The sequence below is a fragment of the Streptomyces sp. NPDC006512 genome (assembly GCF_040611935.1).
Lineage (GTDB): Bacteria > Actinomycetota > Actinomycetes > Streptomycetales > Streptomycetaceae > Streptomyces.
The window spans coordinates 1-46,738 of record NZ_JBEXPG010000071.1 but is presented as its reverse complement, the minus strand read 5'-3'; the positions used below and the strand labels follow the sequence as shown (position 1 = coordinate 46,738).

The following is a 46,738-nucleotide window of genomic DNA, read 5'->3' as shown; positions in this document are numbered from 1 at the left end:
GCGGGCTTCCGCCCGGCGCACCGAGAGCACGCACCAGACGCCGCAGGGCCGCCCTCCGGGCGACGACGGGAGTTTGACGACAGGCCCTAGTGCCGCCACGGCACCAGGGCGCGTGATCGGCCCCGCCCCGAGCCGGGGGCCCGCGTCAAGATCGAGCAAAACGGACGGTTAGGCTCGTCGGCATGAAACGAAGCGTGCTGACCCGCTACCGCGTCATGGCCTACGTGACCGCGGTCATGCTCCTGATCCTCTGCGCCTGCATGGTGGCGAAGTACGGCTTCGACACCGGCGCCGATCTGACCTTCGCGGTCTCCCAGGCGCACGGCGTGCTCTTCATGATCTACCTCGTCTTCGCCTTCGACCTGGGCTCCAAGGCCCGCTGGCCGTTCGGCAAGCTCCTCTGGGTGCTCGTGAGCGGCACGATTCCGCTGGCCGCCTTCTTCGTCGAGCGCAAGATCCGCGCCGAGGTCGAACCGCTGGTCATCGGCGGTCCCGCCACCGCGAAGGCCTGACGGCCCGCTCGGCGAACCCCACCCCCGGGGCGACTCCCCGGGGGTTGCCCATCGACATTTACTAGGACGTCCTAGTAAATTCATGGGTATGGACGCTGACGCCATCGAGGAGGGCCGCCGTCGCTGGCAGGCCCGGTACGACAAGGCCCGCAAGCGCGAGGCCGATTTCACGACGCTCTCCGGAGATGACGTCGACCCCGTCTACGGGCCCCGGCCCGGCGACTCGTACGAGGGGTTCGAGCGCATCGGCTGGCCGGGGGAGTACCCCTACACCCGCGGGCTGCACGCCACCGGCTACCGCGGCCGGACCTGGACCATCCGGCAGTTCGCCGGCTTCGGCAACGCCGAGCAGACCAACGAGCGCTACAAGATGATCCTGGCCGCCGGCGGCGGCGGGCTCTCCGTCGCCTTCGACATGCCCACCCTCATGGGCCGGGACTCCGACGACCCCCGGGCGCTGGGCGAGGTCGGGCACTGCGGGGTGGCCATCGACTCCGCCGCCGACATGGAGGTCCTGTTCAAGGACATCCCGCTCGGCGACGTCACCACCTCGATGACCATCAGCGGGCCCGCCGTACCGGCCTTCTGCATGTACCTGGTCGCCGCCGAGCGCCAGGGCGTCGACCCGGCCGTGCTCAACGGCACGCTCCAGACCGACATCTTCAAGGAGTACATCGCCCAGAAGGAGTGGCTCTTCGAACCCGAGCCGCACCTGCGCCTCATCGGCGACCTCATGGAGTACTGCGCGAACGGCATCCCGGCCTACAAGCCGCTGTCCGTCTCCGGCTACCACATCCGCGAGGCCGGGGCGACGGCCGCGCAGGAGCTCGCCTACACCCTGGCCGACGGCTTCGGGTACGTGGAGCTCGGCCTGTCCCGCGGCCTCGACGTGGACCACTTCGCCTCCGGCCTGTCCTTCTTCTTCGACGCGCACCTCGACTTCTTCGAGGAGATCGCCAAGTTCCGCGCCGCCCGCCGCATCTGGGCCCGCTGGATGAAGGAGGTCTACGGGGCCAAGTCCGACAAGACCATGTGGCTGCGCTTCCACACCCAGACCGCCGGGGTCTCCCTCACCGCGCAGCAGCCGTACAACAACGTCGTGCGCACCGCCGTCGAAGCCCTCGCGGCCGTCCTCGGCGGCACCAACTCCCTGCACACCAACGCCCTCGACGAGACCCTCGCCCTGCCGAGCGAGCAGGCGGCCGAGATCGCCCTGCGCACCCAGCAGGTGCTGATGGAAGAGACCGGCGTGGCCAACGTGGCCGACCCGCTGGGCGGTTCCTGGTACGTCGAGCAGCTCACCGACCGCATCGAGGCCGACGCGGAGAAGATCTTCGAGCAGATCAGGGAGCGCGGGCTGCGCGCCCACCCGGACGGCCGGCACCCGATCGGGCCGATCACCTCGGGCATCCTGCGGGGCATCGAGGACGGCTGGTTCACCGGCGAGATCGCCGAATCGGCCTTCCAGTACCAGCGGTCCCTGGAGAAGGGCGACAAGCGGGTCGTCGGCGTCAACGTCCACCACGGCTCGGTCACCGGCGACCTGGAGATCCTCCGCGTCAGCCACGAGGTGGAGCAGGTCCAGGTCCGGGAGCTCGCCGAGCGCAAGGGCCGCCGCGACGACGTCAAGGTCAAGGCGGCGCTGGCGCGGATGCTGGACGCGGCGCGGGACGGGTCGAACATGATTCCGGCCATGCTGGACGCGGTGCGCGTCGAGGCCACGATGGGCGAGATCTGCAACGTGCTCCGTGACGAGTGGGGCACCTACACCGAACCGCCCGGCTTCTAGACCGGACGCGAACGGGCCGGCCGCGCCCGCCCCCACGGGGGCGGCGCGGCCGGCCCTTCCCGTTCCAGGGGCGGGCCCGGGCGGGTCAGGCGGGCCCGGGCGGGCAAAGACGGCCTAGGCGGGGGCCGTGCCCCGGAGGCCGTGCATCAGCAGGGCCGTGAAGGTGGCCACCCACAGCTCGTCCACCGGCTCGGCGCTCACCAGGGCGCGGTGGACCACCGTGCCCGCGATCACGTCGAAGATCAGGTCCGTGGTGCGGGCGGCGAGGGACTCGTCCTCCTCGTAGGGGAGTTCGCCGCGGGCCTGGGCCCGTTCGCGGCCCAGTACGACGAGACGTTTCTGCCGGTCCACGATCGCCGACCGGATCCGGTCGCGCAGGGCCTCGTCGCGGGTGGACTCTGCGACCACCGCCATCAGGGCGGTACGGGCCTCCGGGCGCCGCAGCAGCTGCGCGAACTGCAGCACCACGTGCTCGATGTCGGCTTCCAGCGAGCCGCGGTCGGGGAGTTCGAGCGCGTCGAAGAGCTCCGCGACCGCGTCCACGACCAGTTCGTTCTTCCCCGCCCAGCGCCGGTACAGGGTGGTCTTGGCGACCCCCGCCCGGGCCGAGACGTCGCCCATCGTCAGCTTCGACCACCCCAGGTCCACCAGCGCGTCCCGGGTCGCCGCGAGGATCGCCGCGTCCGCCGCCGCGCTGCGGGGGCGGCCGGTGCGGCCGTGCGGGGGGCCGGGGGCGGGGCTGGGGTTGCGCATGGCCGAGACCATACCCGCCAGTAGGGGAACCGCCGGGGGGCCGTTCGCTGTGCTTCAGATCACGGGGCGCCGAAGGCTCCGGCGAGTTACGCTACGGCTCGTAGCGTAAGAGCGACAACCACGCGAAGAGCTACTGGTGCCGGGTGGGGACCCGGCGCCGCCCCACGTACGGACTTCCGTACGGCAGTACAACGGCATTTCACGGACGATCTTTCGGGATCTTTTTCGTCGGCGCGCGCACTCGGGGGAGGATGTACGCATGCAGCCCAGAAACATGTCCATGAGCGGCGTCGTCGACCTCGCCGCGGTGAAGGCGGCCGGCGAAGCCAAGGCGAAGGCCGAGCAGGCCCGCGCCGAATCGGCCCGGCAGGGCGGCGGCGCGGGCAGTGCGCCCGGCGGCGCCGTACCGCCGTCCGCGCTCGTCATCGACGTAGCCGAGGCCGGCTTCGAAAGCGACGTCATCCAGCTCTCCAACGAGGTCCCGGTCGTCCTCGACTTCTGGGCCGAGTGGTGCGAGCCGTGCAAGCAGCTCAGCCCGCTCCTGGAGCGGCTGACCGTCGAGGCGAACGGCCGTCTCGTCCTCGCCAAGGTCGACGTCGACGCCAACCAGATGCTGATGCAGCAGTTCGGCATCCAGGGCATCCCGGCCGTCTTCGCCGTGGTCGCGGGGCAGGTGCTGCCGCTGTTCCAGGGCGTGGCCCCCGAGCAGCAGATCCGGGAGACCCTGGCCCAGCTGGTCCAGGTCGCCGAGGAGCGCTTCGGTCTCATCGGCCTCCAGGTCGACCCGGGCGCCGAGGGCGCCCCGAGCGCGGCCGAGGCCCCCGTGCCGGCCGGCCCGTACGACGCGCTGCTGGAGGCGGCCGTCGTCGCGCTGGACGCCGGTGACCTGGGCGGCGCCGTGCAGGCGTACAAGAACGTCCTCGCGGACGACCCGGCCAACACGGAGGCGAAGCTGGGCCTGGCCCAGGCCGAGCTGCTGTCCCGGGTGCAGCACATGAACCCGCAGACCGTGCGCGCCGCCGCCGCCGAGAACCCGAAGGACCCGGCCGCGCAGATGGACGCCGCCGACCTGGACCTGGCGGGCGGACACGTGGCCGACGCCTTCGCCCGTCTCGTCGACACCGTCAGGGTCACGTTCGGTGACGACCGCGATGCCGTCCGCGTCCGGCTCCTGGAGCTGTTCGAGGTGATCGGCGCGGACGACCCGCGGGTGTCGGCGGCCCGTACGGCGCTCGCGCGGGTGCTCTTCTAGGCCCGGTCCGGGCCAGGCCGGAGGACGCCCCAGGGCTCCCGGAGCCTCCCGGCGATTTGTTGACACATAGATAAACAGCGGCCGCGCTTTGCCAAAACTTGGTAATCGCGGCCGCTGTTACTCGCAGTAAGTCGAACCCCGTGATCTGTCCGGTTGGTTCGTTCTTCTCCCCTTCTGTCGTGGCCCTGGGTGACACCCTGCGTGCCCGGTCGGCAGCTCCGGGCTTCACTCCGGTTATCCAGCCGTTACCCGCCAGTAACGAACCCCCTTGTGCCCCGGCCGGGAATGCACCACGATCGGCGACGCTCGGTCCTTCCCGCAGAGCCGCTCATCCGGAGCCGCGGTGGAGGGTCCCCACCGGGCCGGCCGGTGGCAGTGGCACCGGCCGTGGACAGGGGGGTCCCTGCCGCACCGGCAGGGCCTGTCCTCCAGGTTGCGCGAACGCGTGGCCCAGTGGTTGTCGCTCGGGGGTGAACGCCGGTGTATCGGACGCGGCTGCGCCGCGGCTCGGCCGCCTGCGCTCCTTCCCGAGGACGTAGCACTTCTCCCATCCCAGGACGGGTACGGCCCGGACCGGAGATGTACGTCCGAGAAGGAGGAACGATATGAGTTCTCAGGTTCGTGGCGGGACCAGATGGAAGCGCTTCGCGCTCGTCATGGTGCCGAGCATCGCGGCCACGGCCGCGGTCGGTGTGGGTCTGGCGCAGGGTGCCCTCGCGGCGTCCTTCAGCGTCTCCGGCCAGGACTTCAAGGTCTCGGCCGACAAGCTCGACGGTGACAACCTCATCCAGTACGGCGGCATCGCCGAGGGGCACGACCTCAAGGGCAATCCGCAGAAGCACCCGGTCACCATCTCGGGCTTCAGCCACGCCGAGATCACCAACATGTGCCAGTCCCTGGTCACCCCGACGCCGCTGGGCAACATCACGCTCCAGCTGCGTACGGGTCACAAGGGCAAGCCGGCCGTCGCCGACAACATCTACCTGGATGTGGCGGAGCTCGACACCGACGCCGAGTTCAAGAACCTCGACATCGGTGTCGCGGTCGGCGACCCGAGCCACAAGACGAAGCCGCAGGCCGGTACGGTCACCAGCCCGTACGCGTTCTCGCAGCGTGCGGACAAGGCCATCCTGTCGAACGTCCGGCAGAAGGCGTGGGCGACCACGGCGGGCACCTTCAAGCTGCCCGACCTGAAGCTGCGTCTGCTCGGCGGCGACCAGCCGTGCTACCAGGACGAGAAGTAATCGGTCCCGGTGTGTGACCGCGGGGGCGGTCGGCGGCAGCCGTCGCCGTCCGCCCCCGCGGGCTCCACATAGTTCTCCGTACCACCGTTTCCAGGGAGCTGTTGTCCATGAACCCCCAGGCCCCGGTTCGCGCCGCAGACGACGCTTGGCTCACCGTGGTGTACTACCAGTTCCGCGCCTGGAGAGGTCGCCGCCCCTTCTGGGCGGGCCTGTTCACGCTCCTCGGCGGTCTGCCGATCGCCTACTTCCCGTACGCGGACCTGCGGTTGGGCAACATCACCCTCGCGATGGCCACGACGGGCGGGGCAGGCGCGCTGATCATCGGGATCCTGCTGATCACGCTGGGGCTGGGCCTCTGGTTCCAGCAGACCATCCGCGTCTTCGCGGGTGTCGCCGCGATCCTGCTGGCCCTGGTGTCCCTGCCGGTGTCCAACCTCGGCGGCTTCTTCATGGGCTTCATCTCCTCCATGATCGGCGGTGCCCTCGCGCTGTCCTGGGCGCCGGGCGAACCGGTGGACGAGGAAGCCCGGGCCGAGGCCGCGGCGGCGGCCAAGGCGGAAGCGCTGACGGGCGGCCCGCAGGGCATCCCGGCTCCCCGTGACACGGAAACGGCGCACGTGACCGAGACGACTGCCCACGCCGATGGCGGGAGGAACAGTGCGGGGTGACGAGACGCAGCGGGGCGTGGCCCCAGGTGCAGAGTCCCGTGAGAGAAAGGGCCCGCGGCACGCGGCGCCCAGGAAGTCGCTGCTGAACAAGCTCCAGATACCCGTCGGCAAGACGATGGCGCTGGCAGCGATGCCGACGGCGGTGTTCGTCGGGATGGGCATGGCCCCGAAGATGGCACTGGCCGACGACAAGGACATACCCTTCGCGCCCGGCCCGTGCGTGACGCGCTCCGACGAGCCCACGGAGTCGGCCTCGCCGTCGCCGAGCGGTTCCCCGACGAAGACGCCGTCACCGAGTACGTCGCCCGGCGCGACCGCCTCACCGGGCGCAACCGGCGCACCGAAGCCGGGGGCGACCCCCTCGGCCACCAAGACGCCCTCGGCGGGCAAGTCCTCCGAGGCCCCGAAGCCCGACGGGAAGAGCACGCCGGCGGCCAAGCCGTCCGCGAGCGCCTCACCGTCCCCCTCGGCGTCCAAGACGCCGAACCCCCTCGACCCGCTGGGTGTCGGGGACGCCGTCAAGGGCCTCTTCGACGAGCTCGGCAAGCCCCTCCAGGGCGCGCAGAAGCCGGCCACCCCGACGCCCGCGCCCCCCCCGAGCGGCGCGCAGACCCCCGACCCGGCCGCGGACGCGATCCGCGACGCGGCGAAGAAGGCCGGCGTCCCGGTGCGGGAACTGCCCCAGGACGTCAAGGACACCGCCAAGTCCCCCAAGGACGAGACGGGCAAGACGCCCGCCAAGGACCCGAAGGACACCGACAAGGCCGACGAGGAGAAGGACGGGACCGCCAAGGACGAAGCTGACGAGGACGCCAAGGACGCCGAGGACGCCAAGGAAGAGGACAAGGCCGGAGCCACGAAGGACCCGGACGGGAAGGAACCCTTCCCCTGCCCGACCTACGACGCCAAGGCACTGGCCGACGCCCAGCTGGAGCAGGGCGTACCGCTCCTGCCCGACGAGCCCTGGTACCTCGACAGCTCGCTGCTGACCCTCTACGGCCTGGACTACGCGGGCATCGTCGAGGTGAAGACGGCGGGCGGCAAGACCAAGAAGGTCCTGAAGTTCACGGCGGACTCCCTGGACATCAAGGACCTGTACCAGACGGTCGGCACGGGGGCCAACACCGCCCACCTCAAGTCCCGTCCGGGTTCCACGTCCAAGATCCGCGGCGGCACGGTGACCATGTACACCGAAAGCCTCAAGGGCAACCTCTTCGGGCTCATCCCGATCGAGTTCACCCCGAACAGCCCGCCCCCGCTGAACGTCCCGTTCGCGTTCTTCACGGACGTCAAGGTCGTCCAGGCCGGCCAGTTCGGCGGCAACCTCACCGTCCCGGGCCTCAAGAACTACATCGGCCCGGCGGAGTAGCGGAGCGTGCGACTGCGCTTCGCCGCGCCCGAGGACAGGCACCAGACGGTCGTCTTCGAGATCTGGGGCAGTCACTGCGTGATCGCCCCGGGCGACTGGATCGAGGTGGACCTCTACGCGGCGCGGAACGCCCACACGATCATGCAGACGGAGACGGAGATCATCCTGTACTTCGAGGGTCCGACGGGCGACGAACCCGACCGCCTGCGGATCTGGGATTCGGACGGCAACGAGCTGGAGGACCTGCCCTGAGCGGGAGTCCGGTGCGCACACACCGAGGGCGGCACCCCGATGGTCCGGGGTGCCGCCCTCGGTCTCTGTGCGGCAGAGTGTTCGGTGCGCGCGGTGATGACGCTGACGCCGCGCGCGGTGGCGTCAGGCGCCGGCGGTCCCGCCCAGGTGGTGGACCCGGACCATGTTGGTGGTGCCCGGGACGCCGGGGGGCGAACCGGCGGTGATGACCATGGTGTCGCCCTCGTTGTAGCGGCTCAGCTTGTGCACCTCGCCGTCGACCAGGTCGACCATCGCGTCCGTGTTGTCCACGTGCGGGACGACGTAGGACTCGACGCCCCAGCTCAGCGTGAGCTGGTTGCGGGTGTTGACGTCCGTGGTGAAGGCCAGGATCGGCTGGGTGGCGCGGTAGCGCGACAGCCGGCGGGCCGTGTCCCCGGACTGGGTGAAGGCGATGAGCGCCTTGCCGTCGAGGAAGTCCGCGATCTCGCAGGCCGCGCGGGCGACGGAGCCGCCCTGGGTACGGGGCTTCTTGCCCGGGACCAGGGGCTGGAGGCCCTTGGACAGGAGCTCCTCCTCGGCCGCCGTGACGATCTTCGACATCGTCTTGACGGTCTCGATCGGGTAGGCGCCGACCGAGGACTCGGCGGACAGCATGACCGCGTCGGCGCCGTCGAGGATCGCGTTGGCGACGTCGGAGGCCTCCGCGCGCGTCGGACGCGAGTTGGTGATCATCGACTCCATCATCTGGGTCGCGACGATCACCGGCTTGGCGTTGCGGCGGCACATCTCGATGAGCCGCTTCTGGACCATCGGGACCTTTTCGAGCGGGTACTCGACGGCCAGGTCACCACGGGCCACCATGACCGCGTCGAAGGCGTCCACCACGGCGGCCATGTTCTCGACGGCCTGCGGCTTCTCGACCTTGGCGATGACGGGGACCCGGCGGCCCTCCTCGTCCATGACCTTGTGGACGTCCTTGACGTCGTTGGCGTCGCGGACGAAGGACAGGGCGACCATGTCGCAGCCCATCCGCAGGGCGAACCGCAGGTCGTCGACGTCCTTCTCCGACAGGGCGGGGACGTTCACGGCGGCACCCGGGAGGTTGATGCCCTTGTGGTCCGAGATGACACCGCCCTCGATGACGATGGTCTTGACCCGGGGGCCCTCGACCTCGGTCACGCGGAGCTCGACGTTGCCGTCGTTGATCAGGACCTGGTCGCCCTTGGTGACGTCACCCGGGAGACCCTTGTAGGTGGTGCCGCAGATGGACTTGTCGCCCGGGACGTCCTCGGTGGTGATGGTGAACTCGTCACCGCGCACCAGCTCGACGGGACCCTCGGCGAAGGTCTCCAGACGGATCTTCGGACCCTGGAGGTCGGCGAGGACGCCGACGGCACGCCCGGTGTCCTCGGAGACCTTCCGGACGCGGTCGTACCGCTCCTGGTGTTCTGCCTGGGATCCGTGGCTGAAGTTGAATCGGGCCACGTTCATGCCTGCCTCGATGAGCGCTTTCAGCTGCTCATACGAGTCGACGGCGGGGCCCAGCGTGCAGACGATTTTGGAACGGCGCATGGAGCGGATCCTATCCGTTTGTTTCGTAGCGGAATATTCCGTCTGGTGGAAAGTCCAAGTGACTAGTGGGTAACCAGCGCGTACGCCTGGGTGGCGATCTCCAGTTCCTCATCCGTCGGGACCACGGCCACGGCCACCCGGGCGTACTCCGCCGACACCAGCCGGGGCTCGGAGGACCGCGCCGCGTTGGCCTCCAGGTCCAGCGCGAGCCCCAGCTCCTCCAGTCCCGCCACCGCGGCCTCCCGGACCGCGGACGCGTTCTCGCCGACGCCGGCGGTGAACACCACCGCGTCCACCCGGCCCAGCACCGCCGTGTAGGCGCCGATGTACTTCTTCAGCCGGTGCACGTACGCGGCCAGGGCCAGCCGGGCCGCGGCGTCGCCCCCGTCCGCCCGCCGCTGCACCTCGCGCATGTCGTTGTCGCCGCACAGACCCAGCAGACCGCTCTTCTTGTTGAGCAGCGAGTCGATCTCGTCGATCGACAGGCCGCCCACGCGGGCCAGGTGGAAGATCACCGCCGGGTCCAGGTCGCCCGAACGGGTCCCCATGACCAGGCCCTCCAGCGGGGTCAGGCCCATGGAGGTCTCCACGCACACCCCGCCCCGCACGGCCGAGGCGGAGGCGCCGTTGCCCAGGTGGAGCACGATCACGTTCACGTCCTCCACCGGCTTGCCGAGCAGCGCGGCCGCGGCCCGGGAGACGTAGGCGTGGGAGGTGCCGTGGAAGCCGTACCGCCGGATGGCGTACTTGTCGGCCGTGGCCGCGTCGATCGCGTACCGCGCCACGTGCTCCGGCATCGTCGCGTGGAAGGCCGTGTCGAAGACCGCGACCTGCGGGATGTCCGGGCGCAGCGCGCGCGCCACCTCGATGCCGGTGACGTTCGCCGGGTTGTGCAGCGGGGCCAGCGGGATCAGGCTGCGGATCTCCGCCAGCACCTCGTCGTCGATGACCGTCGGCGCGGTGAAGCGGGTGCCGCCGTGCACCACCCGGTGGCCGACGGCGGCCAGTTCGGGGGAGTCCAGGCCCATCCCGTCGGCGGCCAGTTCCGCCGCCACCGCCTTCAGCGCGTCCCCGTGGTCGGCGATCGGGCCGAGCCTCTCGCGCTTCCCGCCCGCGGCGCCGGGGCCGGTCAGCGGCTCGTGGGTGAGCCGGGAGGTCTCCTCGCCGATGCGCTCCACCAGGCCGGCGGCCAGCCGGGACCGGTCCGCCATGTCGAGGAGCTGGTACTTCACCGACGAGGAGCCGGAGTTGAGGACGAGTACGCGCGATGCGGTCACGATGAGGGTCTTTCCTTGTCGCGGTCGGTGGGGGGATGCGGGCGGGAGGGGCCGGGATCAGGCGGTGGGCGCGGCGGTGCCCTGCGTCTGGGACTGGATCGCGGTGATCGCGACGGTCGTGACGATGTCCTGCACCAGCGCGCCGCGCGAGAGGTCGTTGACCGGCTTGCGCAGGCCCTGGAGCACCGGGCCGACCGCCACGGCGCCCGCCGAACGCTGCACGGCCTTGTACGTGTTGTTGCCCGTGTTGAGGTCGGGGAAGATCAGCACCGTCGCCCGGCCGGCCACGTCGGACCCGGGCAGCTTCGTCGCGGCGACCGAGGGCTCCACGGCGGCGTCGTACTGGATCGGCCCCTCGATCAGCAGGTCGGGACGCTGCGCGCGGACGATCTCGGTGGCCTTGCGGACCTTGTCCACGTCCGCCCCGGAGCCGGAGGTGCCGGTGGAGTACGAGAGCATCGCGATCCGCGGCTCGACGCCGAAGGCCGCGGCCGTGGCGGCGGACTGCACGGCGATGTCCGCGAGCTGCTCGGCGTCGGGGTCCGGGTTGACCGCGCAGTCTCCGTAGACGAGGACCTTGTCGGCCAGGCACATGAAGAAGACCGAGGAGACGATCGACGCCTCGGGCTTGGTCTTGATGATCTCGAAGGCGGGGCGGATGGTCGCGGCGGTGGAGTGCACCGAGCCGGAGACCATGCCGTCGGCGAGTCCTTCCTGGACCATCAGGGTGCCGAAGTAATTCACGTCGGTGACCACGTCGTTGGCCAGCTCGACGGTCATGCCCTTGTGGGCGCGGGCCTTCGCGTAGTACTCGGCGAACCGTTCCCGCAGGGGGGAGGTCGCCGGGTCGATCAGCTGCGCGCCCGAGATGTCGATGCCCAGGTCGGCCGCCTTCTTCAGGATCGCCGGTTCCTGGCCCAGCAGGGTCAGGTCGCAGACCCCGCGGCGCAGCACCACGTCCGCGGCGCGCAGCACGCGCTCCTCGGTGCCCTCGGGCAGGACCACGCGGCGCCGCTCGGAGCGGGCCCGCTCCAGCAGCTCGTGCTCGAACATCATCGGCGTGACCCGCTCCGAGCGGGCCACCGACAGCAGGCCGCGCAGCTCGGTGGTGTCCACGTGCCGCTCGAAGAGGCCCAGCGCGGTCTCCAGCTTGCGCGGGGTCGCGGAGTTCAGGCGGCTCTGCAACGAGAAGAGTTCGGCGGCGGTCGGGAAGCTGTTGCCGGCCACCGAGACGACGGGCGTGCCGGGCGCCAGCTTCGAGGCCAGCGTCAGGATGTCCTTGCCGGGGCGCTCGTTCAGGGTCAGCAGCACGCCGGCGATGGGCGGGGTGCCGGAGGTGTGCGCGGCGAGCGCTCCGATGACCAGGTCGGAGCGGTCCCCGGGGGTGACCACCAGGCAGCCGGGGGTCAGGGCGTTCAGGAAGTTCGGCAGCATGGCGCCGCCGAACACGAAGTCGACGGCGTCGCGCGCCAGCCCGGCGTCGTCGCCGAGGAGCACCTCGCCGCCGAGCGCCCGGGTGATCTGGGCGACGGTCGGGGCGGAAAGGGACTTGTCGTCCGGCAGCACGTAGCAGGGGACGGGGAGCCGGGCGGCCAGCCGCTCGGCTATGAGGTCCCGGTCCTCGGCGGCCACCCGGTTGACGACCATCGCGACGACGTGGCAGCCCAGGCTCTCGTACGCGCGGTAGGCGTTGCGGGTCTCGGCGCGCACGGCCTCGGCGGGGTGCTTGGTGCCGCCCACGACGGGGACGACGACCGCGCCGAGCTCGTTGGCGAGGCGGGCGTTCAGCGCCAGCTCGTCGGGGAGGTTGGTGTCGGCGTAGTCGGTGCCGAGGACCAGCATGACCTCGTAGTCGCGGGCCACCCGGTGGAACCGGTCGACGAGCCGGGAGACCAGTTCGTCGGTACCCTTCTCGGCCAGGATGGCGGAGGCTTCCTGGTACTCCATGCCGTAGGCCGTGGCCGCGTCCTGCTCGATCCGGTAGCGGGCCTTGAGCAGGTCGAAGAGCCGGTCCGGGCTGTCGTGGAGCAGGGGGCGGTAGACGCCGACCCGGCCTGTCTGGCGGGTCAGGAGCTCCATGATCCCCAACTCGACGACCTGTCGGCCATCCCCCCGCTCGATACCGGTCACGTACACGCTGCGCGTCACGCGTGCTCTCCGTCCTTGGTCTGTGGTCGTGGCGCCCCACCGTGTGGCGGGCGGATCTTCGAGTCGTTCATCCCGGTTAGGGTGGGCTTGACCTCTTGACAATACCTCCGCCGATGGATAGGGCGCCCCCCGGAACAAGGGCCCGGAAGGGGGGCCGAAAGGCCCTGTGGGCGGAGTCCCGCGAAGAGCGGGGCCCCCCGGGCCCGTGGAACAATCGGACAGGCGTCATCAATACGCCCTTCATATGTACGGCTGTCCGCCCGCACGCGTACGGCCAGGTACGACCAGGAGCAGGAGACACAGCACGATGCGTATCGGAGTTCTCACCGCAGGCGGCGACTGCCCGGGCCTGAACGCTGTCATCCGGTCGGTCGTACACCGTGCCGTGGTCGGTCACGGGGACGAGGTCATCGGCTTCGAGGACGGCTTCAAGGGCCTGCTCGACGGCCACTACCGCCCCCTCGACATCAACGCCGTCAGCGGCATCCTCGCCCGCGGCGGCACGATCCTCGGCTCCGCCCGCATGGAGCGGGCCCGCCTCCACGAAGCCGCCGAGAACGCGGCCGAATTGGCCCGGCGGTACGAGATCGACGCGCTCATCCCGATCGGCGGCGAGGGCACCCTGACCGCCGCCCGGATGCTGTCGGACGCCGGGATGCCCGTCGTCGGCGTGCCGAAGACCATCGACAACGACATCTCCTCCACGGACCGCACCTTCGGGTTCGACACCGCCGTCATGGTCGCCACCGAGGCCATCGACCGGCTCAAGACCACCGCCGAATCGCACCAGCGCGTGATGGTCGTCGAGGTCATGGGCCGCCACGCCGGCTGGATCGCCCTGGAGTCGGGCATGGCCGGCGGCGCCCACGGCATCTGTCTGCCGGAGCGCCCCTTCGAGGTGGACGCCCTGGTGAAGATGGTGGAGGAACGCTTCGCCCGGGGCAAGAAGTTCGCGGTCGTCTGCGTGGCGGAGGGCGCCCACCCCGCCGAGGGCTCCATGCCGTACGAGAAGGGCGCGATCGACCAGTACGGTCACGAGCGCTTCGCCGGCATCGGCAACCGCCTCGCGGTCGAGCTGGAGCACCGCCTCGGCAAGGAGGCCCGTCCGGTCATCCTCGGCCACGTCCAGCGCGGCGGCACCCCGACCGCCTACGACCGCGTCCTCGCGACCCGGTTCGGCTGGCACGCCGTCGAGGCCGTCCACCGCGGCGAGTTCGGCAACATGACCGCGCTGCGCGGCACCGACATCGTGATGGCCCCGCTCGCCTCGGCCGTCACCGAGCTGAAGACCGTCCCCGAGGAGCGGATGTACGAGGCCGAGTCGGTCTTCTGACCGGGGGTGGCAGGCCCTCCCGGCCGGGACTTCCGGCCCCTTTTCGCGCGCCGAACGGCCCCGGTGCGCTTCCCCCGCGGAGCGCCCGGGGCCGTCGCGCGTCCCCGGGGGCCCGGACCGGGCGCGCCCTAACCCGCACCGCCGATCAGGGCCCAGAACCGGTCGGTGATCTCCGCGAGGAACTCCCGGCCGGAGTCCCCGCGCCCGGCCGTCCCCGCGCCGCCGCCCCAGCTGAGGGTCGCCACCATCCGGGACTGGTAGTCGCCGTGCAGGATCTCCAGGGCCCGTTCCAGGTGGGCCTTGGGCACCGGCAGCAGCTTGGCGAGCGGTTTCACGTACGCCTGCCAGCGGGTGGTCACCGCGCTGCGGAGCAGGCCGGCGAGCTCCTCGTGCCGGCCGGTCGCCGTCACGTACTGCGCCAGCGTCAGTCCGAGCACCGAGGCCAGGGCGGCCGACTGCCGCTCGTTGCCCTTCCAGCGTCCGGTGTCCTCCATCTTCTGGTAGGCGTTCGCGTCGAGCCCGATCCGGCGGGCCAGGTCCTCGGGGTCCAGACCGCGGGCCACGCGGTGTTCCCGCAGGGTGACCGGCTCGGCGAGCAGCTCCCCGGGAGAACACCAGAGCACGCCGGCGAGGGCCGTGAGCTCGGTCGAGCTGGGCGACTGTTCGCCCCGCTCCCAGGCCATCACGGTCTCGGGCGCGACGAGCAGTCCGTACTGGGCCTTGAGGCCATAGGCGACATGACCGGGAGCCATGCCCAGGGCCGCGCGCAGACGACGCGCGGCGGGGGCATTGAATGGTGGGCTGGAGTGCACAGGGCACACGGTAGAAGTGGCCAAGGCTTGGCGACTACCAACCGTTCAAACAAGCTCATAACTCGTAGGAAAGTCCTATGGAGTTAAGGGCTTTGACCGGGTTTCCCTGCGACTGTCCGGTAATCGGATCGGTTGAAGATCCATCCACAGCGTACGGATCCGGCCACTCCATTTCAGGTGCCCGGTCATTCCCACCAGGTGATCCCCGTCACACACCCTGAACCCGCCGCCCACCCCGTACGTGATCCATGTGGGGGCCCTCGCAGACGGGGGTGGCGAGGGCCCCCGAAACCGCCGGTCCGCACCAGCCGGCGGTGAACCCCACCAGCACGGGCCGGCCCCGCTCCCGCATCGACGCGGACCGCAACCCCGGCACCGTCTGGAGGACCGGCTCGCTACGGCCTGAGCCAGACCGTCGCCATCGGCGGGAGCGTCATCCGCAGGCTCGCCGCCCGGCCCTGGGCCGGCACCGGCTCCGGCCGCAGCGGCTTGGAGTGGTGGACGCCGCTCCCGCCGTACACCTCCATGTCGGTGTTGAGGACCTCCCGCCACGCGGGCACCTCCTCCGGCACCCCGATCCGGTAGGCGTGCCGGACCACCGGCGAGAAGTTGGAGACGCACAGCAGCTGCGAACCGTCCTGCGCGAACCGCAGGAACGCCAGCACGTTGTCCTCGGCGGCGTCCCCCGCCACCCACGCGAAGCCCTCCGGCACCGTGTCCCGCTCCCACAGCGCCGGAGCCGCCCCGTACGTACGGTTCAGGTCGCGCACCAGGTCCCGTACGCCCCGGTGGTCACCGGCCGCCGAATACGAGGAGTCCAGCACCCACCAGTCCGGCCCGTACCTCTCCGACCACTCCGAACCCTGTGCGAACTCCTGCCCCATGAAGAGCAGTTGCTTGCCCGGATGGGCCCACATGAAGCCCAGGTACGCCCGGTGCGTGGCCCGCTGCTGCCACCAGTCGCCCGGCATCTTCGACACCAGCGACCGCTTGCCGTGCACCACCTCGTCGTGCGAGATCGGCAGCACGTAGTTCTCGCTGAACGCGTACACCATCCCGAAGGTCATGTCGTTGTGGTGGTACTTGCGGTGCACCGGCTCCTTCGACACGTACCGCAGGGTGTCGTGCATCCAGCCCATGTTCCACTTCAGGCCGAAGCCCAGCCCGCCCGAGTCCGTCGGCCGCGTCACCCCGTCCCAGGCCGTGGACTCCTCCGCGATCGTCACCACGCCCGGGCAGCGCCGGTACACGGTCGCGTTCATCTCCTGGAGCAGCGCCACCGCGTCCAGGTTCTCCCGGCCGCCGTGCTCGTTCGGCGCCCACTCGCCCTCACCGCGCGAGTAGTCCAGGTACAGCATCGAGGCCACCGCGTCCACGCGCAGCCCGTCCACGTGGAACTCCTGGCACCAGTACACGGCGTTGGCGACGAGGAAGTTGCGGACCTCCTTGCGCCCGTAGTCGAACTCCAGCGTCCCCCAGTCCGGGTGCGCGGCCCGGCGCGGGTCCTGGTGCTCGTACAGCGGCCGTCCGTCGAACTCGGCGAGCGCCCAGTCGTCGCGCGGGAAGTGCGCGGGCACCCAGTCGACGATCACCCCGATCCCCGCCCGGTGCAGCGAGTCCACCAGGAAGCGGAAGTCGTCCGGGGTGCCCATCCGCGAGGTCGGCGCGTAGAAACCGGTGACCTGGTACCCCCAGGAACCCCCGAAGGGATGCTCGGCGACCGGCATCAGCTCCACGTGCGTGAAGCCCAGCTCCTTGACGTACGCGGGCAGCTGCTCGGCCAGCTGGCGGTAGCTGAGCCCCGGCCGCCAGGACGCCAGGTGCAGCTCGTACACCGAGAACGGCGCCTGGTGCGGGGGCCGCGCGCCGCGCGCCGCCATCCAGTCCGCGTCCTGCCACTCGTACCGGGAGGCGGTCACCACCGAGGCGTTCGCCGGGGGCACCTCCGCGTACCGGGCCATCGGGTCGGCCCGCAGGGTGTGGCTGCCGTCCGGGCGCGTGATGTCGTACTTGTACAGCGTCCCCTCGCCCACGCCCGGCAGGAACAGCTCCCACACCCCGGTCGAGCCGAGCGAGCGCATCGGGAAGGCGGTCGGGTCCCAGTACGAGAAGTCCCCGGTGACCCGCACCCCCTGGGCGTTCGGCGCCCACACCGTGAACCGGGTGCCCGTCACGCCCTGGTGCTCCATCGGCTCCGAGCCGAGGGCCGTCCACAGCTCCTCGTGCCGGCCCTCGCCGATCAGGTGCAGGTCCAGTTCGCCCAGGGTCGGCAGGAACCGGTACGGGTCGTGGACCTCCACCTCGTCGCTGTCGTACGTCACCAGCAGCCGGTAGTCCGGCACCCCGGTCAGCGGCAGCAGCCCGGAGAACAGTCCGTCCCCGTCGTCGAAGAGCTCGGTCCGCAGCCCCTTCGCGAGGATCGTGACGGCCTTCGCGTACGGGCGCAGCACCCGGAAGGCCACCCCGCCGCGCTGGGCGCGCGCGCCCAGCACCCCGTGCGGGTCGTGGTGGCGGCCCTCCAGCAGCCGGGCGCGTTCCTGCGCGTCGAGCGCGGGCGCGGGCCGGACCCCGTGCGGCGGGGCGGCCCGCCGGGCCCGCGGGGTCCGCGGCTTCCTTCCGGCTTCGGGTGCGGCTTCGTCGCGGACGGTGGGTGACGGCTGTCGTGCGGCGCTCACGCGAGCGGCCTCCTCGGGGGCTTCGGATGGGGGTGGGGGGAGACGGAACCGGGGGCGGGCGGGGTCGGGGGCACGCGGTGCGCGGGCCGCTGGGGTTCCGACAGGCGGCGGATCGCCGCCATGGGGACGTGCAGCCAGTCGGGGCGGTGCCGGGACTCGTAGCGGGCCTCGTACACCGCCTTGTCGGTCTCGTACGCGCGCAGCAGGACGGGGTCCTCGCGCGGGTCCCGGCCGGTGGTCCGGGCGTAGCCCTCGCAGAAGGCGGCCCGGCAGGCGTCCGCCCAGGCGGGGGCGAACGGCCGGTGCGAGCGGGCGGCGTAGTCGAAGGAACGCAGTATCCCGGCGATGTCGCGCACCGCCGGTTCGGGACGGCGCCGGTCGGCCAGCGAGCGGGCCGGTTCCCCCTCGAAGTCGATCAGTGCCCAGGTGCCGTCGGCGGTGCGCAGGGTCTGGCCCAGGTGCAGGTCGCCGTGGATGCGCTGGGCGGGGACCCCCGCGCCCCGGGAGGCGGCCAGGGCGTCGAAGGCGCCGCGCAGCCCCGCCTCGTACGGCTGGAGCGCGGGCACCTCGCGGGCGGTGGCGGCAAGCCGCGCGGTCATCCCGGCGGCGAGCCGGGCGGTCTGCTCGGGACCCAGCGCGAGGGTCGGCAGGGCGGAGGCGAGGGCGCTGTGCACCTCGGCGGTGGCCCGGCCCAGGGCGTGCGCCTCCGCGGTGAAGTCGGACCCGGCGCCGAGGCGGCGCAGGGCCAGTTGCCAGCCGTCGTCGGAGCCGCGCAGGTAGGGCTGGAGCACGCCCAGGGTCAGGGGCTCGGCGCCGGGCAGCTCGGCCTCGTACCAGGCGACGGGCGCGGGCACCCGCGCGCAGCCGGCCGCGGCCAGCGCTCTGGGCAGTTCCAGGTCCGGGTTGACCCCGGGCCCGACCCGGCGGAACACCTTGAGGATGAACGAATCTCCGTAGATGAGAGAGGAGTTGGTCTGCTCCCCGGACAGCGGCCGGGGCAGCAGCCCGGCCGGGACCGGGGCCTGCGGGTCCCGGTCGAAGCGGAGCGGGCCGAGGGTGCCGGGGGAGCGCAGCCGCTCCAGCAGGATCGCGGCGAGCCGGGGGTCGCCCAGTGCCTCGTACACCGCCTTGCCCCGGTACGGGCCGTCCTCGGCGAGCCCGATCAGGGCAGGCGCGAGGGCGGGTGGGAGCGGGGCCGGGCGGATGCCGAGCAGGAGCTGGTAGCAGTCCCCGTCGACGTCGAGGAGCAGGTGCAGCAGGCCGGGGGTGGATCCCGGCGGCAGGAGTTCGGCCGCGGAGACGGCCCTGATCCTGCTGATGGTGCGGCCCTTGCCCGCGAACCAGCGCTGGGAGGGCAGCCAGGCCCTCAGCATCGGTTCCAGCGGGCCGATCCCGGCGGCCCGGTCGGCCGTCAGCCGGCTCCGGGCGGATGCAGCCTCCGACATGGCGTCGCGTCCTTTCCCCGGGCCGTCACAGAATGCGCAGAGTGTCCCGGATGTGCGGCAGTTGCTTCTCCGGTATGTGCGAGTGTCGGGTCAGGATGATCCGTACAGGGGCGGGCCGTTGACCCGTTCGTGTTGCCCGCCCCGTACTCGGCCCGTCAGGCGGGGCGTTGTTCGCCCCGTTGTTCGCTGCGGAGCCGGAACCAGTAGAAGCCGTGTCCCGCCAGGGTCAGCAGGTACGGCCACTCACCGATCGGCGGGAACCGCACGTCACCCGTGAGTTCCACCGGGACCCGCCCGTTGAACGACCTCAGGTCCAGCTCGGTGGGCTGCGCGAAGCGCGAGAAGTTGTGCACGCACAGCACCAGGTCGTCCCCGAACTCGCGCAGGAACGCGAGGACCGCCGGGTTGGACGAAGGCAGTTCGGTGTACGAGCCGAGGCCGAAGGCGGGGTTCGCCTTGCGGATCTCGATCAGCCGCCGGGTCCAGTGCAGCAGTGACGAGGGCGATGCCATCGCGGCCTCGACATTGGTGACCTGGTACCCGTAGACCGGGTCCATGATGACCGGCAGGTTCAGCCTGCCCGGATCGCACGAGGAGAAACCGGCGTTGCGGTCCGGGGTCCACTGCATCGGGGTGCGGACGCCGTCGCGGTCACCCAGCCAGATGTTGTCCCCCATGCCGATCTCGTCGCCGTAGTAGAGGATCGGCGAGCCGGGCAGGGACAGCAGCAGGGCGGTGAACAGCTCGATCTGGTTGCGGTCGTTGTCCAGGAGCGGGGCGAGGCGGCGCCGGATGCCGATGTTGGCCCGCATCCGCGGGTCCTTGGCGTACTCGGCGTACATGTAGTCGCGCTCTTCGTCCGTGACCATTTCGAGGGTGAGTTCGTCGTGGTTGCGCAGGAAGATGCCCCACTGGCAGCGCTCCGGGATCGCCGGGGTCTTGGCCAGGATTTCGGAGACGGGGTAGCGCGATTCTCTTCGCACGGCCATGAAGATGCGCGGCATGACGGGGAAGTGGAACGCCATGTGGCACTCGTCCCCGCCCTTCGCGTAGTCCCCGAAGTAGTCGACGACGTCCTCGGGCCACTGGTTGGCCTCGGCGAGCAGGACGGTGTCCGGGTAGTGCGCGTCGATCTCCGCCCGGACCCGCTTGAGGAGGGTGTGCGTGCGGGGGAGGTTCTCGCAGTTGGTGCCCTCCTCGGCGTACAGGTAGGGCACGGCGTCGAGGCGGAAGCCGTCGATGCCGAGGTCCAGCCAGAACCGCAGGGCGGACACGATCTCCTCGACGACGGCCGGGTTCTCGTAGTTGAGGTCCGGCTGGTGCGAGAAGAAGCGGTGCCAGTAGTACTGCTTGCGTACGGGGTCGTACGTCCAGTTCGAGGTCTCGGTGTCGACGAAGATGATGCGGGCGTCCTGGTACTGCTTGTCGTTGTCGGCCCACATGTAGTAGTCGCCGTACGGCCCGTCCGGGTCCTTGCGCGACTGCTGGAACCACTCGTGCTGATCGCTCGTGTGGTTCATGACGAAGTCGATGATCACCCGCATGCCGCGGGTGTGCGCCGCGTCCACGAACTCCACGAAGTCGGCGAGGTCGCCGAACTCGGGGAGCACGGACGTGTAGTCGGAGACGTCGTAGCCCCCGTCGCGCAGGGGCGAGGCGAAGAACGGCGGCAGCCAGAGGCAGTCGACGCCCAGCCACTGGAGGTAGTCCAGCTTGGCGGTGAGCCCCTTGAGGTCACCCACGCCGTCGCCGTTGCTGTCGTGGAAGGAGCGGACGAGGACCTCGTAGAAGACCGCCCGCTTGAACCAGTCGGGATCGCGGTCCTTGGCGGGGGTGTCCTCGAAGGTGTCGTGGACGGGATCGTTGATCATCATGTGGTGGGTGACCCTCCGGTGGGCGGGGACGGTCGCAGAGCGGCCAGTACGTGCGCGGGCGTACGGCCCGGCTCTAGGCGCACGTAGTTCGCCCTGCCCCAGTGATAGGTCTCGCCGGTGAGCTCGTCGCGCACCGCGAGGGACCCGTGCCAGTCGAGGCCGAGTACCGGCATGTCCAACGAGACCGTCGCCTCCTGGGTGTGGTGCGGATCGAGGTTGACGACCACCAGTACGGAATTGGCTCCGGCGTGCTTCGAATAGGCGATCACCTGTTCGTTGTCGGTCGGGTGGAAGTGGATGTCCCGCAGCTGCTGGAGGGCGGGGTTGCGCCGGCGCACCCGGTTCAGGGTGGTGATGAGCGGGGCGATGGTGCGGCCCTCGCGGTCGGCGGCCTCCCAGTCGCGCGGCCGGAACTCGTACTTCTCGGAGTCCAGGTACTCCTCGCTGCCCTCCTTGGCCGGGCTGTTCTCGCAGAGCTCGTAGCCGGCGTAGACCCCCCACGTGGGGGAGAGGGTGGCGGCGAGGACGGCGCGGACCTCGAAGGCGGGGCGGCCGCCGTGCTGGAGGTACTCGTGCAGGATGTCGGGCGTGTTCACGAAGAAGTTCGGCCGCATCACCGACGCCGAGCGGTCGCCGGCCAGCTCCGTCACGTACTCGGTCAGCTCGGCCTTCGTGTTGCGCCAGGTGAAGTACGTGTACGACTGCTGGAACCCGACGGCGGCCAGCGCCCGCATCATGGCCGGCCGGGTGAAGGCCTCGGCCAGGAAGATCACGTCCGGGTCGGACTTGTTGATGTCCGCGATCACCTTCTGCCAGAAGACGACCGGCTTGGTGTGCGGGTTGTCGACCCGGAAGATGCGGACGCCGTGGTCCATCCAGTGCCGCAGGATCCGGCAGGTCTCCTCGACGATGCCGGCCATGTCGGCGTCGAAGTGGATCGGGTAGATGTCCTGGTACTTCTTCGGCGGGTTCTCGGCGTACGCGATCGTGCCGTCGGCCCGGTGCCGGAACCACTCCGGGTGCTTCTCCACCCACGGGTGGTCGGGGGAGCACTGGAGCGCGAAGTCCAGCGCGACCTCGATGTCCAGCTCGCGGGCCCGGGCCACGAAGGCGTCGAAGTCCTCGATGGTACCGAGCTCGGGGTGGACGGCGTCGTGGCCGCCCTCGGTGGAGCCGATGGCCCACGGCACACCCGGGTCCCAACTACCCGCCGACAGCGTGTTGTTGGGGCCCTTGCGGTAGGTGGAGCCGATGGGGTGGATGGGTGGCAGGTACACCACGTCGAAGCCCATGGCGGCGATCGCCGGCAGCCGGTCGGCGGCGGTCCGGAAGGTGCCGCTGACGGGGGCCGACCCCGGCTCCAGCACCGCTCCCTCGGAGCGGGGGAACATCTCGTACCAGGAACCGAAGAGGGCGCGCTTGCGTTCGACGATCAGCGGCAGCGGTTTGGCGGCGCTGACCAGCTCCCGGTACGGGCGCTTCGCGAGCGCCGCGTCCACCGCGGGCGCGAGGGCGGCGGCGTACCGCTCGGCGGCGGGCCGGTCCTCGTCGCGCATGACCCGGGCGGCGGACAGCACCGCCTCGCGGCCGTCCCGCTTGGGAATCTTGGCGCCGGCCCGCTCGTAGAGCTCGGCGCCCTCCAGCAGCATGAGGCCGGTGTCGAGGCCCGCCGGGATCTTGATCGCGGCGTGGGCCCGCCAGGTGGCGACCGGATCGCTCCACGCCTCGACGGTGTACGTCCACCTCCCCTCGGTATCGGCGGAGATCCGGGCCCCCCACCGGTCGGTGCCGGGGGCGAGCTCGCGGAGGGGGACGGGCGGGCGCAGCCGCCCGCTGGGATCCCGCAGCACGACGTGGGCGGCCACGGCGTCGTGACCCTCACGGAACACGGTGGCGGAGATCTCGAAGACTTCGTCCGCGACCGCCTTGGCGGGTCTGGCGCCGCAGTCGACGGCAGGGCGGACGTCCAGCACGGGAATGCGACCGATCATGATGGGATCACCTGGGGGCAGTTCGCAGGGCTCGGTGACAACAGGCCAGCCGGTATCACGGCTGGTAGTGCACGCTCTGTTCGCTCTGTTTCTAGCCGCTCGGAAGACGGCTGGGCTGCGGGCATGGCCGCTCCTGTCCGCGTTCACTCGGGTGGCGGGGAAAGGTGGTGGGCGGGTGCGCCGTGCGTGTACCGCGCGTACCCGCTGAGCCCTGCCCCACTCGCACCCCGCCCAATCCGCGTTGCCGGTTAACTACTCGTACGTAGTGGCACGTGGCGCACAAAGGGCCGGATCGGCATCTGCCGATGCTCCGTCAAGTCAGTGAGGAACCAACGATGTACAGCGACACCGCTTCCGTCCCGTCCGTCCCGGCAGCCCCTGGAGTGATACCGGGTCCCGTGCCGGCGGGCCGGATGACACGGGCACCGCAGCCGGTGTTCGCCCTGCCCTGCGGCCTGGTGCTGCGGCCCTGGCGGCGGACGGACGCGCAGGTGCTGGCCGGCTCGTACGGGGACCCGGGCATCCGGCACTGGAACCGGCCGGAGCCGATGACCCCCGAGGGGGCGGCCACCCGGATCGCGGGGTGGGAGCGGCGCTGGGCCGAGGAGGAAGGCGCGATCTGGGCGGTGGCCCACCCGGACGGGCCCGACGGACCGGGCGACGGGCCCGTCGACGGACCGGGACACGGGCCGGGACACGAGCCGGGACACGGGCCGGGCCACGAGCCGGGCCACGAGCCGGGCGAGGCGGTCGGGCTGATCGGCCTCGGCGACATCGATCTGCGCGGTGCGAACGCGGAGTTCCTCTACTGGCTGCTGCCCGGCGGCCGCGGCCGGGGCGTGATGCCGCAGGCCGTCACGGCGGTGAGCCGCTGGGCCTTCGACGAGGTCGGCCTGCACCGGCTGCGGATCTGCCACTCCGTGGCCAACCCGGCCTCCTGCGCCGTCGCCGTCAAGGCCGGCTTCCCCCTGGAGGGCACCATGCGCGGCGCCCTCCTGCACGCCGACGGCTGGCACGACGAGCACCTCCACGCCCGCCTGGCCACCGACGCCTGACCCCGCCCGCCGGACCCCGCCGGGCGGGCAGGACCGGGACGACACCCCCAGGACCCGCGCCGCGCGTGCGCAACCTTTCCGCACGGGTGTGCGCAGGCGGGACAATGCCAGGCATGGGCCCGATGGAGCAGCAGGAATATCCCCTCGTACGGCGCCTCCACGCGGCCGACCCCCGGCTGCGCGAGGACGCCGCGCGGGAGGTCGCGGCCACCCTGTGGGGGCCGGAAGCCGAACGGGTGCTGGCCGCGGCGCTCGTGACGGCCGTCCGCGAGGAGCGGGACCCGGCCGCGCTGGCTGCGCAGCTGGAGGCCCTGCCGTCCGTGGAGACCGGCCTCGACGACGCCGACCTGACCCGGCTCGCCCAGCTCACGGAACCGCCGCCCGTGCTGGCCCGGGTGCTCGCCCGGGCGGGCCGGCTCCAGGTGTCCGGGCCCGTCGAGCCCGTCGGCGCCGCGACCCGGGCCGTGGTGCGCTGCCTGCGCGGGGTACCGCGCACCGGCCTGAGCCTGCGCACCCCGCTCGGCGCCTGGGTGGTGCTGGAGCGCATCGAGCTCTACGGCCGCGCCGCCGACCGGCTGGACCCCGGCGCCTCGGCCCGGGTGCTGCTCTCGGGGCCCGGGGCCCGGGCCCTGGGGGAGTGGGACCGCCTCGAAGCCGACCCCCGCGCGCGGGAATACGTACGCCTGCTGCGGGCACCCGACCCCCGGGTCCGGGAACTGGCCGCCGCCGGGACCGCGGACTGGCCCGACTCCTGGGACCCCGAGACGGGCACCCTGCTGTGCGCCGCCCTGGCCCGCGCCGCCGCCCGCGAACCGGACCTGACCGCCCTGGAGACCGAACTCGGCGCCCTGCTCCAGCTGGCCCGCTTCCTGTCGCCCCCGGCCCGCGCGGCCCTGCGCGCCCTGGACCGCACCACCCTGCCCCCGGCCCTCCACCCCTGCCTGGACGCCCTGCTGGCGACCGGCCCCGCGCACTGACGCCGTGCGGGGCGCCATGGCCGGGGGAGGGCTTCGCCGCTAGCCTTCCGGGGGCGATGCGCGGGTGCACAGCGTGGTGCGGCCGCTCCGATCCGCAATCCCCTGCGAAGGTGGAACACGTGAAGGCTATCCGTCGATTCACCGTGCGCCCCGTCCTCCCCGAACCCCTGATGCCGCTCGCCGAACTGGCCCGCAACCTGCGCTGGTCATGGCATACGGAAACCCGCGAACTCTTCCAATCCGTCGACCCCGAGGGCTGGCAGGAGGCGGGCGGCGACCCCGTCCGCCTCCTCGGCACCGTGCCCGCCGCCCGGCTCGCGGAACTCGCCGCCGACCGGCGGTTCCTGCGCCGCCTCGCCGTCGCCGTCGCCGACCTCGATGACTACCTCCACGGCGGGAGGTGGTACCAGAGCCAGGAGAACGCGGCGGACCTGCCCGCCGGGATCGCCTACTTCTCCCCCGAGTTCGGGATCACCGCCGCCCTCCCCCAGTACTCCGGCGGGCTCGGGATCCTCGCCGGCGACCACCTCAAGGCCGCCAGCGACCTCGGCGTCCCGCTCATCGGCGTCGGACTGCTCTACCGCCACGGCTACTTCCGGCAGTCCCTCTCCCGCGACGGCTGGCAGCAGGAGCACTATCCGGTCCTCGACCCCAACGAACTGCCCGTCTCCCTGCTCCGCGAGGAGGACGGCGCCCCCGCCCGGGTCTCGCTCACCCTCCCCGGCGGCCGCTCCCTGCACGCCCACGTCTGGCAGGCCCGCGTCGGCCGGGTCCCGCTGCTCCTGCTCGACTCCGACGTCGAGGACAACGACGCCGTCGCCCGCGAGGTGACCGACCGCCTCTACGGCGGCGGCAGCGACCACCGCCTCCTCCAGGAGATGCTGCTCGGCATCGGCGGCGTGCGCGCGGTGCGCACGTACTGCCGGATCACCGGACACCCCGGACCCGAGGTCTTCCACACCAACGAGGGTCACGCCGGGTTCCTCGGCCTCGAACGCATAAGGGAACTGGAAGGGGAGCGCGGCCTCGGTTTCGACGCCGCCGTCGAAGCCGTCCGCGCCGGGACCGTGTTCACCACGCACACCCCCGTCCCGGCCGGCATCGACCGCTTCGACCGGTCCCTGGTGGCCCGCCACTTCGGCGAGGGCGCCGAACTGGCCGGAGTACCCGTCGACCGGATCCTGGAACTGGGCGCGGAGTCGTACCCCGGGGGCGATCCCGGGGTGTTCAACATGGCCGTCATGGGACTGCGCCTCGCCCAGCGGGCCAACGGCGTCTCCACCCTCCACGGCGCCGTCAGCCGCGGCATGTTCGCCGGGCTCTGGCCGGGCTTCGACCCCACCGACGTGCCCATCGTGTCCGTGACCAACGGGGTGCACGCCCCGACCTGGGTGGCCCCCGAGGTCATGCGGCTCGGCGCCCGCCAGATCGGCGCCGGGCGCACCGAGGACGCCCTCGCCGTCGGCGGCTCCGCCCGCTGGGACGCCGTCGCGCAGATCGCCGACCAGGACGTGTGGGACGTCCGCCGGGCCCTGCGCGAGCAGCTGGTCCAGGAGGTACGGGACCGGCTGCGCGCCTCCTGGAAGCAGCGCGGCGCCGCGGACGCGGAACTGGGCTGGGTCGACTCCGTGCTCGACCCGGACGTGCTGACCATCGGCTTCGCCCGGCGCGTGCCCTCGTACAAGCGGCTCACGCTGATGCTGCGCGACCCCGAGCGGCTGCGCCGGCTGCTGCTGGACCCGGACCGGCCGGTGCAGATCGTCGTCGCGGGCAAGGCGCACCCGGCCGACGACGGCGGGAAGCGGCTCGTCCAGGAGCTGGTGCGCTTCGCGGACGACCCGCGGGTGCGCCACCGCATCGTCTTCCTGCCGGACTACGGCATGGCCATGGCACAGAAGCTCTACCCGGGGTGCGACGTCTGGCTGAACAACCCCCTGCGCCCGCTGGAGGCCTGCGGCACCAGCGGCATGAAGGCCGCGCTCAACGGCTGCCTCAACCTCTCCGTCCTGGACGGCTGGTGGGACGAGTGGTTCGAGCCGGACTTCGGCTGGGCCATCCCCACGGCCGACGGCCTCGGCACGGACGAGGACCGGCGCGACGACCTGGAGGCCGGCGCCCTCTACGAGCTGATCGAGGGCCGGGTCGCCCCCCGGTTCTACGACCGGACCGGGCGTACGGGGCTGCCCGTGCGGTGGATCGAGATGGTCCGCCGGACCCTGGTGTCCCTGGGGCCGAAGGTGCTCGCGGGGCGGATGGTCCGCGAGTACGTGGAACGGCTCTACCTGCCCGCCGCCCTGTCCCACCGGGCCCTCACCGCCGACGCGGCGCGGGACCTCGCCTGGTGGAAGGGCCGGGTCCGGGCGGCCTGGCCGCGGGTCGCCGTCGAGCACGTGGAGGCGGTCGCCGCGGCGCCCGTCGGGGGCACGGCGGAGCTGGGGGCGACCCTCACGCTGCGGGTCCGGGTGGCGCTGGAGTCGCTCGCCCCCGAGGACGTGGAGGTGCAGGCCGTCGCCGGCCGGGTGGACGCGCAGGACGTGATCCGGGACGGGCGGAGCTTCCCGCTGAAACCCGCCGCCGGTCCGGACCTGGAGGGGCGCTGGGTGTACGAGGGCCCGCTCGCCCTCGACCGTACGGGGCCCTTCGGCTACACCGTGCGGGTCCTGCCGGCGCACCCGTTGCTGGCCACCCCGGCGGAACTGGGGCTGGTCGCGTCCCCGGTGAGCACCGAGGCGCCGGGCGGCGTGGTCCTGCGCTGAGCCCGGAAACCGCCCCGTCCCGCCCCGTCCCGCACGGCGGGGCGGGGCGGGGCGGTGGGCCGTACGGGCGGGCGGATGGCCCCGGGCACGCTCCGGGAGGGTGAACCTTCGAACGCGCGACGCATGGCGAAACGTTTCTGCAAAGGGGTCCGCTCCTACGCTGCCTCGCGGATGCCCACCGGTGGCATCCGAGGAACCCGAGAAACGGATCCCCCATGCGACTTCGCACCACCGCAGCCGTACTCCTCGCCTCGTTCGCCCTCGTGCTTCCCACGGCGGGCCCGTCGCTGGCCAACGACCACGACGACAACGACACCCTCGGAGAGCTGCACTACCGCTACACCAACGACAACGGCGACTCGCGCAGCAGGACCATCGAGCCCGCCGACAACGACACCTGCTACCAGCTGCCGGGCACGCGCAACAACCCGGCCTACAAGGTGGAGAACGACACCGACTCCCTGGCCCTGCTCTTCGAGGGCCGCAGCTGCAACGGCCAGCCCCAGGAGATCCTGGAGCCCGGTGACTCGGCACGGAACCTGAACGTCCGTTCCGTCTTCTTCAAGCCGGTGGACGATCACCACCACGGCCGCCACGACAACGACAACGACAACAACAACAGCGACGACCACGACTACGACGAGGACGAGATCATCCGCTCGGTCCTCCGCTCCATCGGCTGACCCGCAGGACACGTAGGCGCGAGGGCCCGGTACCCCCGTGGGTGCCGGGCCCCCGTGCGTCCGCCGGTACTACCGCGCGTGCGTTCCGGGCTCCAGCCACCGCACCACGTCCGCCGCCGTGTAGGGGGAGGCGTCGGGGGACAGGCGCGGCAGGAAGGACAGGTCCTTGCCGATCGTCACCAGCGGGGGTTCGGTCCGTCCGCCCGGCCGCCGCTGCGCGAGGCCGATGGTGGCCAGCAGGCCGTTGCACAGGCACTGCTTGCCCTCGGCGGTGGCCGGATCCCCGCCCTTGCGGACGTACGCGGTCACCGGCTCGGCCGCGCACCGGTACAGGAGCCCGCGCGGACCCCGTACGGGGGTGCGCAGGAAACCCAGGTCGCAGACCCGGCGCCGGGCGGCGGACACCTCCGGCTCGGAGACCGTGCCCGGCAGCCGCGCCACCTTGAAGGGGAACGAGGTGGGGGAGGCCCCCGGGTCGTTGCGGACCGTCAGGGTGCCGGCGCGGGCCCGGCCGAGGAGTTCCTCGCGCAGGTGCCGGGCCATCCCGGACTCCTCGCACAGGGCGAAGGCGCTGCCGATCTGGACCCCGGCGGCGCCGGCGGCCCGGGCGGCGGCCAGCGCCTCGGGGGAGGCCTGTCCGCCCGCGAGCCAGAACGGCAGCCCGAGCGCGGCCATTCTGGCGAGATCGGGGTGGTCGCGGGGACCGTAGAGCGGCTCGCCCGCCGCGTCCAGGGTCATCGGTCCGCGCGGCGGGGCGCTGTGGCCGCCGGCCTGGCTGGTCTCGATGACGAAGCCGTCGGGGCGGGTGGCGGCGTCCCGGGCGAGGTAGGCCGCCAGTACCGGCAGGGACACGATGGCGAGGACCTCCGGGCGGCGCAGCGGACCGGGCAGGTGCCCGGCGAGCAGGGCGCCCGGGTCGAAGAGCTGGTCCAGGGGTTCGTCCTGGCCCTCGACGGAGATCCGGGTCACGCAGGGTTCGCAGCGTGCCAGCCGCGTGGCGAGGGCCGGGATCTGACCGGGGACTCCCGCGCCCACGAGCACGTGGTCGACGCCTGCCAGGATCGCGCCGAACATCGCGGGGGCGGTGGCCAGCTGGATCTTCTCCAGGTAGTTGATGCCGATGACACCGTCGTGTCCCTCCTTGGCGAGCCAGACCTCGACGAAGTTGCCGAGGACGGTGAGGACCTCCGCCGGGGACCCGCCGTTCGCGCGCAGGCGCGGGCTGGTCCGCATCGGGGTGCGGTCGTCGGGCAGGCCCCCTTCGCGGAAGTAGCAGTCGAGGGCGGTCCGGGCGAGCTCGGGGAGCGGGAACGCGGCCAGGGCGCGGCGGGCGTGGCCGCCCGGGTCTCCGGTCTGGAGCACGCGGGCCAGTACGACGTCCAGGGCGGTCCCGGAGACCACGCCCAGCTGGCCGGTCACGGACACGGCCCGGGCGAGCCGCCAGCCGGAGACGCCGACGCCCATGCCGCCCTGGATCAGCCAGGGGCGCCGTGCGGCGGGAGCGTTCACGGGGCTGTGGGGCTCGCGGCTATGGGGCTCGGGGCGCTGGGGCATGGGACACGTCCTCGGAATCACTCGAACCTACGGTTCCGTAGGTTCGCCGGATTCCACTATCCCTCCGCCGCCGTGCCCGGGGGAGCGCCGAAGGTCCCGCCGCCGCGGGCCGCAGGTCCCCCGCGGCGGGGGCCGCATGGGACAGGGCCGCCCGGGGAGGTCTTCTCCCGGGCGGCCCCGTGTCTGACGGTTCAGCTCTGGTTCACGATCGGCCCCGGTGGGGTCAGAAGGTGAGCTTCCAGCTGTCGATCTTGCCGACGTCGGCGCTGGCGAGGTCGGCGACGCGCAGCTTCCAGACACCCTGGGCGACCTCGGAGGAGGCGTTCACGGTGAACTGCTGGACGATGTTGTCCGCGCTGCCGCCGGTGCGGTTGCGCAGGTTGTAGACGGAGCCGTCGGGGGCGACCAGGTCGACCTTCAGGTCACCGACGTAGGTGTGGAGGATGTTGACGTCCACCTTGAGGGCGCTGGAGGCGTTGCCCGTGCGGTTCACCGTGATCGGCGACTCGACCGTGGAGTTGTCCGCGATCGCGTAGTCGGTCGTGTTCTCGAACACGCTCGGCTGCGAGGTGCCGACGGTCCAGGTGAAGGCCGCGGTGCCGGTCTTGCTCTGCGAGTCGGTCACCGTGACGGTCACGTTGGACGTGCCCGCGGTGGAGGCCGTGCCCGAGATCAGGCCGGTGGAGGAGTTGATCGACAGGCCGGCCGGCAGGCCGGTCGCCGCGTAGCTCAGCGCACCCGGGTTCGTGCTGTTCGCCTGGATCTGCAGGCTCACCGCGCTGCCCGTGACGGTGTTCTGGTTGCCGGGGTTGGTGACGTTCACGCCGACCGGGATGCGGGCGCCGACGGCGATGCCGGCCCAGGCGTTGGCCGCGTTGTTGTACGTGGTCGAGCCCTGGCCGTACAGGTCGGCGGCGGCCTGGAGGGTGGCGGTGCGGGCGGCGGCGTAGTTCGTGTTCGACTTGAAGTAGCCGACCGTCAGCGCGCGGAACCAGATCTTCGAGGCGGCGTCACGGCCGATCGCGGTGACGGGCTGGCCGTCCGCGGTCGGGGAGTCGTAGCTGACCCCGTTGATCACCTTGGCGCCGGAGCCCTCGGAGGCCAGGTAGTACCAGTGGTTGGCCGGGCCCGAGGAGTAGTGGACGTCGATGCCGCCCAGACCCGAGTACCAGGAGTCCTTGGACGAGCCGTCCTTGCTCGGCTTGTCCATGTAGCGCAGCGGCGTGCCGTTGCCGTTGATGTCGATCTTCTCGCCGACCAGGTAGTCGCCGACGTCCTGCGGGTTGGCGGCGTAGAACTCGACCGCGGCCGCGAAGATGTCGGAGGTCGCCTCGTTCAGACCGCCGGGCTCACCGCTGTAGGTCATGTTGCCGGTGACCGAGGTGAGGCCGTGGGTCATCTCGTGCGCCGCCACGTCGGTGGAGGTCAGCGGCTTGTTGTTGCCGCTGCCGTCGCCGTACGTCATGCAGAAGCAGGAGTCGTCCCAGAACGCGTTGACGTAGCTGTTGCCGTAGTGGACCCGGCTGTAGGGGGCCACGCCGTCGTTGCGCAGGCCGTTGCGGCCGTGCACGTTCTTGTAGTAGTCCCACGTGACGGCCGCGCCGTAGTGCGCGTCCGCGGCGGCGGTCTCCAGGTTGGACGGCTGGCCGTTGCCCCAGACGTCGTCCGGGCCCGAGAAGAGGGTGCCGGTGCCCGACGAACCGCGGTTCAGGTTGTACGTCTTGTGGTTGCCGCGGGCGGCGTCGGTCAGGTTCCAGGTGCTGCCCGACTGCGAGCTCCCGAGCGTCACCTGGCCGCTGTACATGGTGTTGCCGGTGCCGGTCTCGATGGCCTGCCACTCGGTGATCTTCGCGCCGGTCTTGGCGTTGGTCACCACGTGCAGTTCGTTCGGGGTGCCGTCGTGCTGGAGGCCGCCGACGACGGTCTCGAACGCGAGGACCGGGGCGCCCTCGGCCGCCCAGATCACCTTGCGGGCGTTCTTGGAGGCCTTGGCCTCCTTCGAGCCCTCGGCGTTGGCGGCGGACACGGCCTGGCTCTCGGCGGCTGCCGGGGTGACCGAGGCGGTGGTGTCCGCGACCTTGATCTCGTGGTTGGTCGCCTTGGTCACGCTCTTGGTGACGCCGCCCTTGGCGTGGACGGTGAGGTCACCACCGAGCACGGGCAGACCGTCGTAGGTCCGCTCGTACGAGGTGTGCGTGGTGCCGTCCGCGTCCTTGACGACGTCGCGGACGACCAGCTTCTCGCCGCCGCCGAGGCCCAGGGCCTTGGCCGCCTGCGCGGTGGTCGAGTTGGCCTCGGCAAGGAGCGTCGCACGCTCCGAAGCGCTGAGTTTGAGGTTGGCCGCGCCCGGGTTGGGCTGGGCGACCGTGCTGGCCTGCGACGCGGTGGCGTCGGCGGTGGCGGAGCCGGCCTGTATGCCTACGGCGAGCAGTGCCGCCGCGGCGACGAGCGCGCCGGCCGCGGTGGCACGCCTCTGGGGGGTGGGACTCAACGCAGACTCCTTCTGCAAGGGGGGTTCCGGATGGCTGGGTAGGGCCTCCGGGCAGATCAGGGCTGGTGCGATGAACGGTCGAAGAGTGCCACCTGTGGGCCGTGATGTCAGGGCCGCGTCAAAAGGTTGGCTGGAAACGGTTCGTTGTCCGAAGATACGTATCCGGTATCCGAACCATTCACCTTCGCGTGCGAAGTGGGCGCACCAAATGCGGAGTAGTTGATACCGGTTTCTAACGCTTGGGCAACGAGAGGCCTCGTTAACGCAAACGGCATTTACCGTACGGGTGTTTGTCGTACTGTTTCCCGGTGCGACAGTTGCTCGTTGCCAGGGGAAGCCGCGGGCACGCGCCATCGTCATAGACCACGTGCCAGGGGGGCCCATGAGGCATGTCCATTTTCCTGCGCAAAGGGTGGCCAGAGCAGTCGCCGAGTCGGAGGGGCCGGCAACGGCCCCGGCGAGGCGGCTCGGTGACAAGGCCCGCTGGTACCTGCCCGCAGCCGTCACCGCCGACTTCCTCGGCGCCGCCGTGCCCGTCGGCCTCGTCTTCGAGGCCGCGCAGCAGGTCCGGCCGCTCTACTGTGCCGTCGGCGCGGCCCTCGCCTGGACCGGGGTACAGGCGCTGAGGCGCCGCTACGCCTCCCGCGTGCTCGGAGAATCCCGCGGAGTCCTGCCCGTCCTGCACGACTGGCTGATTCTGATCGGGGTCCTCGCCGTCGCCCGCGTGGTGACGGGGGAGAGCACCCCCCGGCTGGCCGCCCTCGGGGCGCTGCTGCCGGCCCTGCTCATCACCGTCGCCTGCCACAAGCTCACCTACCGCCACCTCACGGCGGCCCGCCGCGAGGCCCACGCCGTCAGCCGCGTCCTGGTCGTCGGGGAACCCGAGGCGGCCGAGGCCGTCATCGCCCACCTTGCCGCGCGCACCGACCACCCGTACGTCGTCGTCGGCGTGGTGCCCGTCGGCGCCGGCGCCCTGACCAGCGGCACGCCCGTCGCGGGCCGGCTCGAAGGCGGGATGCCCGAAACGCCGAACGGCGACTCCGCCGCCGTCCTCGGAGCCGTCCGCAGCCACCAGGCCGACCTCGTGCTCGTCGCGCCGGGCGCGCGCATCGCCGGGGAACGGCTGCGCCGCGTGGCGTGGGCCCTGCACGACGAGGGGCTCGAACTGGCGGTGTTCCCCGGGCTGGTCGAGATCTCCGTCAAGCGGCTGGAGACCCTGTCCGCCGGCGGGCTCGCCGTCCTGCGGATCGCGCCGCCCGTGCGCCGCGGCGTGCAGACCCTGCTCAAGTCGGTGCTGGACCGGGTCGGGGCCGCCGTCGGCCTGCTCCTGCTGTCGCCGCTCTTCCTCGGGGTCGTCCTGGCGATACGGCTGGGCTCGCGCGGCCCGGCCTTCTACAGCCAGCACCGGATCGGCCGCGACGGAGAGCCCTTCGTCATGTGGAAGTTCCGCACGATGGTGGTGGACGCCGACAAGCTGAAGGCCGAGCTCTCCGGGGCCAACGAGAACGACGGCCTGATGTTCAAGATGCGCCGGGACCCCCGGGTGACCCGCGTGGGCCGGCTGCTGCGCCGGACCTCCATGGACGAACTGCCCCAGCTGTTCAACGTGCTGACCGGCAGCATGTCGCTGGTGGGCCCGCGCCCGCCGCTGCCCGAGGAGGTGGCGGAGTACGACGAGGTCGAACTGCGCCGGCTCTCCGTACGGCCCGGGATGACCGGCCTGTGGCAGATCAGCGGACGGTCCGACCTGTCCTGGGATGAAACGATTCAGCTTGATCTCCAGTACGTCGACAACTGGTCCTTCACCAGCGACGTCGACGTGATGGGCCGCACGCTCCGCGCCGTCGTCGACGGGCGCGGAGCGTACTGAGGGCCGTGGTGGAGTCAGCTCTGGTCGAGCCACCACCGGTAGGTGGAGGCGATGCCGTCCCGCAGCGGGATGCCCGGCTTCCAGCCGAGCGAGGTCAGGCGGCCGACGTCCAGCAGCTTGCGCGGGGTGCCGTCCGGCTTGGAGGTGTCCCAGGCGAGCTCGCCCTCGAAGCCGGTCACCTCGGCCACCGTCTCGGCGAGGGCCTTGATGGTCAGGTCCTCTCCGCAGCCGATGTTGACGGGCTCGTCGCCGTCGTAGCGCTCCAGCAGCACCGCGCAGGCGGCCGCGAGGTCGTCGACGTGGAGGAACTCGCGACGCGGCGTGCCCGATCCCCACAGCGTGACCTGCTCGCGCCCCTCGGCCGCGGCCTCGTGGAAGCGGCGGATCAGGGCGGGCAGGACGTGCGAGGACTCCAGGTCGAAGTTGTCGCCCGGACCGTAGAGGTTCGTCGGCATGGCCGAGATGTACGAGGCCCCGTACTGCTTGCGGTACGACTGGACCTGCACGATGCCGGCGATCTTGGCGAGGGCGTACGCCTCGTTCGTGGGCTCCAGCGGGCCGGTCAGCAGGGCGTCCTCGCTGATGGGCTGCGGGGCCAGCTTCGGGTAGATGCAGGAGGAACCGAGGAACAGCAGGCGCCCGACGCCGGCCGCGTGCGACCCGGCGATGACGCTGAGCTGGATCTTGAGGTTGTCCTCCAGGAACTGCACCGGGTACGTGCTGTTGGCCATGATGCCGCCGACCTTGGCGGCGGCCAGCACGACCGCGTCCGGGCGCACGTCCCTCAGGTAGGCCTCCGTCGCGGCGGCGTCGCGCAGGTCGAGGTCGGCCCGGCCCCGGGTGAGCACCTCGTGGCCGTCGGCGGTCAGCCGCCGGGCGACCGCGGAACCGACGAGGCCGCGGTGGCCCGCGACGAAGACGCGGGCGTGCGGGGGCAGGAGCGGCAGCGAACTTGTCATACCGCCGATGATGCCAGCCCGGCGCCGCGGGTTTCCCCGCAGCCCGGGATCCGGGCGGCCCGGCCCCGGGACCCCGGACGGCACCCCGGACGGCGCGTCGGCCGGATCCCGCGCCGCCCCCTCGCACGAGCGGCCCCGGCGCTCCCGGCCACCGCCCCGGCACCCGGCGGAATCCGCCGCAAAGCCCGCGACAACGGACGTGTACGGTACCCATCCAGCCCCGGGCCGCGGCCCGAACGCTCGGTGCGCCCCCTGCCGGGGCCCGACCCGCGCACACCCCGAGGCGCAGCCTCGTCACGAAGAACAGCAACCACAACCAGGGGGACCCCATGGGCAAGACCGCACTGATCACCGGCGTCACCGGGCAGGACGGCTCGTACCTCGCAGAGCTTCTGCTCTCCAAGGGCTACACGGTGCACGGGCTCGTGCGGAGGTCCTCCAGCTTCAACACGGAGCGGATCGACCACATCTACCAGGACCCGCAGACCGCCAACCGGTCCTTCGTCCTGCACCACGCGGACCTCTCCGACGGCGTCGCCCTGGTGAACCTGCTGCGCGACATACGCCCCGACGAGGTCTACAACCTGGGCGCGCAGTCCCACGTCCGCGTCTCCTTCGACGCCCCCCTGTACACCGGGGACGTGACCGGCCTCGGCGCGCTGCGGCTGCTGGAGGCCATCCGGGCCAGCGGCGTGGACACCCGGATCTACCAGGCCTCGTCCTCGGAGATGTACGGCGCGACCCCGCCGCCGCAGAACGAGGGGACCCCGTTCCACCCGCGCAGCCCGTACGGCGCCGCGAAGGTCTTCGCGTACTGGACCACGGTGAACTACCGCGAGGCCTACGACATGTTCGCGGTCAACGGGATCCTCTTCAACCACGAGTCCCCGCGCCGCGGCGAGACCTTCGTGACCCGCAAGATCACCCGCGCGGTCGCCCGCATCAAGGCCGGTCTCCAGGACCACCTCTACCTCGGCAACCTCGACGCCGTCCGTGACTGGGGCTACGCGCCCGAGTACGTCGACGCGATGTGGCGGATGCTCCAGCAGGACGAGCCGACCGACTACGTGGTGGCCACCGGCGTCGCGGCCACCGTCCGCGAGTTCGTCGAGTCCTCCTTCACGCACGCGGGCCTCGACTGGAACGACCACGTGCGCTACGACCCCAAGTACGAGCGCCCCAGCGAGGTCGACGCCCTCATCGGCGACGCCTCCAAGGCACAGGAGATCCTCGGCTGGAAGCCGTCGGTCCTGGTGCCCGAATTGGCGCGGATCATGGTGGAAGCGGACATCCGGCAGGTGGAGGACCAGCTGGCGGGCGTGACGGTCCGCATCGACCGCTGAGGGCTTATATTTCCCCTACGCTTTGCCGTGTCCCGGTCGGTACCGAGGCTTTTCGCGGTCCTGACCGGGGCAAACCTGCCGTATGTCCGAAGTGCGACCTCCGTAGTGAACCTTGTTGATTCCAAGTTGGTATGCAATGGGTCAAGTGAGGTGACCGGGCCCTCGCGTGAGCCCTAGTCTGCGCCAGTACATATGGCTGTTCGGATAATTTCAGCCATCAAACCGGGCGATTGCCCTGGGGGGCTCATGCGTAGATCCAGAGGGCTGACTGCTGCCCTCGTCCTGTCACTGGCCGGTGCCGGCACCGGACTCGGCCTGGTGCTGATGCCCGAGGCGTCGGCCATCACGCCGCCGGTGGCGTTCACGGCCGACGAGCTGCCCACGTGGCAGCCGAACGGCATCGTCTTTGCGATGGACCAGGCGAACGGCACCGTCTTCGCCGGCGGCACCTTCTCGGCGGTCCGCCCGCCCGAGGGCGCCGGCAGCGGCACCGAGCAGGAAGCCGTGAACTTCGTGGCGCTGGACGCCGCCACCGGCAACCCGACCTCCTGCAAGCTGGCCTTCACGGTCGGCGACGGCACCGCCACCGTGCGGGCCCTGGTGGTCTCGAAGGACAAGAAGACCCTGTACGCGGGCGGCTACTTCGGAGCCGTCAACGGCACCCCGGTCTCCAGCGTCGCGGCGATCGACATCGAGAGCTGCACCCCCAAGGCATCGTTCCACCCCAGCTTCCCCGCCACCGTGCGCGCGCTCGCCGTCACGGACGACACCCTGTACGCGGGCGGCGACTTCGGCACCGTCGAGGGCCAGACCCGCTCGCGGTTCGCCGCGGTCGACGCCTCCACGGGTGCGCTCAAGCCCTTCGTCGCCAACGCCGACGAGCCCGGCCGCGCCATCGAGATCAGCAACGACGGCAAGAACGTCCTGCTGGGCGGCGACTTCTTCTCGGTCAACAACGCGAACACGCACGCGCTGGCCGTCGTCAACGCCACCACGGGCGCGGTCACCAAGACTTACAGCAACATCCCGTCCAACTCGGTCGTCAAGGACATATCCGCCGACGCGACGGGCTACTACACCGGCAACGAGGGCTCCGGAGGCGGCGTCTTCGACGGCCGCATCGGCCTGAACCCCGACTTCAGCGAGAAGTGGCGGGACCGCTGCCTCGGCGCGACCCAGTACGTCCTGCCGTACGACGGAGTCCTGTACAGCTCCTCGCACGCGCACGACTGCTCCACCGAGCTGGAGTTCCCCGACGGCAAGCGGAACTTCCTGCTGGCGCAGCGGACCGACCACGAAGGCGCCGCCCCCGCGCCCGTGGACGGCTTCGTGCGCGGCCCGCGCAAGCTCGGCTGGCACCCCAACGCCAACGACGGCATCGGCGAGGGCATCGGCCCGCGCGTCATGTCCGTCGCGGAGAAGAACGACGTCAAGTACATGTGGGTCGGCGGTGAGTTCACCCTCATCAACGGCGAGCCGCAGCAGGGCCTGACCCGCTTCGCCTCCACCGGCGACGTCGGCGCCCCGACCACCCCGGTCGCCAGCGCCGCCAGCGTCAAGCCCGGCGAGGCCCAGGTCCGCTGGCGCACCAGCTACGACCAGGACGACAGCAAGCTGACCTACCGGATCTACCGGAACGGCTCGGCCACCCCCATCGCCACGGTCAACGCGGACTCCCTGGAGTTCGAGCGCCCGCAGGCCTCCTGGAACGACACCACCGTCAAGGCCGGCCAGTCGTACACCTACCGCGTGACGGCCACCGACGGCGCCGGCAACACCAGCGCCCTGTCGGCGAACGTCTCCGTGACGATCCCGACCTCGGTCCAGGCCTACCCGGACAAGGTCCGCACCGACGGCGCCGAGCTGTACTGGCGCTACGACGACACGATCAGCCCGTACGTCGCCGACTCCTCCAAGACCGGCAACACCAGCGGCATCCAGGTCAACGCCCCGGCGCTGCGCCAGACCCCCGGCGCCGTCACCGGCTCCAGCACGGCCATGGGCTTCAACGGCACCAGCCAGCAGGTCCACAGCGACCACCGCCAGAACGTCGGCGCCAGCTACACCATCGAGACGTGGTTCAAGACGAACACCACGCGCGGCGGCAAGCTGATCGGCTTCGGCAACAACACGGTCAACAGCAGCGGCTCGTACGACAAGCAGATCTACATGACCAACACCGGTCGTCTGATCTTCGGCGTCTACAACGGCTCGACCCGCACCATCTCCACCGGTCTCTTCGAGACGTACAACGACAACAAGTGGCACCACGTCGTCGGTACGCAGGGCCCCGGCGGCATGACCCTGTACGTGGACGGCCAGAACAAGGGCACCAACAGCGCCACGAACTCCACGCCGTACGCCGGTTACTGGCACGTCGGCGGGGACAACCTCGCCAGCTGGCCGACCCGCCCGACGAGCAACTTCTTCTCCGGGCAGATCGACGAGACGGCCGTCTACCCGTCCGTCCTCACCCAGGCCCAGGTCAAGAGCCACTTCGACCTGGCCAAGGCGCCCACCGACACGGTCTCCAAGGTCACCGCGGCCGAGGACACCTACATCAACCAGGGCGCCCCGAACGCCGCCTACGGCACGTCCACCTCGCTCGCGGTGCGCGGCACCTCGGCGTACGAGACGTACCTGCGCTTCACCCTCCCGGCCGCCCCGTCCGGGCAGGTCCTGAAGGCCGCCTCGCTCCAGTTCAAGACCAGCTCGCAGGCCGGGGCCGGCACCGCCGACACCGTCTCCGCGGTCCCGGTCACCGGTACCTGGAGCGGTGCGGGCACGACGTTCAACACCAAGCCCACCCTCGGCACCACCCCGCTCGGCAGCATCGCGGGCGTGCCGGACGGCTCGGCGATCCAGAACGTCGAGCTGGACACCGCCGCGGTCTCCGCGGTGCTGGGCAGCAGCTACAGCCTGGGCCTGACGAGCACGGGCACCGACCCGCTGTGGATCTGGTCCTCGGAGTCGACGGCCGCGGACGCCGCCCCGCAGCTGATCCTCACCTTCGGCCCGAAGTAACCGCCCGAGGGCGTACGGGGCCCGGCCACCACTGGTGACGCCGGGCCCCGTACGCCTCTCCCACCCGAGTACCAGTAAGTACGGGAGCCCCCTGATGTACCGACGCTCCGCAGCGGCTGCTGTTCTGCTGGCCGCCGCCCTGACGCTGACCGCCTGCAGTTCCTCGGGCGACGGCAAGGCCGACGCCGAGGCGGCGGTCAAGCCGAAGCCGCCGGCCTCGTCCTCGGTCCCCGACCCGGCCGACGCCTCGCCGGCGCCCTCCGCGCCCGCCGCGTCCGTGGCCCCCGACGCGAAGCCGACGGGCCCCGTCCTGCCGGACCCGAAGCTCACCCCGAAGACGGGCAGCTTCAAGGACAACGAGAAGAAGTACCTCAGCGGCCGGGTCCCCGAGAAGATGGACCCGGCGGCCGTCCTGCAGACCGGCCAGGAGACCTGCCAGCGGGTGGAGCGCACCGCGAAGCGGGACAAGGACGCGGCGACCGCGGCCGTCATCTCCGGTGAGATCACCGGGGCGAAGGACGCGATCACGCACCTGTGCCCCGAGCAGAAGCCGGTCCTGGCCGCGGCGGAGAAGGGCTTCGGTGACGGAACCCGCACCTCGCCCGCGCCGGGCACCTACCGGGCGCTGACCCAGAGCACCACCTGCACCTGGGACGCGAAGGGCAAGGACGGCGCCATCCTGGCCTCGGGCCCCGAAGCCCCCGTCAAGGCGGGCGACAAGATCACGGCCACCGTTCCGGCCGGCGCCGCCTCCTTCACCTCGACGGGCTGCTACGCCTGGATCCCCGCGTAGGAGACACCCGGGGAGCCCCCGGCACCACGAGAACGCCGCCGAGCCCGCAACACCCGGGCACCGGCGGCGTTTTCATGTCCGCCCACCGGGTACCCGCGCCGACACACGACACAGCGGAGGCGAATCCTATGCGGGGCATCGGCGGTTGCATCGCCCTGATCGTGGTGGGGGCCATCCTCACCTTCGCGAGCGACTGGGAAATGGAGAGCGTCAACCTCGACCTGGTCGGTCTGATCATGATCGCGGCCGGCTGCGTCGGCCTCGCCGTCTACGCGAGCGTCGCCAGGCGCCGCCGTGCCACGGCCGCCTTCCCGGTGGTGGAGGAACGCCGGGACGGCATCTAGGCCGGAAGGGGCGACCTAGGGGGCGCCCCGGCGTGCGTACCGGAGCCGGGCGGTTACGCCCGGCTCCGGGCGGCCTCGTAGACGGGGAGCAGGGTGTCCAGTACCGCGTCCATGGAGAAGGAGGCGGTGGCCAGTTCGCGGGCCGCCGCGGAGGCCTTCCGGTTGGCGCCCGGCTCCAGCAGCTCCAGCACCGCCCGCGCGACGCCCTCCGGACCCGGGTCGACGGCCCGGCCCGCACCGGCGGCCGCGATGTCCCGGGCCAGGCCGTTGGAGTGGGTCACCACCGGGGGCACGCCCACCGCGAGGGCCTCCAGCACCGACATCGGGAACGGTTCCTCCACCGACGGCAGGACGTACACGTGGGCCCGCCGCAGCTCCGCGAGGACCTCCGCGCTCGACAGCGCCCCGGGCACCGTGAACCGGTCGCCCAGGCCGAGCGAGGCGATCCGGGCGCGGACGGCCGCGAGTTCGCCCTCGTCCGGTCCCGCCACCACGAACCGCGCGTCGGGGTGTTCCGCGAGGACCGCCGGGGCGGCGTCCACGAAGTCCACCGGCCGCTTGCGGGCCTGGAGCCGCGCCGAGTACAGGATCCGCGGCGGCCCGTCCAGCGGCGGCCGCTCCTCCTGCGCCGGGGTGCCGTTGACCAGCCGTACGGAACGCTCCAGCGGCGAACCGACCACCGCGTCCAGCCCCTCCCGCTCGTGCGGGGTCAGGTACAGCACCGCGTCGGCCCCGCGCAGCAGCCGGCGCACCGCCACCGCGTCCAGGACCTTGGCCAGCGCCTTCCCGCTCGGGTCGACCATCCCGTGGGTCTGGAGCACCAGCGGCTTGCCGGCCCGCAGCGCGGCCAGCGCCACCGGCAGGGTCACGAGGTCCCGCGCCAGGTGGACGTGGACCACGTCGGCCTCCCGCACCAGGCGGCCCGCCGACGCCAGCAGGGCCGGCGAGGTCATCCCGCTGAACCCGAGCGGGAGGATCCGCCGGGCCGGGAACAGTTTGGCCGGAACCCCCTCCACGTCGGTCGGCCACGGGTCGGGGAAACCCTCGCCGAGCGCGAGCAGCCGGGCCTCGTGGCCCCGCGCCCGCAGCCCCTTGGCGAGGTTCAGCGCGACCCGTACCGGCCCGCCGAAGGCGTGCGAGGGGGAGTGCAGGGTGACGGCGTGCAGAACTTTCACTTCGGCTCCTCGACCGGGCGGCGCCGGCCGTCCTGGGTCTGCAGGGTCAGTTCCGGCAGGTCCTTGTGTACGACGGCGCCCGCGCCCGCGACCGCGCAGCGGCCCACGGTCACCCCGGCCAGCACGGTCGCCCGTACGGCCACCCACGCGCCGTCCTCGACGGTGATCGGGGCGTTGCGGTAGCGGAAGTCGGCGGCCCGGTGGTCGTGCGAGCCGGTGCACAGCATCGACTCCTGCGACAGGCACACGTTCGCCCCTATGGTCACCGGCTCCAGGTTCAGCAGCCAGGCGCCCTCGCCGATCCACGTGTGGTCCCCGACGGTCAGCTTCCACGGCCACAGCACGCGCACCTTGTGCCGGATCAGGACGCCCTCGCCGATCTCCGCCCCGAAGGCCCGCAGCAGGGCGACGCGCAGCCGCGCCGGACAGAACCACGCCATGAAGACGGTGTTCATCACGGCGAACCAGAGCGCCTGCGTCAGCAGCCCCCGCCCCTTGTCGTACCCGGCCAGCGTGAAGGCAGGAAGATCACGCAACAGTCGCCCCTCATCGTCCACCCCGACGCGCCTCCCCGGGCGCAGCCCGCTCAGACTAGACTGCGCGCGGATCACGCACATGGGGTGGGGGCAACAGTGGCTACGGACATACGCAAGCCCGCCGTCGCGCCCGGACCGGCCCCCGTCGAGGACGAGTCGCAGTGGGGCAGGGTCACCACCCCGCGCACCCTGCTCTCCCGGGCGCTGTCCGTCCCCCTCGCCCTCGGCTTCACCGTCTTCCTGCCGTTCTTCGTCGCCGTCCAGTCCGGTGCGGGAGCCCGCGACGCCGCCTTCTGGCTCCAGCTCCTGCTCACCATGTACGCCGGCGCCCGGCTCTCCGCGATGGTCCTCACCAGCCGCCGCAAGCTGCTCCAGGGCTCCTTCTGGCTCTTCGTCTACATGGCCATGGGCGTGGCCCCCCTCGCCCAGGCCGTGCTCGGCCAGGTGCCGACCCCGGTCGTCGGCCCGCGTTCGGACCTCACCGTCGCCGTCGGACTGGTGCTGCTCGGCTGCACCGCCTTCGACGTCGGGGTGCTGCTCGCCCGCCACCGGCCCACGGGCCGCGCGGGCGGCTCCCAGAAGGAACCGCGGCCGGTCATGGCCCACCGGCGCAGGCTCCAGCTCCTGACACTCCTCGCCTTCCTGTGCAGCGCGGCCTTCATCATGAAGCTGGGCGGCCCGGCGGTCTTCTTCTCCAGCCGCCAGGAGATCATCGCGGGCATCGAGGAGGCCGGCGTCTCCAACGGCGACGGCCAGGCCGGCCAGGCCCTGCTGCGCGGCTTCGGCACCGTACCGGCGCTGCTCGCGCTGCTCCTGTACACGCGCTGGCTGATCACCTCGAAGTTCGCCCGCCGCAAGGTGTCGGTCATCGTGACGTGGGCCGCGCTCGCCGGGCTCAACCTGATCGTCAACAACCCGATCTCCAACCCGCGCTACTGGTTCCTCACCGTCATGTTCGCGCTGCTCTTCACCGTCTTCCCGGTGAGCGCCGCGATGTACCGGGTGGCCCTGTCGATGGCCGTGGTGATCGCCCTCCTCGTCTTCCCGTTCGCGGACCGCTTCCGGTACGACGAGAAGAACTACAAGCCGGTCGAGACGACCTCGTTCCTGGAGCCGATGGCGCTCAAGGACTACGACCAGATCGGCATGTTCGCCAACACCATCACCTTCTCCAACTCCGGCCCCGGCCACTTCTACGGCCGCCAGCTGGCCGGATCCGTCTTCTTCGCGGTCCCGCGCTCGGTCTGGCCGGGCAAGCCGCGCGACACCGGCGTGATGGTCGGCCAGTGGATGGGCACGGTCAACACCAACCTCTCCTCCCCGATCTGGGCGGAGCTGTGGATCGACTTCGGCCCGCTGGGCATGGGCGCCGGACTGCTGGCCATGGGGTACGCCTCCGCCCGCGTGGACCGCCGCTACGCCAAGCGCGCCACCCGCCGGTCGCCCCCGGGCAGCCTGATCTCGGTCGTCGTCCCGCTGGTCGCCGGGTACTCCTTCATCCTGCTGCGCGGTCCGCTGCTCCAGGCCTCGGGCCGGGTCGCGATCGCCGCGCTGTGCCTCGCGCTCGTGGCCACGTACCGCCAGGACAAGGGCACCACCCTGCGCTGACGCGCGCGGTCGCCGTACCGGCCCCGACGCCGGTCCCGCCGCACCCCGTTCACCCCCGCCCCTCCCCCCGCCCACCCGCGCCCCTTCGGTGCGCGGGCCTTCGGCATGCCCGGACGCCGGGCCGCGAGGGCGGCTCGCCAACGGCCCCTACGGGCCGCCCCGGACGCTTCCGGCCAGGGCCGCTTCGGGCCACCCGGAACCTCTGGAACGGGCGCTGACCAGCAGACATGCTCTTCTCAACGGCCCGCAGGGGCCGGGGAAACCGGGCGGTGCGGCTGGACGCGCACCCCCGATGCACCGCACCACTGCGAGCCCGCAGTACATCCACGCTCTTCATCCTGGGGGATTTGTCATGTCCGCACGCCGCCGTACCACCGCGATCGCCTCGGTCACCGCCACCGTCGCCATCGCCACGTCCGTCGCCCTGTCCCTCGGCACGACCTCGGCCTCGGCGGCCAGCGTGGCGACCTGGGACAAGGTCGCCCAGTGCGAGAGCTCCGGCAACTGGAGCATCAACACCGGCAACGGGTACTACGGCGGCCTCCAGTTCTCGGCGTCGACCTGGCGGGCCTTCGGCGGCACGGCGTACGCGGCCTACGCCCACCAGGCCACGAAGAAGCAGCAGATCCTGATAGCCGAGAAGGTCCTGGCCGGCCAGGGCCCGGGCGCCTGGCCGCACTGCGGCCGCAGCGCCGGACTCGGCAACGACCACGCGAACCCCTACCCGGACGCCCCCACCCCGCCGGCGCCCGCGCAGTCCTGGAAGACGCAGGTGCTGGTCGACTCCGGCAACGGCCTCCACCACGCGACGCGCTTCGCCGACGGCACCTGGACCCGCTTCGGCAACGTCGAGGGTGAGGCGGCCGCGGTACCCGGCGGCGTCCGGGCGGTCGCGGAGGCCGGCATCAACGGCGACACGCACGTCCTGGCCGTCAGCAACGAGGGCAAGCTCCACCACACCGTCCGCAACGCGAACGGTACGTGGGGCACCTTCGGTGACGTGCACGCCGCGGCGGGTGCGCTCGCCAACGTGACGCAGGTGGCGGCGGCTTCGGTGGGTGCGGAGCTTCAGGTGGCCGTGGTGGCGGACGGGAAGGTGTACCACACGGTGCGCCGGGCGGACGGGAACTGGACGCCGCTGGCTCCGGTGGGTAACCCGGCGGGTGGCAAGCCGGTGACGAAGGTGGCGCTGGCCCGTACCGGGTCCGATGTCCAGCTCGTGGCGGTGGCGGACGGGGTGTTGCACCACACGGCGCGGCTCGCGAACGGTACGTGGCTGGGCTGGGGTGATGTGTCGGCGGAGGGTGCTCCGGCCGGTATCTCGGACGTCGCGATCGCCGGTACGGGCAATGACCTCCAGCTGGTGCTGACGGCCGAGAACGGTGCGAAGCAGTACCACGGCGCCCGCTTCTTCAGCGGTGAGTGGGTGTTCAACTCCCTGTCCTCGGTGGTCTCCGGGGTGACCGTGACGGACGTGTCCGCGGCCGCCGTGAACGACGAGCTCCAGGTGGCGTTCGTGGCCGCCGACGGCCGGGTCCTGCACACGGTCCGCCAGGTCAGCGGCAACTGGACCGGCGTCGGCACCGTCGACCTGACCGGCGTTCCCGCCACCCACGACGGCGTCGCCGTCACCGGCACTTTCAACTGACCCGCGCCGGCCCGCGCCGCGCCCCCCCATCCGAACTTCCGAGGAATCCCCATGTCTCTCACCTTCTCCCGCCGCGTCCTGACCTCCGCCACCGGCATGGCCCTGGCCGCCTCCGGTCTGGTCGCCTTCGCCGCCACGCCCTCCCACGCGGCGGGCCCCGCCTACCAGATGCCCTTCAGCTGCCAGCAGTCCTGGACGGGCAGGACGTACAGCGGCCACAGCCCGTCCACCCTCTCCATCGACTGGACGCGGGGCTCCTCCACGGAGAACCAGCCGGTCCTCGCCAGCGCCGACGGCACCGTCAGCGTCGTGAAGTCCCTCACCACCAGCTACGGCAAGTACGTGGTCATCGACCACGGCGGCGGCTCCAGGACGCTGTACGCCCACCTGAACGACCACGACGTCACCGTCGGCCAGCGCGTCACCCGCGGCCAGAAGATCGGCATCGTCGGCAACACCGGCAACTCCACCGGGGCCCACCTGCACTACGAGCAGCAGTACCAGGGCACGGTCAAGCAGTCCGTCTTCAACGGCGTCCCGTTCAGCATGGGTTCGACGCTCGCCAGCAAGAACTGCGGAGAGGTGGAGACGCCGCCCGCGCCGTCCCGCCAGTGGCGGGCCCAGTTCGCGGTGGAGTCGGGCGGCTCGCTCTTCCACGGCGTCCGCAACCCGAACGGCACCTGGTCGGGCTTCGGGAACGTCGAGAACGAGGGCGGCGAGATCCCCTCCGGCGTGCGGACCACCGCCGAGGCCGGCATCGACGGCGACACCCACCTCCTCGCCGTCAGCAACGAGGGCAAGCTCTACCACACCATCCGCTTCGCCGACGGTTCATGGGGAGGCTTCGGCGACGTGCACGCCGCGGCCGGTGCGCTCGCCAACGTGACGCAGGTGGCGGCGGCTTCGGTGGGTGCGGAGCTTCAGGTGGCCGTGGTGGCGGACGGGAAGGTGTACCACACGGTGCGCCGGGCGGA

The 46,738-nt window shown here is 71.6% G+C and carries 34 protein-coding genes; 20 read left to right on the top strand and 14 right to left on the bottom strand.

All coding sequences use genetic code 11. The features are described 5' to 3' along the window. Positions 1-182: 182 nt before the first annotated feature. The gene (locus tag ABZZ17_RS34335; protein ID WP_356882206.1) at positions 183-512 is read left to right on the top strand and encodes a DUF3817 domain-containing protein; all 330 of its coding nucleotides are present in this window, start codon (positions 183-185) and stop codon (positions 510-512) included. Between the two features lie 88 nt (positions 513-600). After that, positions 601-2,301: a methylmalonyl-CoA mutase family protein gene (locus ABZZ17_RS34330; protein WP_356882204.1), complete on the top strand. Its 1,701-nt coding sequence runs from the start codon at positions 601-603 to the stop codon at positions 2,299-2,301. 114 nt (positions 2,302-2,415) lie between these two features. Here the strand turns inward: ABZZ17_RS34330 and ABZZ17_RS34325 are convergent, their stop codons facing one another. After that, complete coding sequence (locus ABZZ17_RS34325) at positions 2,416-3,054, bottom strand: TetR/AcrR family transcriptional regulator (RefSeq protein ID WP_356882202.1); 639 nt, start codon at positions 3,052-3,054, stop codon at positions 2,416-2,418. A 259-nt stretch (positions 3,055-3,313) separates the two neighbouring features. Between ABZZ17_RS34325 and ABZZ17_RS34320 the strand changes: the two genes are divergently transcribed. The 5 genes from ABZZ17_RS34320 (at position 3,314) to ABZZ17_RS34300 (ending at position 7,839) form a co-directional block, all read left to right on the top strand. Then, positions 3,314-4,306: a tetratricopeptide repeat protein gene (locus ABZZ17_RS34320; RefSeq protein WP_356882200.1), complete on the top strand. Its 993-nt coding sequence runs from the start codon at positions 3,314-3,316 to the stop codon at positions 4,304-4,306. A 605-nt stretch (positions 4,307-4,911) separates the two neighbouring features. Beyond that, entirely contained in the window at positions 4,912-5,550 is a 639-nt protein-coding gene (locus ABZZ17_RS34315; RefSeq protein WP_356882198.1) for a DUF6230 family protein, read from the top strand. A gap of 107 nt (positions 5,551-5,657) precedes the next feature. Then, the gene (locus ABZZ17_RS34310; protein ID WP_356882196.1) at positions 5,658-6,218 is read left to right on the top strand and encodes a DUF6114 domain-containing protein; all 561 of its coding nucleotides are present in this window, start codon (positions 5,658-5,660) and stop codon (positions 6,216-6,218) included. Beyond that, positions 6,208-7,587: a hypothetical protein gene (locus tag ABZZ17_RS34305; RefSeq protein ID WP_356882194.1), complete on the top strand. Its 1,380-nt coding sequence runs from the start codon at positions 6,208-6,210 to the stop codon at positions 7,585-7,587. The genes ABZZ17_RS34310 and ABZZ17_RS34305 overlap by 11 nt, the downstream gene beginning before the upstream one ends. A 6-nt stretch (positions 7,588-7,593) precedes the next feature. Beyond that, positions 7,594-7,839, top strand: a complete 246-nt coding sequence (locus tag ABZZ17_RS34300; RefSeq protein WP_356882191.1) for a hypothetical protein — start codon at positions 7,594-7,596, stop codon at positions 7,837-7,839. Between the two features lie 123 nt (positions 7,840-7,962). Here the strand turns inward: ABZZ17_RS34300 and pyk are convergent, their stop codons facing one another. The 3 genes from pyk to pta form a co-directional block, all read right to left on the bottom strand. Next, the gene (gene pyk / locus ABZZ17_RS34295; RefSeq protein WP_356882189.1) at positions 7,963-9,393 is read right to left on the bottom strand and encodes a pyruvate kinase; all 1,431 of its coding nucleotides are present in this window, start codon (positions 9,391-9,393) and stop codon (positions 7,963-7,965) included. Between the two features lie 62 nt (positions 9,394-9,455). Further along, positions 9,456-10,670 (bottom strand): acetate kinase, encoded by a 1,215-nt coding sequence (locus ABZZ17_RS34290; RefSeq protein WP_356882187.1) that lies wholly within the window; start codon positions 10,668-10,670, stop codon positions 9,456-9,458. Between the two features lie 57 nt (positions 10,671-10,727). Next, complete coding sequence (gene pta / locus ABZZ17_RS34285) at positions 10,728-12,818, bottom strand: phosphate acetyltransferase (RefSeq protein WP_356882185.1); 2,091 nt, start codon at positions 12,816-12,818, stop codon at positions 10,728-10,730. A gap of 307 nt (positions 12,819-13,125) precedes the next feature. Between pta and ABZZ17_RS34280 the strand changes: the two genes are divergently transcribed. Further along, complete coding sequence (locus ABZZ17_RS34280; RefSeq protein WP_356882183.1) at positions 13,126-14,151, top strand: ATP-dependent 6-phosphofructokinase; 1,026 nt, start codon at positions 13,126-13,128, stop codon at positions 14,149-14,151. A 128-nt stretch (positions 14,152-14,279) separates the two neighbouring features. Here the strand turns inward: ABZZ17_RS34280 and ABZZ17_RS34275 are convergent, their stop codons facing one another. From ABZZ17_RS34275 to ABZZ17_RS34255, 5 genes are all read right to left on the bottom strand, one after another. Continuing rightward, positions 14,280-14,903 carry a helix-turn-helix domain-containing protein gene (locus ABZZ17_RS34275; RefSeq protein WP_356882181.1) on the bottom strand — a complete coding sequence of 208 codons (624 nt, stop codon included), beginning with the start codon at positions 14,901-14,903 and terminating at the stop codon, positions 14,280-14,282. Positions 14,904-15,358: 455 nt separating this feature from the next. After that, the gene (gene glgB, locus ABZZ17_RS34270) at positions 15,359-17,638 is read right to left on the bottom strand and encodes a 1,4-alpha-glucan branching enzyme (protein WP_356882179.1); all 2,280 of its coding nucleotides are present in this window, start codon (positions 17,636-17,638) and stop codon (positions 15,359-15,361) included. Continuing rightward, a complete protein-coding gene (locus tag ABZZ17_RS34265; RefSeq protein WP_356882177.1) occupies positions 17,635-19,083 on the bottom strand; it encodes a phosphotransferase in 1,449 nt (482 codons plus the stop codon). Before ABZZ17_RS34265 ends, glgB begins: the two co-directional genes overlap by 4 nt. Before the next feature lie 155 nt (positions 19,084-19,238). Next, complete coding sequence (treS, locus tag ABZZ17_RS34260) at positions 19,239-20,957, bottom strand: maltose alpha-D-glucosyltransferase (protein WP_356882175.1); 1,719 nt, start codon at positions 20,955-20,957, stop codon at positions 19,239-19,241. Then, positions 20,954-22,948 carry an alpha-1,4-glucan--maltose-1-phosphate maltosyltransferase gene (locus ABZZ17_RS34255; RefSeq protein WP_356882173.1) on the bottom strand — a complete coding sequence of 665 codons (1,995 nt, stop codon included), beginning with the start codon at positions 22,946-22,948 and terminating at the stop codon, positions 20,954-20,956. Before ABZZ17_RS34255 ends, treS begins: the two co-directional genes overlap by 4 nt. Before the next feature lie 413 nt (positions 22,949-23,361). Here ABZZ17_RS34255 and ABZZ17_RS34250 point away from each other — a divergent pair, with 413 nt between their 5' ends. From ABZZ17_RS34250 to ABZZ17_RS34235, 4 genes are all read left to right on the top strand, one after another. Then, positions 23,362-24,003, top strand: a complete 642-nt coding sequence (locus tag ABZZ17_RS34250) for a GNAT family N-acetyltransferase (protein WP_356882171.1) — start codon at positions 23,362-23,364, stop codon at positions 24,001-24,003. 113 nt (positions 24,004-24,116) lie between these two features. Next, a complete protein-coding gene (locus ABZZ17_RS34245) occupies positions 24,117-24,980 on the top strand; it encodes a hypothetical protein (RefSeq protein WP_356882169.1) in 864 nt (287 codons plus the stop codon). A gap of 119 nt (positions 24,981-25,099) precedes the next feature. Continuing rightward, a complete protein-coding gene (gene glgP / locus ABZZ17_RS34240; protein WP_356882167.1) occupies positions 25,100-27,736 on the top strand; it encodes an alpha-glucan family phosphorylase in 2,637 nt (878 codons plus the stop codon). Positions 27,737-27,951: 215 nt separating this feature from the next. Continuing rightward, entirely contained in the window at positions 27,952-28,419 is a 468-nt protein-coding gene (locus ABZZ17_RS34235; RefSeq protein WP_356882165.1) for a hypothetical protein, read from the top strand. 69 nt (positions 28,420-28,488) lie between these two features. Here ABZZ17_RS34235 and ABZZ17_RS34230 read toward each other — a convergent pair whose 3' ends face one another. Continuing rightward, positions 28,489-29,973, bottom strand: a complete 1,485-nt coding sequence (locus ABZZ17_RS34230) for a nitronate monooxygenase (protein ID WP_356882164.1) — start codon at positions 29,971-29,973, stop codon at positions 28,489-28,491. Positions 29,974-30,196: 223 nt separating this feature from the next. Then, the gene (locus ABZZ17_RS34225) at positions 30,197-32,464 is read right to left on the bottom strand and encodes a M4 family metallopeptidase (protein WP_356882162.1); all 2,268 of its coding nucleotides are present in this window, start codon (positions 32,462-32,464) and stop codon (positions 30,197-30,199) included. Between the two features lie 382 nt (positions 32,465-32,846). Between ABZZ17_RS34225 and ABZZ17_RS34220 the strand changes: the two genes are divergently transcribed. After that, positions 32,847-34,334 carry a sugar transferase gene (locus ABZZ17_RS34220; protein ID WP_356882160.1) on the top strand — a complete coding sequence of 496 codons (1,488 nt, stop codon included), beginning with the start codon at positions 32,847-32,849 and terminating at the stop codon, positions 34,332-34,334. Positions 34,335-34,348: 14 nt separating this feature from the next. Here the strand turns inward: ABZZ17_RS34220 and ABZZ17_RS34215 are convergent, their stop codons facing one another. Continuing rightward, positions 34,349-35,293: a GDP-L-fucose synthase gene (locus ABZZ17_RS34215; protein WP_356882158.1), complete on the bottom strand. Its 945-nt coding sequence runs from the start codon at positions 35,291-35,293 to the stop codon at positions 34,349-34,351. A 329-nt stretch (positions 35,294-35,622) separates the two neighbouring features. Here ABZZ17_RS34215 and gmd point away from each other — a divergent pair, with 329 nt between their 5' ends. The 4 genes from gmd to ABZZ17_RS34195 all read left to right on the top strand — a co-directional run bounded on the left by gmd (position 35,623) and on the right by ABZZ17_RS34195 (position 40,797). Further along, positions 35,623-36,636 carry a GDP-mannose 4,6-dehydratase gene (gene gmd / locus ABZZ17_RS34210; protein ID WP_356882156.1) on the top strand — a complete coding sequence of 338 codons (1,014 nt, stop codon included), beginning with the start codon at positions 35,623-35,625 and terminating at the stop codon, positions 36,634-36,636. A gap of 246 nt (positions 36,637-36,882) precedes the next feature. After that, positions 36,883-39,660, top strand: a complete 2,778-nt coding sequence (locus tag ABZZ17_RS34205; RefSeq protein WP_356882154.1) for a LamG-like jellyroll fold domain-containing protein — start codon at positions 36,883-36,885, stop codon at positions 39,658-39,660. A 94-nt stretch (positions 39,661-39,754) separates the two neighbouring features. Further along, entirely contained in the window at positions 39,755-40,453 is a 699-nt protein-coding gene (locus tag ABZZ17_RS34200; protein WP_356882152.1) for a hypothetical protein, read from the top strand. 128 nt (positions 40,454-40,581) lie between these two features. Next, positions 40,582-40,797, top strand: a complete 216-nt coding sequence (locus ABZZ17_RS34195; RefSeq protein ID WP_356882150.1) for a DUF6458 family protein — start codon at positions 40,582-40,584, stop codon at positions 40,795-40,797. 53 nt (positions 40,798-40,850) lie between these two features. Here the strand turns inward: ABZZ17_RS34195 and ABZZ17_RS34190 are convergent, their stop codons facing one another. Beyond that, entirely contained in the window at positions 40,851-41,972 is a 1,122-nt protein-coding gene (locus ABZZ17_RS34190) for a glycosyltransferase (RefSeq protein ID WP_356882148.1), read from the bottom strand. Continuing rightward, positions 41,969-42,508: a WcaF family extracellular polysaccharide biosynthesis acetyltransferase gene (locus tag ABZZ17_RS34185; protein WP_356882146.1), complete on the bottom strand. Its 540-nt coding sequence runs from the start codon at positions 42,506-42,508 to the stop codon at positions 41,969-41,971. The genes ABZZ17_RS34190 and ABZZ17_RS34185 overlap by 4 nt, the downstream gene beginning before the upstream one ends. Before the next feature lie 96 nt (positions 42,509-42,604). Here ABZZ17_RS34185 and ABZZ17_RS34180 point away from each other — a divergent pair, with 96 nt between their 5' ends. The 3 genes from ABZZ17_RS34180 to ABZZ17_RS34170 all read left to right on the top strand — a co-directional run. Continuing rightward, positions 42,605-44,116: a hypothetical protein gene (locus ABZZ17_RS34180; RefSeq protein WP_356882144.1), complete on the top strand. Its 1,512-nt coding sequence runs from the start codon at positions 42,605-42,607 to the stop codon at positions 44,114-44,116. A gap of 352 nt (positions 44,117-44,468) precedes the next feature. Further along, positions 44,469-45,764, top strand: a complete 1,296-nt coding sequence (locus ABZZ17_RS34175) for a transglycosylase family protein (protein ID WP_356882142.1) — start codon at positions 44,469-44,471, stop codon at positions 45,762-45,764. A 51-nt stretch (positions 45,765-45,815) separates the two neighbouring features. Then, a partial coding sequence (locus ABZZ17_RS34170; RefSeq protein WP_356882140.1) for a M23 family metallopeptidase occupies positions 45,816-46,738 on the top strand: 923 nt, incomplete at its 3' end.

What these genes read in the sequence shown, in the direction of transcription:
- ABZZ17_RS34315 (WP_356882198.1), top strand. Translation starts at nt 4,912, where the DNA reads ATGAGTTCTCAGGTTCGTGGCGGGACCAGATGGAAGCGCTTCGCGCTC.
- treS (WP_356882175.1), bottom strand. Translation starts at nt 20,957, where the DNA reads ATGATGATCAACGATCCCGTCCACGACACCTTCGAGGACACCCCCGCC.
- ABZZ17_RS34310 (WP_356882196.1), top strand. Translation starts at nt 5,658, where the DNA reads ATGAACCCCCAGGCCCCGGTTCGCGCCGCAGACGACGCTTGGCTCACC.
- ABZZ17_RS34205 (WP_356882154.1), top strand. Translation starts at nt 36,883, where the DNA reads ATGCGTAGATCCAGAGGGCTGACTGCTGCCCTCGTCCTGTCACTGGCC.
- ABZZ17_RS34235 (WP_356882165.1), top strand. Translation starts at nt 27,952, where the DNA reads ATGCGACTTCGCACCACCGCAGCCGTACTCCTCGCCTCGTTCGCCCTC.
- ABZZ17_RS34230 (WP_356882164.1), bottom strand. Translation starts at nt 29,973, where the DNA reads ATGCCCCAGCGCCCCGAGCCCCATAGCCGCGAGCCCCACAGCCCCGTG.
- ABZZ17_RS34255 (WP_356882173.1), bottom strand. Translation starts at nt 22,948, where the DNA reads ATGATCGGTCGCATTCCCGTGCTGGACGTCCGCCCTGCCGTCGACTGC.
- ABZZ17_RS34220 (WP_356882160.1), top strand. Translation starts at nt 32,847, where the DNA reads ATGAGGCATGTCCATTTTCCTGCGCAAAGGGTGGCCAGAGCAGTCGCC.
- ABZZ17_RS34215 (WP_356882158.1), bottom strand. Translation starts at nt 35,293, where the DNA reads ATGACAAGTTCGCTGCCGCTCCTGCCCCCGCACGCCCGCGTCTTCGTC.
- ABZZ17_RS34175 (WP_356882142.1), top strand. Translation starts at nt 44,469, where the DNA reads ATGTCCGCACGCCGCCGTACCACCGCGATCGCCTCGGTCACCGCCACC.
- ABZZ17_RS34335 (WP_356882206.1), top strand. Translation starts at nt 183, where the DNA reads ATGAAACGAAGCGTGCTGACCCGCTACCGCGTCATGGCCTACGTGACC.
- ABZZ17_RS34320 (WP_356882200.1), top strand. Translation starts at nt 3,314, where the DNA reads ATGCAGCCCAGAAACATGTCCATGAGCGGCGTCGTCGACCTCGCCGCG.
- ABZZ17_RS34280 (WP_356882183.1), top strand. Translation starts at nt 13,126, where the DNA reads ATGCGTATCGGAGTTCTCACCGCAGGCGGCGACTGCCCGGGCCTGAAC.
- pyk (WP_356882189.1), bottom strand. Translation starts at nt 9,393, where the DNA reads ATGCGCCGTTCCAAAATCGTCTGCACGCTGGGCCCCGCCGTCGACTCG.
- ABZZ17_RS34250 (WP_356882171.1), top strand. Translation starts at nt 23,362, where the DNA reads ATGACACGGGCACCGCAGCCGGTGTTCGCCCTGCCCTGCGGCCTGGTG.
- ABZZ17_RS34330 (WP_356882204.1), top strand. Translation starts at nt 601, where the DNA reads ATGGACGCTGACGCCATCGAGGAGGGCCGCCGTCGCTGGCAGGCCCGG.
- ABZZ17_RS34245 (WP_356882169.1), top strand. Translation starts at nt 24,117, where the DNA reads ATGGGCCCGATGGAGCAGCAGGAATATCCCCTCGTACGGCGCCTCCAC.
- ABZZ17_RS34200 (WP_356882152.1), top strand. Translation starts at nt 39,755, where the DNA reads ATGTACCGACGCTCCGCAGCGGCTGCTGTTCTGCTGGCCGCCGCCCTG.
- ABZZ17_RS34265 (WP_356882177.1), bottom strand. Translation starts at nt 19,083, where the DNA reads ATGTCGGAGGCTGCATCCGCCCGGAGCCGGCTGACGGCCGACCGGGCC.
- ABZZ17_RS34325 (WP_356882202.1), bottom strand. Translation starts at nt 3,054, where the DNA reads ATGCGCAACCCCAGCCCCGCCCCCGGCCCCCCGCACGGCCGCACCGGC.
- ABZZ17_RS34195 (WP_356882150.1), top strand. Translation starts at nt 40,582, where the DNA reads ATGCGGGGCATCGGCGGTTGCATCGCCCTGATCGTGGTGGGGGCCATC.
- gmd (WP_356882156.1), top strand. Translation starts at nt 35,623, where the DNA reads ATGGGCAAGACCGCACTGATCACCGGCGTCACCGGGCAGGACGGCTCG.
- ABZZ17_RS34275 (WP_356882181.1), bottom strand. Translation starts at nt 14,903, where the DNA reads ATGGCTCCCGGTCATGTCGCCTATGGCCTCAAGGCCCAGTACGGACTG.